Raw genomic sequence first — 55,712 nt, 5'->3', positions numbered from 1 at the left:
GTCGGCGCGCGGTTCCGCGGGGACGGCGCCGATGGCGGCGTGCGCGGGGTCGGCGGCCTCGGTCGAGGGCTCGTCGGTGCCGCGGGCCCGGCCGATGACGTCCATCACGTGGTAGACGACGATCGCGGCGATCGTGCCGACGATGATGCCGCCGAAGCTCGCCTGGCCGAAGCGGAACGTGAAGTCCGCGATGCCGATGATCAGGGCGATGCCGGCGGTCAGCTGGTTCTTCGGCTTCGAGAAGTCGACGCGGTTCTCGACCCAGATCCGGATGCCGATGATGCCGATCAGACCGTAGAGCGCGGTGGTGGCGCCGCCGAGCACGCCCGCGGGCACCGACGAGATGACGGCGCCGATCCTCGGCGACAGGCCGAGCAGGACGGCCGCGATCGCGGCGACCCAGTAGGCGGCGGTGGAGAAGACGCGGGTGGCGGCCATGACGCCGATGTTCTCGCCGTAGGTGGTGGTGGCGGAGCCGCCGCCGACGCCGGCCAGGACGGTCGAGATGCCGTCGGCGAAGAGCGCGCGACCGGTGAGCGGGGTGAGGTCACGGCCGGTCAGCTGCCCGACGCCCTTGACGTGGCCGACGTTCTCGGCGACCAGCGCCAGGACGACCGGCACGAACGCCAGGTAGATCGGGAGCTGGGACGGGTCGAACGCGGGAGCGGTGAAGTCCGGCAGACCGATCCACGGCTTGTCGCCGACCTTGGAGAAGTCGACCTGACCACCGATGAGCGCTGCGACGTACCCGACGAGCACGCCGATGACGATCGACAGTCGGCCGACCAGGCCCCTGAACAGGACGGTGACCAGGATGATCGTCGCGAGGGTGATGACCGCGATGACCGGGGCCGCCGTGAAGTTGTCCCGGGCCGACGGAGCCAGGTTGAAGCCGATCAGGGCGACGATCGCGCCGGAGACCACCGGGGGCATCAGCCGGTCGATCCACCCGGCGCCGGCCAGGTGCACGACGAGCCCGACGATCGCGAGCAGCGCGCCGACGACGATGATGCCGGACAGGGCGAGCGGGATGCCACCGATCTTGGTCGCCGCACCGATCGGGGCGATGAACGCGAACGACGAGCCGAGGTAGCTCGGCAGGCGGTTGCCCGTGATGAGCAGGAACAGGATCGTGCCGATGCCGCTGAACAGCAGCGTCGTCGACGGCGGGAACCCGGTGATCAGGGGCACCAGGAACGTGGCGCCGAACATCGCGACGACGTGCTGCACGCCGAGGCCGATCGTCCGGGGCCAGGTGAGCCGTTCGTCGGGTGCCACGATCGTCGTCGCGGAGACGGTCTTGCCGTCGCCGTGCAGCTTCCACGGAAGTCCCATGCGATGACCGTACCGGCAGCGATGCGCCGGTGACGACCCGGATCGACCTGCCCCATGGGGTCGGTGGCTATCGTGGACCGCATGACCGACGTCGCACGTGCCTCCGGCATCCACACTGACGAACTCGACCCCGCGGTGCGCCCCCAGGACGACCTGTACCGCCACGTGAACGGGACCTGGATCGAGGCGACGCCGATCCCCGACGACAAGGCCCGGTACGGCTCCTTCACGGTGCTGGCCGAAGCCGCCGAGATCGCCGTGCGCGACATCATCGAGCGCTCGCAGCAGGCCGCCCCCGGCACCGAGGAGCGCAAGGTCGGCGACCTCTTCACCTCGTTCACCGACGAAGCCCGGCTCGAGGAGCTCGGCACCGCACCGATCGAGCACCTGCTCGCCGAGATCACCGAGATCCAGTCCGTGCCCGAGGTCATCGCCGCCGTCGGCCGCTTCGAGCGCATCGGCCTGCCGAGCTTCCTGCAGCTCTTCGTCGACAACGACCCGGGCGACCCCGAGTCCTACGTCGTGTTCCTGGAGCAGTCCGGCCTCGGGCTGCCCGACGAGTCCTACTACCGCGAAGAGCGCTTCGCCGACATCCGCGAGAAGTACCGCGAGTTCGTCGCGGCGATGTTCCCGCTCGCCGGCCTCGACGACGGCGGTGCCCGCACCGAGCACGTCATCGCACTCGAGACGGCGCTCGCCGCCCAGCACTGGGACAACGTCACGACCCGCGACAGCCAGAAGACCTACAACAAGCTGCCCTGGGCCGAGGTCGCCGCGCTCGCGAAGGGCGTCGACCTGCAGACCTGGTGGCAGGCCATCGACGCCCCGGCCGGCGCCTTCGAGACCGTCGTGGTGCGCGAGCCCTCGTTCATCACCGGCCTGGCCGACCTGCTGAACGACCAGCCGCTCGAGGTCTGGAAGGACTGGCTGCGCTGGCAGGTCATCCGTGGGTCCGCGGCGTACCTGACGAGCGCGTTCTCGGCCACGAACTTCTCGTTCTACGGCACCGCACTCACCGGCGCGCCCAAGCAGCGCGACCGCTGGAAGCGCGGCGTCTCGCTGGTCGAGGGCGCGATGGGCGAGGCCGTCGGCCGCATCTACGTGCAGGAGCACTTCGACGAGACCTCGAAGGCCAAGATGGACGACCTCGTCGCCAACCTGGTCGAGGCGTACCGGCAGAGCATCACGGCGCTCGACTGGATGACCGACGAGACCCGTGCCCGTGCCCTCGACAAGCTCGACAAGTTCACGCCGAAGATCGGCTACCCGGTGAAGTGGCGCGACTACTCGGCGCTGCCCGTCCTCTCCGACGACCTGGTCGCGAACGTCCGCGCGGTCGCCTCGTTCCAGGTCGACCGCGAGCTCGGCAAGATCGGCAAGCCGATCGACCGCGACGAGTGGTTCATGACCCCGCAGACGATCAACGCGTACTACAACCCCGGCTTCAACGAGATCGTGTTCCCGGCCGCGATCCTGCAGTTCCCGTTCTTCGACGCAGACCGCGACGCCGCCGCGAACTACGGCGCGATCGGTGCCGTCATCGGGCACGAGATCGGCCACGGCTTCGACGACCAGGGGTCGCAGTACGACGGCGACGGCAAGCTCGAGAACTGGTGGACCGAGGCCGACCGCGCGGCGTTCGAGGAGCGCACGAAGGCCCTCATCGCCCAGTACGACTCCCTGGTGCCGACCGAGGTGCCCGACAGCCACGTGAACGGTGCCCTGACGATCGGCGAGAACATCGGTGACCTCGGTGGCCTGTCGATCGCGTGGAAGGCGTACCTGCTGTCCCTCGACGGCCAGGAGCCCCCGGTCATCGACGGACTCACCGGTGCCGAGCGTTTCTTCCTGAGCTGGGCCCAGGCCTGGCGCATGGCGATCCGCCCGGAAGAGGCGGCTCGTCTGCTGAGCATCGACCCGCACTCGCCCAACGAGTTCCGCTGCAACCAGGTCGTGCGGAACATCGACGTCTGGTACGACACCTTCGGCGTGACCGAGCAGGACGCGATGTACCTCGACCCCGCCGAGCGCGTCGCGATCTGGTGATGACGGAGCCGGACGCGGCCCGGTCATCGCGCCGCCGGCGACCGGACGACCGCCCAGCAGGTGGCGGCCGCGGTCGTGGGCGGCACAGCGGCCGGGCCGACGACCGCTTCACCGCCACCACCGAGGCCCTCGGCGCCCTCGCGCTCGAGGGCGCCGGGGTCAGTGCCTCGGTGATCGACACCTCGAGCGGCAAGGCCCTGCTCGCGATCGACGACACCCTGGTGCAGCCGGTCGCGAGCCTGGGCCGTGTGCTGCTGCTCATCGAGGTCGCCGCCCAGCTCGAGGACGGCCGCCTGCACGGCGACCGCCTGCAGCGCATGGCGCGCGACACCGCGACCGGTGCCGGCCTGTGGCAGTTCCTGCAGGAGCCCACGATGCAGGTGCCCGACCTGGCGACCCTGGTCGGGGCGACCGCCGACGCCTGGGCCATGAACGCTTTGCTGTCGACCGTCGGCATCGACGCCGTCCGGGAGCGCGCGGAGTCCCTGGGGATCGAGCGCACCGCGTTGATCGACCGGGTGCGGGACCGCCGCGGCCCGGACGACGCCCCCGACGCCTCCGTCGCACCGACCGGAGAGCTGTCGTGGGTGATGCGCGGACTGGCGCTCGGCGAGGTCGTCGACGAGGCGGTGTCGAACCGGGTGCTCGGCTGGTTGTCCCTGGCGAGTGACCTGAACCTGGTCGCCGGGTCCTTCGGGCTCGACCCCCTGGCACACCGTGCGCTCGACCACGGGCTGCAGGTCGTCGCGGTCACCGGGTCGAGCACGGGCGTGCGGGCGGAGGCGGGGATCCTGCGGGGGCCCGGGTCGTCGGTCAGCTACGCCGTGACCGTCACGTTCGACGATGCTTCGTTGCAGCGGCGGTTGGCCGTGGTCGAGGCGCTGCGGACCATGGGGACCGAGGTGCTCGAGGCGGTGCACGCGCCTGCGCGGCGCTGACGGCGTTCGATGCTGTTCGTGGCGGGTGCGGTGTCTCCGTGTCAGGACCGGGGGACGCAGACCGACTCGGCGCTCAGGCTCAGCCCGTCGACGGTGCCGCGGATGCTCGCCGTGGCGGGGTCCGCATCCGTTGACGTCGACCAGTAGTCCCGCCCCATCGCCCGGCCGCTGACCTCGAGGCCCTCCGACGTCCACAGCGCGGTCACGGCGTCGAACGGCTCCTGCGCGTCGTCGACGATCTGGAACACGGGCACGATGCTGAACGCCGTCGCGCGGGTGCCGGTCGCATCGGGTGACCAGGTCGATCCGGGCGGCGCGCACTGTTCGGTGCCCGTGGTCACGGTCGCCGGGACTCCGGCGGCCTCGGCCGAGCGCTCGAGGAACGCCCGGAGCGTCGCGGCCCGGTCGCTGACGTCGGCGGGCACCCACGGGGTCGGCGACGGGCCCGACGTCGGGGTGCCCGGGGCAGTGGCGTCCTGCGGCTTCTCGGCGTCGAGGGGGAGTCCGAGCCAGCCACTCGTCCCGTCGATGCCGACGGAGAACGCGGTGCGCGGAGCGCGGTGTGCGTCGGCGGCTTCGTCCTTCGTCCGGACGAGGACGTCGGCGACGGCACCGGTTCTGTCGCCGTAGATCGACAGGGAAGGCCGTTCGGGCTCGGGAGCCGCTCCGTGCTCGTCTGCGGGTGCCTGCGCAGCGTCGGCGTAGGTCGTGCCCGGTGAGTAGTACAGGCCCTCGACGTCGTGGTCACCGTCGCGGTCGAACCCGTCGATCGTGCGCAGGAGTGCTCGCCCGGGGTGCGTCGCCGTGATCCCCACCGAAACGTCACCACGGTCCAGCGAGGCCGGGTGGCCAACGACGATCGGACGGGCCTGCGCGACGGCGTCGGTGAAGCTGACGCCCGGCACGAGCCAGATCGTGGAACGTGACGGGGCCGCCGACAGCCGGTGCACGAAGGGCTCCGTGCGCAGCCGTCCGGCCAAGTCGACGACGTCGGGGTCCATCGGGTCGACTGCGACCGGCGCCGACGCCCGGCCGCGGGGCACGTCCACGGTCACCGACAGCGTCGTGCCGGTGACGCCCCGCGCTGCCGTGTGCCGGATCCGTTCGGCGACGGCGAGGTCCGTCGTGTCGGCCTGCACCTCGAGCGAGGTGATCCAGTTCTGCGGGTCGTCCTTCGCGTCGACCTGACGGATCTCGCCCTCGGCCGTGTCGACCCCGGGCAACCGCTCGATCCGGGTGATGAGCTTCGCGAGTGCCGATTCCGACCCAGCCGGCGGCGGTGGCGACGTGCACGCGGCGAGGGCGAGCACGACGCCGAGCGCGGTTGCGAGGGCTGCCGCTGAACGTGTCCGTGCGCGAGCCCCCATGCGTCCGAGTCTAGGAACGCCCTGCTGGCGCGTGGAATCGGTCGCGAGACCCATCCGCGCTCAGCGCAGGAGCACGAAGGAACGCAGCGGGTGCGGTTCGACGTCGTGGGCCTCCACGAAGCCTCGTGACTCGTAGAACGCTCGCTGCCCCGGCTCGTCGTCGGTGAGCAGGACCGTCTGGCGAACGCCGGCGTCCCGCTGCAGGACCGCGTCGAGCAGTGCACCACCGATGCCGGACCGGTGCGCGGACGGCAGGACGAGCACGTCCTGCACGTACACGATCGTCACCCCGTCGGAGACCGTGCGGACCAGGCCGAGCAGGTGCCCGTCGTCGTCGCGGGCCGTCAGCACGGTGTGGGAGCCGGCGATCGCCGCGGTCAGGGCTGCGGGGTCCTGCGTGTACGCGGTCCACCCGACGGCGTCGTACAGCGCCACCAGCTCATCGGTGCCCGGTCGTTCGTCGCTGATCGTGGTGGTCACGGTGCCCATCGTGCCCGAGCCGGACGCGTGATGCGGCCTCGGGATCGCACCGGGGCGACCGTCAGCGATCGGCGGAGTCCGCTCCGCCGGACTCGGCCTCGCGCATGGACGCGGTGATGTCGATCGATCGGGTGTCGGGGAGCGTGATGTCCTCGGGGCGGATGGGACGCACGCTCATGCCTCCTCGTGGTCGATCACGCGTCGGGCGCCGGCTTCGACGCCCATCGCGATGAGCAGGGTCATGAACCCGGCGAAGCGGACGACCTCGGAGACACCCATCAGGGCGGCCCACGCGGTGAGCTGCGGTGCGCGGGTGAGGGAGTGCCGTCGCGTCGTCGGTGCGGAACGGGGAGCGGTGATGATCGTCATGGGGTGCCTTCCGGTGGGATTGGTGCCAATCCTCCGGATCGGGACGCGGCGCCTCGTCGTCGTCGCGGATCGTCGAACCTACTGCGTCCGCAGTACGTGTCGGTGAGGTGGAAGCAGGAGACTCGGGGGATGACGAACGACGGTGATCTCGTGCTGCCACCGAACCCGTGGTGGCTCCGGTCGCCGGCGCTCCTGCCCGAGCTGGCCGCGGGCCTCGCCGTGGCCGGTGCGGCGGTGGAGATCGTCCGAGTCCTCGTCGCGGGTGCCGGGGTCTTCCCGTTGGTCGGTGTGCTGCTCGGCATCGCCGGTGTTGCCGTGGCTCGTCGGTACCCGTGGCCGGGGGTGCTGCTCACCGTGGTCGGCTGTGCGGTGGCAGCGGTGCAGGGGTGGGACCCGATCGTGGGGTGGACGATCGTGGTGTTCGCGCTGTTCTCCGTCACCCTCCGCGGTGCGGCCCCGTTCCGCATGGTCGTCGCGACCGCGCTGCCGCTCTACCTCGTGGTCGCGGTGGAGTCCGGCGCGGGGCTGGTCAGTACGGACGCGTTGGCGGCGGTCGCGGCGTGTGCGGCGGCCGGCGCCACGGGGGCCGCGGTCTGGGCACAGCTCCGGTACTGGTCGGCCCTGCGGGAGCAAGCCCGCGAGGCGATCGCGTCACGGGACCTCGAAGCGCGCCGACGCGTGGACGCCGAGCGACTCCGCATCGCCCGCGACCTGCACGACGTCGTCGGTCACCAGATCGCGGTGGCCAGCATGCACCTCGGGGCGGTCGAGGTCACCGTCGACCGCGACCCGGTGACGGCAGCACGCGCAGCAGGCGACGCGCGAGAGGCGTTGCGGATGGTCACCGCCGAGACGCAGCAGATCCTCGAGCTCCTCCGGTCACGGGATGCCGCTCCGGACCAGACGGTCGCCGGGCTGGGCTCGCTGCCCGCGTTGGTGTCGTCGTTCACGTCGATCGGGCTCGACGTCGTGGCTGACGTCGAGCTGCCGGACGAACCGGTCGCCCCCGTGGTCGAGGTCACCGTCTACCGCGTCGTGCAGGAGGCCCTGACCAACGCACACCGGTACGGGACCGGCCCGGTCACGATCACCGTCCGCGCCGAGCAGGGTCGACTCCACGTGGTCTCCGACAACCCACGCGCGCCGCGGACCAAGCAGACGCAGGGTTCGGGGTTCGGGCTCGTGGGCATGCGCGAACGCGTCGGGGCCGCAGGCGGGACACTGGACGTCGACGAGCGAACCGATCGGTTCGTCGTGCACGCCGTGCTGGCGCTGGACGGAAGGAAGCTGTCGTGACGACGATCCTGCTGGTCGACGACCAGGCGATGATCCGCGTCGGGCTCCGCACCATCCTCGAGGCGCACGACGACCTCACCGTCGTCGGCGAGGCCGGCGACGGCTTCGAGGCCCTGCGGTTCCTCGAGACGACGACGGTCGACGTCGTCCTGTTGGACGTGCGGATGCCGGGGATCGACGGCGTCGAGACCACACGCCGCCTCCGTGATCGGTTCTCCGCCGAGCAGCTCCGCATCGTCATCCTGACGACGTTCGAGCAGGACGAGATCGTGGTCTCGGCGCTCCGGGCCGGCGCGAACGGCTTCCTCGGCAAGACCGTCGGACCCCGCGAGCTCGTGGCGGGCATCAACGAGGTCGTCCTCGGTGGTGGAGCACTCTCCGCGGCTGCGCAGGCCGCGGTCATCGCGCAGGTCAGCTCCCAGTCCGACCGCGTCATCGACACCGATGCGCAGGAACGTCTCCGAGCGCTGACCCCGCGTGAACACGACGTGGTGGTGGCGATCGCCCGCGGTGGCGACAACGACCGGATCGGCCGGGAGATGTTCGTCTCGCCCTACACCGTGAAGACCCACGCCAACCGCGCGATGGCGAAGCTCGGCGTCCGTGATCGTGCGCAGCTGGTGTCCCTCGCCTACCGCGCCGGACTCGTCGACTGACCCGGACCTACTGCGGACGCAGTAGGTCCGTCGCTCCGACGGGACGACGGCCGGACGAAGCGTTGCTCGGAGCATTGAGGAGTACCCGCCGCGACGGTCTCCGCGTGGCTTCCTCTTCTTCTCTCCGGGAGCATCATGCCCAAGGTCCTCGCCGCGATCGGACGCTTCAGCGCCCGGCACCGGCTCATCATCGTCGCCGTCTGGTTGGTGCTCTTCGCGGGCCTCACCGCGGTCACCGCCGCCGGCATGGACACCAGTGCCACCGGCTCGGCCGGCAACAAGACCGCCGCCGCGAAGGCGCTCACCGTCGTCAACGAGAAGTTCGACCTCGGTTCCTCGTCGTCGGGCGACGCGAAGACGCTGCAGCTCGTCCTCCAGGCGCGAGACGGCGCGAAGGTGACCGACCAGGCCACCGCCGCCGAGGTGCAGGCAGTCCTCGCCGACGCGAAGCGCCTTCCGCACGTGCAGAGGGTCTCGGACCCGTTCGCCCAGCGGAACCCGATGGTCTCGAAGGACGGCACCACGGTCATCTCCACGCTGACCTTCTCCGGCGTCACCGAGGCGAACCAGGAGAAGACGTACGACACCGTCCTGGACTTCGCAGCCGACCACCGTGCTGCCTTCCACGCCGAGGTCGGCGGACACCTGTTCGGCGACACCTACGCCACCTTCGGTCCCGGCGAGGTCATCGGGATCCTGGTCGCGTTCCTGGTGCTGTTCCTGACGTTCGGTTCGCTCCTGGCCGCCGGAGCGAACATGCTCGTCGCGATCTCCGGGGTCGCCGTGGGGACGGTCGGTGTCCTCGCGTACTCCGCGATCAACCCGATCCAGGGGACCACCCTGACGCTCGCGACCATGCTCGGCCTCGCGGTCGGGATCGACTACACGCTGTTCATCCTCACCCGGTTCCGCTCGGAGCTCCGCGAGGGACGCAGCGTCGTCGACGCGGTCGCCCGGGCCACCGGCACCGCGGGCACCGCAGTCGTGTTCGCGGGCCTCACGGTCATCATCGCCCTCGTGGGTCTCGTCGTGACCGGCAACGAGGTCATCACCGTGATGGGCTTCGCCGGAGCGTTCAGCGTCCTGATCGCGGTGCTGATGGCCCTCACGCTGCTCCCCGTCATCCTGGGGACCCTCGGATTGCGCGCCCTGCCCCGGAAGCACCGGGAACTCCTCGCCGCCGGCCAGCCGATCCCGCAGCGTCCCGCGAACCGCAAGAACTTCCTCCGCGGGTGGGCCAGGTTCGTCACGGGGCGCCCGTGGCTCGCACTCTTCGGCGCCGTCGTCGTCCTCGGGCTCGTCGCCGCACCGGTCCTCGACATGAAGACGGCCTCCAACATCCCCGGTGGCTCCGACCCGACGTCGTCGGAGCGGAAGGCCTACGACCTGATCGTCGACGAGTTCGGCGGCATCCAGTCCCCGCTGCTCGTGCTCGTGCAGGGTGACGACGTCACCAGCAACCTCACCGCGGTCGAGGACGAGATCACGGGCCTCGACCACGTCGAAGCCGTCGTCCCCGGCCAGGTCACGAAGACCGACGACGCCGCACTCCTCACCGTCATCCCGACCGGCGGTCCGATCGCCGAGAGCACGAAGCAGCTCGTCACGGACATCCGCGACGAGACCACGGCGATCAGCGGCGTGCGCGTCGAGGTGACCGGCGAGACCGCGATCGGGCTCGACGACACCGCGCAGATGAACCGGGCACTGATCACCTACATCATCGTGATCGTCGCGCTGTCGTTCCTGCTCCTGATCGTGATGTTCCGATCCCTGCTCGTGCCCCTGTTCGCCACCCTCGGGTACCTGTTCTCCGTCGGGGCGGCGTTCGGCGCATCGGTCGCGATCTTCCAGTGGGGCTGGCTCGACCCGCTCATCGCCGCACCCCAGGGCGACCCGATGTTGAGCCTGCTGCCGATCATCCTGGTCGGGGTCCTGTTCGGGCTGGCGATGGACTACCAGGTGTTCCTCGTGTCCCGGATGAAGGAAGAACACTCCCGCGGGCTCAGCCCGAAGGACGCCGTGTTCTCCGGGTTCACCAAGTCCGGCACCGTCCTCGTCGCAGCAGCCACGATCATGGCCGTCGTCTTCGCCGGCTTCGCCACGAGCGAGATGGCCGTCGCTGCCTCGATCGCCGTCGGGCTGCTCGTCGGGGTCCTCGCAGACGCCTTCCTGGTGCGGATGATGATCATGCCGGCGCTCCTCACACTCTGCGGGGAAGCAGCCTGGTGGATGCCGAAGTGGATGCAGAAGGTCATCCCGAACCTGGACACCGAGGGCCACGGACTCGACCGGGCTCCCGAGCACGACCGGGGGACCGGGGCCATCCCGGTGCCGGTCAGCTAGTCGGTCAGCACGTCAAGACCGAAGAAGCCGTCCCGCTGAGATCGCAGCGGGACGGGTCCGTCCGTGGCGGCAGCAGCCCGTGCTCGGGACCCGCCGAGACCGCCCGGCTCACCGCTACGAGGTCGCCTGCCCCTCCGGTACGAACGCCTGCACGGACAGCAGCGAGGCATCAGCCGACGCACACGCCTGGTAGTCCGTGTCCTTCACGAACAGGGACTGCTTCGACCCGGGCGGGTACACGCGGAAGCCGTCCGGGGTCTTGGGCGAGCAGTCGCCCGCCGAGTAGTTCTCGGCCCGGACGATCTTCAGCGGTGCGACGGCGGTCTTGCCGGGAGCGAGTGTGACGGTCGGGTGCGGGGAACTCTTCTCCGCGACGGCCGCCGCTCCGATCTGCTTGCCGGTGCCACCCCCGACGAACGAGACGCCGGGCCACCCCTGCACGGTGCAGGTCGTCGACCCGGTGTTCTCGAGCACCAGGTGCACGATGACGCTGCCGGCGGCACCACCGCTGCCGGCCTCGATGCGTCCGGCGAGCGACGACACCGCGCACCGGTCGCCGGAAGACGAACCGGTGGACGGCCCAGAACCGGACCCGGACGACGGTGCCGCCGAGGCGGACTCCTCGGACGACTGCGGCGTGGACGCCGACGCGGACGGCGACGGCGCGGGTGCCGTGACGGTCTCGGTGGCGGCGGGCTGCCCGTCCGAGGCGCACCCCGCCAGTGTCCCGACGGCGACGAGCCCGGTCACGACGAGCAGGAACTTCGATCGGCTGCTGCGTTGCATGGTGCACAGGCAACCACCGAACGCCGCATCCGGTTCGGTCGGCGTCCAGGGACCACGGGCACACTCCGAGGCAAGCAACCCGAGCAGCGGAGGTCGGACATGACGGGCAAGCACGAACAGGCACGAGGCGACGAGGGTCGCGCGGACGGGGTCGAACCCCGCGCCGGAGCCTTTACGGACAGCGAGATCCCGGGCGAGGAGCACGTCGAGTCGACGGAGCCCGTCGGCGAGTTCGTCTCGAGCGACATCCCGGGCGAGACGCGTCCGACCGGAACCGGACCCGACGGCGAGTACGTCGACTCGGACATTCCCGGCGAGGCCGAGCCGGCCCAGAACGGCGAGGTCGGGGAGTACACCGACACCGACAAGGCCTGACGAACCCGAGCCGATGCAAGCCCATACTCAAGGATGAGTACTCATCCTTGAGTATGGGCTCCTCTGCGTCGTCGCTCTGCGCCTGACGGTCAGTCGATGAGCTCCGCCGCCACCAGGCGGCGGAGCGTCTCCACGCCCGCGGGCGGGCAGCGGTCCGCGTCCACGGAGGTGACCCACTCGACCTCGTCCACCTCGGCGGAGGCGACGGGCGTGGCGGAGTCCAGCGGGCCTCCCGGCCGGACCAGGAACAGCGTCATCGCGACCATCGTCCCCGGAGCCTGCCCGTGGGCGGGCTCGAGCACGACGCCGAACGGGTCGACGTCGTCGGCGGTGAGCCGCAGGCCGGTCTCCTCGTACGCCTCGCGCACGGCGGCCTCGACGTCGGTCTCGTGCGGCTCCGCCTTGCCGCCGGGCAGGTAGAGCACGTCGCGCGCCCGGGCGCGCACCATCAGGACGCGTCGGTCACGCACCAGCAGCAGCGCACTCACGCGCAGCGTGGGTGGTTGCGAGCCTGTCTGGAGGCTCAGCTCGCGTCCGCCTGGTCGTCGCGATCCGAGGCGGTCGGGTCCAGTGCCGTGCGGTCGGCCAGCGGGACGACGGGCGACGGCAGCTCGGGCTCGGCCTCCGGCCGGACGCCGTACAGGGAGTCGATCGCCCCGACGAACTCCTCGCCGCGACCGGCGCGACCGAGCTCACGAGCGCGGACCGAGGGACGGTGCAGCAGGACGCCGACCAGGTGCCGGAGCGCCCGCTCGGTGTGCTCGACGGACTCGCCGTCGGCGTCCGCGCGGCGCTTGGCCCGCTCGATCTCGTCGTCGAGGATGTCGAACACGTGCTTGCGGAACGCCACGAGCGCCGGGGTCGTCGACTGCTCCATCGCCTGCGCGCGGAACCGTGACACGGCGTCGTCGACCATCGCGCGGGCCTCGGACTCGGCGTTCAGCTCGGAGATCGGGGCGTGGATGCTGATCGTCTCGAGGTCGAGCAGTTCGACGCCGTCGACGCCGGCGGCAGCGGGGTCGACGTTGCGGGGGAGCCCGAGGTCGATGACGATGCGGCGGACCCCGTCGTCGAGGTCGGCCGGCGCGACGACCGGGACCTCGCTCGAGGTGCAGGTGATCAGGACGTCGCTCTCGCCGATGGCCTGGCGCAGGTCACGGGCGGCGACGAGGTCGTGCTTGGCGGCGAACCAGGGCGCCCGGCCCGAGGGCGAGAACACCTGGATGTTCGTGGCGCCACGGTCACGCAGGGCGGCGATGGTGGTGGCCGCGTAGCTGCCGGTGCCGACGAGCAGCACGCGGGTGCGGGCCCAGTCGGTGACCCGCGACGAGGCGAGTTCGAGGCCGAGGCGCACGAGCGACCGGCCGGCGGCACCGATGCGGGTGCGGGTCTTGACGCCGCGCGAGGTGTGCGCGGCCTCTTGGAACAGGCGCTCGAGGTCCGAGGTGGTGGTGCCGTTCGACCGGGCGTCCTCGAGCGAGCGACGGACCTGGCCGGAGATCTCGGTCTCGCCGACGACGACGGACTCGAGTCCGCTCGACACGGCGAACAGGTGCTGCACGACGTCCTTGCCGTCCAGCACGTTGACGGAGTCCAGGACCTCGGTGGCGTCCAGGTCGCTTGCGGCGGCCACGGCCTGCACGGTGGCGGAGACGGCGGAGTCGCTCTCGTCGCCCGCGATGTCGAGGTACGCCTCGAAGCGGTTGCAGGTCGCGAGGACCACTGCACCGTCCAGGACGCCGGCATCCGTGACGAGTCGGCTGGCTGCCGCGGGTGCACCGATGCTCAGTCGCTCCAGGAGATCGAAGCTGGCGTTGCGATGCGACGCCGTGAGACAGATGAGCACGTAGTCAATGGTAACGCGCTCGATGGGAGAATCATCCGGTGACCGAAGCGACGACCACATCCCTCCCCGACTCCCACCCCCTGGCATCAGGGCGGACGAGTGGTTCCCGCCTGGTGCGGGCCCTGCGGGGTGACCGTCCGGAGACGCTCCCGGTGTGGTTCATGCGGCAGGCCGGACGGTCCCTTCCGGAGTACCGGGAGCTTCGGATCGGCACAGCCATGCTCGACGCGTGCCTCGACCCGGAGATGGCGTCGGAGATCACCCTGCAGCCGGTGCGCCGGCACGGGGTCGACGCGGGCATCTTCTTCAGCGACATCGTCGTGCCGATCAAGCTCGCCGGTGTGGACGTCGAGATCGTCCCCGGTCGTGGCCCGGTGCTCTCGTCGCCGATCCGCACCCCCGCCGACGTCGACGCCCTGGAGCAGCTCGACCCCGCGGCCCTCGCCCCGATCGAGCAGGCCGTCCGACGCACGGTCGAGCAGCTCGGCGACACCCCGCTGATCGGCTTCGCGGGGGCGCCGTTCACCCTCGCCGCCTACCTGGTCGAGGGCGGCCCGTCGAAGGACCACATCCGCGCCCGCACGCTCATGCACGCCGACCCCGAGACCTGGTCGCGGCTGCTCGCCTGGGCCGCCGAGGTGTCCGGGATGTTCCTCCGGGCACAGGTGCTCGCCGGGGCCTCGGCCGTGCAGCTCTTCGACTCGTGGGTCGGGTCGCTCTCCCGCGCCGACTACGTCCGGTCCGTCGCACCGCACTCCGCGCAGGCGATGTCGCACGTCGCCGAGCTCGGGGTGCCGCGCATCCACTTCGGCGTCGGCAGCGGCGAGGTCCTGGCCGACATGACGACCTTCGGCACGGACACCGTGGGCGTCGACGCGGTCGGGGTCGACTGGCGCCTGCCGCTCGACCAGGCGGTCCAGCGCGTCGGCACCGGCGTCAGCGTGCAGGGCAACATCGACCCGGCGATGCTCTCGGCGCCGTGGGACGTCCTCGAAGCGCACGTCCGCGACGTCGTCCGTCGGGGTGGCGCCGCACGGGCCCACGTCGTGAACCTCGGCCACGGGGTCCCGCCCGAGACCGATCCAGACGTCCTGACCCGCGTGGTCGAGCTGGTCCACTCGCTCGGCGACGGCCGCTCGGACGACGGTGCAGCGCACGACGGAGCCGGCGCGTGACCGACGTCGTCGTGGTCGGCGGCGGGGTCGCCGGGCTTGTCACCGCCCGTGACCTCGCCAAGGGCGGCGCCCACGTGGTGCTCGTCGAGTCCTCGGGTGCGCTCGGGGGCATGATCCGTCGGCACACCGTCGGCGGGATCGACCTCGACATGGCGGCCGACTCGTTCGCCACCCGCACGGACGCCGTCGGCCGCCTGGCGATCGAGCTCGGGCTCGGCAACGACGTCGTCGCCCCCGACCCCCGCGGCGCCTGGCTGATGACCCGCGACGGCCGGACCTCCCCGATCCCGGCGACCGGGCTCCTCGGCATCCCGAGCACCCCGATGGCCGCGGACGTGCTGGCCGTGGTCGGGCAGAAGGGCGGCCTGCGCGCCCAGATGGACTCGCTGCTGCCGGCACCGGTGGGTGCCAAGGCCTCTTCGCTCGGCGAACTCGTCCGCCGGCGCATGGGGGAGCGGGTGCTCGACGACCTCGTGGTGCCGATCGCCGGTGGCGTGCACTCCACCCACCCCGACCAGCTCGACCCCGACCGGGTGGCCCCGGGCCTGCGCGCCGCACTGCTGCGCGAAGGCTCGCTCGCCCGCGCCGTCCTGTCGCTGCGGGCACGCGCGGCCGCCGGCACCCCGGTGCAGGGGATCCGCGGTGGGACGGTGCGCCTGGTGGACGAGCTCGTCGCCGACCTGGCGACCTACGGGGTGGACGTCCGGCTGCACACCCGGGCGACCCGCATCGAGGCGCACGCGGTCGAGATCGTCGGCGCCGACGGCACGACCGAACGGCTGCCGGCCCAGCACACCCTGTCCTCCGTCGCCGACCCGGAGCGTGCCGCTGCCCCCGACCGGACGGGCATCCAGCTCGTCACGCTCGTCGTCGACCAGCCCGAGCTCGACGCCGCTCCGCGAGGCACCGGGATGCTCGTGCACCCGGACGCGCAGGCCGTGTCGGCGAAGGCCCTCACGCACGCAACGGTGAAGTGGCCGTGGCTGGCCGACGTGGCGGACGGACGCCACGTCCTGCGGCTCAGCTACGCAGCCACCGCGACGGACCCTGCGGGCGTCGCCACGAGCCTCCCGGTCGACCCGACCGACCCCGTCGGCAGCCGAGCCCTGCAGGACGCGTCCACACTGCTCGGTGTGCCGGTCACGGCCGACCGCGTCAGCGGAGCCGCACGCGTCGGTTGGTACGGACCGGACCTCACCGCGGCCGGCCTGGCCGAGGGCGTCGTCGGGATCGGCGAGGCCTCGACCGGACGCGGCCTGGCGGGGATCATCGCCGCCGCTCGGACGGCAGCCGACGAGATCCTCGGTTCCTGAGCGGACCGCGCAGCCCCTGAGGGCTACTGTTGGTGAGACCGCCGGACGTATTCCGTTCGGTGCATGACCACCGCACAACCAATGCACGGAGGAATCGCACATGCGCGGAAAGCTCCTGTTCGTCGCCGGCGCCGCACTCGGGTACGTCCTGGGATCGCGAGCCGGACGGGCGCGGTACGAGCAGATCAAGACCGTCAGCGGCAAGGTCTGGAACAGCAACGGCGTCCAGAAGGGCGTGCACGTCGCCGAAGACTTCATCGCCGACAAGACCCCGGACGTCGCCGAGTTCATCGGTGAGACGACCAAGAAGGCCGTCCGCAAGGTCGGCCAGAAGAAGGACACCACCACCTCATGACCGACACCCGCGATCGCAAGTCGCGTTCGCTGTTCGGCCTGGTCGGCGACGTCCCGAAGCTCGTCAAGGGCCTGGTCAAGGGCGAGATCGACCTGCTCAAGGCCGAGATGCTCGCGAAGGCGAAGATCTTCGGTCTCGCAGCCGGTCTGCTGGTCGGGGCGCTCGTCGTCGTGCTCTACGCGATCGGCGTCCTGCTGACCGCAGCCGTGATGGGCCTCGCGACCGTGATGCCGGCGTGGCTGGCCGCACTGGTGGTGGCCGTGGTGATGCTGATCATCGCCGCGATCCTCGGCCTGATCGGCTGGAAGCGCCTGAAGAAGGGCCTGCCGATCACGCCGAAGCGCACGATCGCCAGCGTCAAGGACGACATCAACGCGGTCAAGGGCCTCGGCAAGAAGCCGACCCCGCCGACGCAGTACGGCAGCCGCAAGCCGGACGTCGACGGCCGCTCCTGAGCACCGACAGCTCCGACAGCCCCGACAGCCGCACCACCGACGGAGGAACCGTGACCGACCCGCACGACGATCTCGCTGCTCGCGTCGCCGCGACCCGCGCCCAGCTGTTCGACACCCTCGACGCGATCGAGGACAAGCTCAACGTCCCGAAGCAGATCGGGATCGCGGGGTCGAAGTTCAAGCGCGGCCTCGACGAGAAGCCGGTGCCCTACCTGGCCGGTCTCGCAGCCGGCGTAGCGGTGGTCGGGGGTATCGTCGTGCTGGTGCTCCGACGGCGGTAGACCGCCCGAGCGCGGTCCACCGGATGCGGGGCGGCCAACACCCTGGCAACCGATAGGACAATGGATCCATGAGCTCCGACGCGCCCACGAACACCGGGCCCGTGCCCGCGCACGACCACCCCCACACGGAACCCGCCGAGGCCGGTCACCCGGACTCCGGGATCGACCCGAACCTGCTGACGGCCTACGCCCTCTGGGCAGTGTTCCGCCGGCCGCTCGGCCCGGTCCACCGCGTCGGCGACGACGCCGTGGCCGAACTCGACACCGTGATCGCCAGCGCCGCCGAGCGCGGGGTCACGATCCGCGGCTTCTACGACGTCTCGGCCTTCCGTGCCGATGCCGACGTCATGGTCTGGCTGCACGGCGACGACGCACAGGCCATCCAGGCCGTACTGCGCGAGATCCGTCGCACCGGCCTGTTCCAGGACGCCGAGCCGGTCTGGCACGTCATGGCCATGCACCGCGAGGCCGAGTTCAACAAGCGGCACACCCCCGCGTTCCTGCGTGGCAAGGACCCCGAGGCGTGGATCACGGTGTACCCGTTCGTCCGCTCCTACGAGTGGTACCTGCTGCCGGAAGAGGAGCGCTCGAAGATGCTCCGCGACCACGGCATCGCCGGCGCGAAGTACCGCCGCGTGCTCACGAACACCATCGCGACCTTCGCCCTGAGCGACTACGAGTGGATCCTGCCGCTCGAGAGCCCGGACCTCGTCGACCTCGTCGACCTGATGCGCGATCTCCGCTACACCGAAGCGCGCATGCACGTGCGCGAAGAGGTCCCCTTCTTCACGGGTCGTCGCGTGACGACCGCCGAACTCCCGGAGGTGCTGTCATGACCGACACCAGCATGATCACGAACGGCCAGGTCCTCGCCGCCACCCCCGCGGCGGCGTCCGGGCCCGAGCACGTCGAGACCCCGACCGCGTACGACGCGATCCTGCTCGCCGGCTTCGGCGGCCCCGAGGGCCAGGACGACGTCATCCCCTTCCTGCGCAACGTCACCCGCGGCCGCGGGATCCCGGACGAGCGTCTGGAAGAAGTGGCGCACCACTACCGCCACTTCGGCGGCGTGAGCCCGATCAACGCGCAGAACCGTGCGCTCAAGGCCGCGCTCGAGGCCGAGCTGGCGTCGCGCGGCATCGACATGCCGGTCCTCTGGGGCAACCGCAACTGGGAGCCCTACCTGGAGCAGGCGTTCACCGAGGCGGCGGACAAGGGCTACACGAAGCTCGTCGCCATCGCCACGAGCGCGTACTCGTCGTTCTCGAGCTGCCGGCAGTACCGCGAGGACTACGCCCGCGTGCTCAACGAGACCGGTCTGATCGACACCATCCAGATCGACAAGGTCCGCCAGTTCTTCGACCACCCGGGCTTCGTCCGCCCGTTCATCGACGGCGTCCGCGACGGCATGGCCCGCGCGATCGCCGAGAACGAGGGCCTCGACGTCGCGACCGAGCTGCAGGTGCTCTTCTCGACGCACTCCATCCCCTCGACCGACGCCGCCCGCTCGGGCCCCGACTACCGCGGGTTCGACGAGCACGGCGCGTACGAGGCGCAGCACCTGGCCGTCGGCGAGGTCGTCCTCGACCAGGCCTGGGCCGAGCTCCTCGAGCAGCCCGAGCACGCCCACCTGCAGGGCACGTCGAAGCCCGCCTGGAAGCTCGTCTACCAGTCGCGCTCCGGCCCCCCGACGCAGCCGTGGCTCGAGCCCGACATCAACGACTACATGAACGAGGACCTCAAGGGCGGCCCGACCCGTGCCGTGCTGATCGTCCCGCTCGGCTTCGTCAGCGACCACATGGAGGTCATGTGGGACCTCGACGAGGAAGCCACCGAGACCGCCGGCGAGCTCGGCTTCTGGTCGCTCCGCACGCAGACCCCCGGCATCGACCCGGCCTACGTGTCCGGTCTCGTCGACCTGGTGCTCGAGCGGGTCAACGGCACGCCGAAGGCCGAGCGTCCGCACATGACCGACATCGGCCCCTGGTACGACGTGTGCCGTCCGGGGTGCTGCGAGAACGTGCGAGCGGGGTTCAAGCCCGCCGCCGCAGGCGTCGCTCCGTGACCGACACGACCGTGAACGACCCCAGCGCCACCGGGCCCGACGGCCCGACCCCGATCCGGCTCGGCACCCGTGCCAGTCGGCTCGCGGTCGCGCAGTCGCAGGACGTCGCCGACCGCCTGGCGAAGGCGGCCGGTCGGCCCGTCGAACTCGTCACCGTCACGAGCGAGGGCGACACGAACCGTGCCTCCCTGGCCTCGCTCGGCGGCACCGGTGTCTTCGCCAGCGCCCTGCGTGAAGCCCTGGTCGCGGGCGAGGTCGACGTGCTCGTGCACTCGCTCAAGGACCTGCCGACTGCGCCGTACCCGGGCCTGACGATCGGTGCCGTGCCGAAGCGTGCGGACGCCCGTGACGTCCTCGTCGCCCGGAACGGCGCCACGGTCGACACCCTCCCCGAGGGTGCGAAGGTCGGCACCGGTTCGCCCCGCCGTGCCGCGCAGCTCCGTGCGCAGCGCCCCGACCTCGACGTGGTCGACATCCGCGGCAACATCGACACCCGCCTCGGCCGGGTGGACGACGACCTCGACGCCGTGGTGCTCGCCGCCGCCGGCCTCGGGCGCATCGACCGCCTGTCGGCCGCCACAGAACTGCTCGACCTCGGCTTCTGGCCGAGTGCTCCCGGACAGGGCGCGCTCGCGGTGGAGATCCGCTCGGACGAGACCGACCGTGGGCTGCTCGCCGCACTCCGCAAGATCGAGCACGCCCCCACGCGCCTGACGGTGACGGCCGAGCGCGAGGTCCTCGCCAAGCTCGAGGCCGGCTGCTCCGCCCCGATCGGTGCGACGGCCGTCGTGGACGCCGAGCTGCTGCTCGTGTCCGCGACCGTCTACCGCCCCGACGGCACCGAGTACCGCACCGCGTCGCACGCGGCGGTGCTCGACGGCTCGGCGCAGGAGCGTCTCGACGAAGCACTCGCGGTCGGTGGCCGTGTGGCGACCGAGCTGCTCGAGAACGGCGCCGCTGACCTCGCCGACCTGGCGACCACCGTCGCCGAGGACACCACGGACGGGCCGTACACCGCGGGCCCCGGCCTCGCGACGCCGGCCGAGTAGGCGGTCACCACGGAATCCTCCACCACCGCGACGGACGAGGCGCGACCCCCGGTCGTCCTCGTCCCGCGTGGCGGTGCGTGGGGGGACCGGGTCGCCGCCGAGGCCAGGGCCCGAGGGCTCGCGCCCGTCGTCGTCCCCCTCATCACGGACGCTCCGCCGTCCGACCCCTCCGCGCTCGATGCTGCGGTCCGCCGCCTGGTCACCTCCGGGGCGGCCGGGAGGAACGGATCGCCGAATTCTGTCGGTGACAGAACCCCTGTGGCTGGTTACGTGTGGGTCGTGGTGACCAGTGCGACGGCCGTGACGGTCCTGTCGGAACGCGTGGCGGGCCTCCCGGCCGGGGTGCGCGTCGCCGCGGTCGGCGAGCCGACCGCCCGTGCCGCGCGCGCTGCGGGCTGGGTCGTCGACCTGGTGCCGGACGAGACGTCCGCAGCCGGCCTGGTGCAGGAGTTGCCGGACACCGACGGCACCGTGCTCTTCCCCCGCTCCGAGATCGCGGCACCCACGCTCGTCGACGGCCTCCGTGCCCGCGGCATCGACGTGGACGACGTGGTCGCGTACCGTACCGTGGGGACCGGCGACGAGCCGATCACCCTCGAGACGGCGCCCGCTGCGGTGCTCGTGACGAGCGGCAGCGTCGCCCGCGAGATCGCCCGCCGGATGACCCCGCTCGACCCCCGCACCATCGTGGCCTGCATCGGCCCCGGGACCGCGACCGACGCCCGTGCGGCCGGACTCCCCGTGCACGCCGTCGGACGCACCCGGTCCGCAGAAGCCCTGCTCGACGCCGTCGTCGAGGCACTGAACCCAACCACCCCCCACCAGGAAGGTCACCCGTGACTGGACGCTTCCCCCAGGTCCGCCCCCGTCGGCTGCGCGCCACCCCCGCGATGCGACGACTCGTGGCCGAGACCCGGCTCCACCCCGCCGAGCTCGTGCTGCCGATGTTCATCCGCGAAGGCGCGACCGACGCCGTGGACATCTCGAGCATGCCGGGCGTGCAGCAGCACTCCCTCGACTCGTTCCGCCGCGCGCTCGTCGACGCCGCGTCGGTCGGTGTGGGTGGCGTGAACCTGTTCGGCGTGCCGACCACGAAGGACGCCACCGGCTCCGGTGCGACCGACCCGGACGGGATCCTCAACGTGGCGATCCGCGTCGCTCGGCAGGAGGTGGGGGATGCCCTCGTGGTGCAGTCCGACCTGTGCCTCGACGAGTTCACCGACCACGGGCACTGCGGTGTGCTCGCCGCCGACGGCTCCGTCGACAACGACGCCACCCTGCTGCGCTACCGCGACATGGCGGTCGCACAGGCCGAAGCCGGTGCCGAGCTGGTCTGCATGAGCGGCATGATGGACGGCCAGATCGCCGCCGCACGTGACGCCCTCGACGGCGCCGGGCACAGCGGCACCGCGCTGCTCGCCTACGCCGCCAAGTACGCCTCGGCGTTCTACGGTCCCTTCCGCGAGGCCGTGTCGTCGTCACTCGTCGGCGACCGCCGGACGTACCAGATCGACGCCGCGAACGGTCGGCAGGGGCTCCGCGAGGTCGAGCTCGACGTCGACGAGGGCGCCGACATCGTGATGGTGAAGCCGGCGATGAGCTACCTCGACGTGCTCGCCGAGACCGCTGCGACCTCACCTGTGCCGGTCTGGGCGTACCAGATCTCCGGCGAGTACGCGATGATCACCGCAGCAGCGCAGAACGGGTGGATCGACCGCGACGCCGCCGCGATGGAGTCGCTCGTCGGCATCAAGCGCGCCGGTGCCGACGCGATCCTGACCTACTTCGCCGTCGACATCGCGCGGAAGCTCAACGAGGAAGCGGGCCTCCGCACCTCGGGCAGCACCGCGGACGTCGCCGGCATCGCCTCGACCGGGAAGGCCCCCGAATGACCACGAACGACCAGCTCTTCGGCCGTGCCAAGAACGCGATCCCGGGTGGCGTGAACTCCCCGGTCCGCGCCTACGGGTCGGTCGGCGGCACCCCGCGGTTCCTGGTGTCCGCCAAGGGCGCCTACGTCACCGACGCCGAGGGTCGCGAGTACGTCGACCTCGTCGCGTCGTGGGGTCCCGCGATCCTCGGGCACGCCCACCCCGGCACGGTCGAGGCCGTGCAGCAGGCCGCCGCTCGCGGACTGTCGTTCGGGGCGTCGACCCCGGGGGAGACCGAGCTGGCCGAACTCGTGAAGCAGCGGGTGTCGGTGGACGGCGACGGCCCCATCGAGAAGCTCCGCATGGTGTCGACCGGCACCGAGGCCACGATGACCGCGATCCGGCTGGCCCGTGGCTACACCGGTCGCGACCTGCTCGTGAAGTTCGCCGGGCACTACCACGGGCACTCGGACTCCCTGCTGGCCGAGGCCGGCTCGGGCGTCGCGACCCTGGCCCTGCCGGGCAGTGCGGGCATCACCGCCGAGACCGCCGCGCAGACCCTCGTGCTGCCGTACAACGACCTCGACGCCGTCCGCCGGGCCTTCGACGAGCACTCCGAGCGCATCGCCGCCGTGATCGTCGAGTCCGCCGCCGCGAACATGGGCGTCCTGGCACCGGAGCGCGGCTTCAACCGTGCACTGGCGCAGATCACCCGGTCGCACGGGGCACTGCTCATCGTCGACGAGGTCCTGACCGGGTTCCGCGTCGGCGCTGCCGGCTGGTGGGGACTCGAGGCGTCCAAGGTCGTGCCGGACGGCGCCGGGTGGAAGCCCGACCTCATCACGTTCGGCAAGGTCATCGGCGGTGGCATGCCCCTCGCCGCACTCGGCGGTCGGCGCGAGGTCATGGACTTCCTCGCCCCGCTCGGGCCGGTGTACCAGGCGGGCACGCTGTCGGGGAACCCGTTGGCCGTCGCCGCCGGCATCGCCACGCTGCGGGCCGCGATGCCGTCCGTGTACGAGTCGCTCAACCGCACCGCTGCCGTCATCTCCGCGGCCACGTCGGAGGCCCTGTCGGCCGAGGGCGTCGCCCACACCGTGCAGCGCGCCGGCAACCTGTTCTCGTTCGCGTTCACCGAGCAGGCACCGCGGAACTACGACGACGTGCGGGCGCAGGACGTGTTCCGCTACGCCCCGTTCTTCCACGCGATGCTCGACGCCGGGGTGACCCTGCCGCCGAGCGTCTTCGAGGCGTGGTTCGTCACGGCCGCACACGACGACCGCGCGGTCGGACGGATCCTCGACGCCCTGCCCGCGGCCGCGAAGGCTGCTGCCGCCGCGACCGTGTGACGGTCGCGGAGGCTGCTGCCGCCGCGCCCGCGTGACGGGCGTCGGGGCTCAGGAGCAGTCGGCCTTCGTGAAGGTCGTGTCGACGGTCTTCGACGAGCCCTCAAACTTGTAGGTGTACCGCATGTCGACGTCCTCGTCGAGGAGCTTCTTCGTCTCGCTGTTCGAGCAGAGGTTCGGCCCGACGGCGTCGCGGATGGCCCCCTCGGTGATCGAGGCCGGATCGACGTTCGACGACACCGTGTAGTCGTAGTGGATCGCGGCGCCCTCGGCCTCGATACCGGTCCACGTCGTGACGGAGTCGACCTGCTTCGGCAGGTCGCTCTGCTCGCGGATCTGCTCGACGGCCTTCGAGACCTTCTCTTCCGTGGAATCGCTGAAGGCCGCGTTGAGGCCCTGGCGGACGAGGAACGCCACCACCACGGCGACCACGACGCCGAGCACCGAGATCAGGACGCGCTTGCCCCGGGAAGACGACGACTTGGGCGGGGGTGCGTACGGAGCGGCTCCGGCGGGGGCTGCCTGGGCGTACGGCTGGCCGGCGGGCTGCTGCGGCTGCTGCGCGTATGGCTGGCCGGCGGGCTGCTGCTGGGGCTGACCGGCGGGCTGCTGCGGGTACTGCTGGCCGTTCGGCTGGCCGGCGTTCGGCTGCCCGTCGTTCGGCTGCGGCTCGGACCCCGGGTAGGGCGGCGGCGTGTTCGTCATGGTTCCCCCTGGTGACGGTCCGCGGCGTGACACCGTGGTGCGGTGCCGGGTCCCTCCCCGACACGGGCCGCGGACACTGAACGGCCATTCAAGCACGCGTCAGGCGGATCGGCGTGCCGCCCAGCGCCCTTCCGACCGCAGGATCGCGAGCGGGAAGTCGAACGCGTGCGACACCGCCGACGACGTGATGACCTCGTCCGAGGTTCCCTGGGCCACGACGGCACCGTCGCGGAGCAGCATCGCGTGCGATGTCGAGGCCGGCAGGTCCTCCAGGTGGTGGGTCACCATGACGCTGCCCAGCTCGGGGTGCCGGTGCCGCAGCGCGTCGACGGTCTCGAGCAGGTGCTCCCGTGCGGCGACGTCCAACCCGGTCGCCGGCTCGTCGAGCAGCAGCAGCTGGGGTTCGGACATCAGGGCACGGGCGATGAGGGCGCGTCCTCGCTCACCCTGCGACAGCACGGGCCAGCGGGCGTCGCGTCGTGCGGTGAGCCCGACGTCGGCGATGTGCTGCTCGGCCAGCGCGACCTGCTCGGCCGAAGGCTCCCACCGCATCATGAGGTCCGTCGTGCCGGTCAGTCCGGTGAGCACCGTCTCGAGCACCGTGAGCGGCGACAGCATCCGGTGGCGGGGGTCGACGTGGCCGATGTGCTCCCGGAGTTCGCGGACGTCGACGCGTCCGAGGCGGCGGCCGAGGACCTCGACCGTGCCCGCGGTGGGGTGTCCGGTCGCGCCGAGGACGGCCAGCAGCGTGGACTTGCCGGCGCCGTTCGGTCCGAGCAGCGCCCAGTGCTCCCCGCGCCGGACGGTCAGGTCGACGTCGTGCAGCAGGTCGCGGCCGGAGCGCGTGACGCGGACCCCGGTGGCGTGGATCAGGACGTCGTCGCGCGCGTCGGTCATGACCCCATCGTGCCCCACCGCGCCGTGACGTCGTCCACGTGCGCCCGTGTGACGTCGACGAAGAGGTCGGCGGCCGTCCGGGCGGCCACCGGTTCGCCGCTGCCCGCAGCTGCGTCGAGGGCGGACCAGAGCGCTCCGGCGTCCCACTGCCGGAACGCGGGGGCCTCGGGCAGCGCGTACACGAGCCGGCCGATCGCGAGGCGAAGGGCGCCTCGTTCCCACCGGTTGCCCGAGTGCTCGGCGAAGAACCGGCTCACGGCGAAGGCGCTGTCCGTGTAGCGGTGGTCACGGACCTCACCGTCGGTGCGGGCACGCTCGACGAGGTCGTGGAACTCCTCGAGCGCGTCACCGTCGAGCGCCGGGAGCAGTCGGCGAGCAGCTGCCGTGAACAGTCCCGCGAGCAGCTCCATCGCGTCCCGCCAGGCGGTGAGCGACGGCTCGGCGATCCGCACCAGCCCGTGGTCGTCCTCGACCAGGGCGAGGTCGGCGAGGCTCCTCAAGGCGTCGGTGACCTCGGCCGGAGGCGAGCCGGTCCGCGCGACCAGGCTCGGGAACGCGTGCGTCGAGCCGACGGGGAGTGCACCGGTGCGGATGTCCCGCAGGAGCGACCGCTCCGTCGTCGACCGACGGTGCCGGGAGGTGGACACGGCGAGGCCGGAGGGCCGCGGGATCCCGGCGTTGCGGCGTTGCACCTCGAAGAGTGCGGACAGCTCGTCGATGGCCGTGTCCACGGCGTCGGGCCCGCGGTCTTCGGCGACACGTTCGACCGCGGCCAGCCAGGCGTCGAGCTGCGGGACGGTCCAGGGTTGGTTCGGGAACCTCGCCCACCGGAGCCGTTCGAACGCCTGGACGCCCAACGATCGGACGAGGCCGTTCGGGCAGTGCTCGAACCAGAACTGGGCCGTGGTCGCGAACGCCGCGCGGTACTCGGGTTGCCGGAGCGCCGCGAGCGACCGTGTGAGGGCGACGGCGGTGTCCAGACGCCGCACGAGGTCGTCCGACAGCACCGGCACCGTCGCCCGCATCGCCGGACCGAGCAGGGCGACCCAGAGGTCGTACCCGTCCGCGATGTCCTGGTCGGAGAGTCCGTCGTACTCCCAGGACCCGTCGCTGCGGAGCGTGAACAGTCCGAGGTCATGCAGTCGGGCTGCAGCCGCGCGCAGTCGCGCCCGGGGTGCCCCCTGTGTGGCTGCGAGGTGGTCGACATCGACCACGACGGTGTCCCCTGGACCGGATCGGACGTGGGCGAGCAGGGCAGCGTAGGCGTCGTCGTTCACCGACGCCCACGGGTCACCCCACTCGCCGGCGACCACGGGTCAGCCGCGGTCGGCGCGGACCGCCTCGATGTGCTGTTCGAAGTTGCGAGTGAGGGCGCGGCCGGCCTCGGCAGCGCCTTCGCCGTCGCGCTCGGTGAGTGCTTCGCGCAGGATCGAGAAGAACGCCTCGGACCCGTACTGCTCGAACGCCGGCGTGGGGTTGAGCGTGAAGCGGACCCGCTCCATGGCACCGACCGCGGCGTTCTGCACCAGGGGGTTGCCGGAGTGCTCGACCGCGAACTCGATGATCTCGTTGAGGGCGCCGCTGAAGCCGTAGTCCCGCACCTTGCGCATGCGGTCGGCCTTGTCGAGCAGAACGGTGAGGGCTTCGACGTCCTCGTCGCTGTACTCGGGGACACCCCAGCGCAGGCTGAGCTCGAAGAACCCGGCGGTCGCGCGGGTCGCGGTGACCCAGTCCTCGAAGGTCGGGGTGGCGACGCGGGTGTACCGGTTCGCCTCCATCTCGACCAGGCCGATGTCGACGAGCTTCGCGATCGCCTCGCGGATCGGGGTGCGACTCACACCCAGCCACTGGACCAGCTCGTCGTCGTTCAGGCGCTCGCCGTGCTGCAGTGTGCCGTCGCGGAGGGCCGCGAGCATCTTGTCGTACACGACGTCGCGCAGGAGCTTCCGGGGAGAGCTCTCCACGGTGGACTTGGGGACCGGCATGTCATCTCCTCGAGGACGAAATCGACACTCGAAATCCTAGCGTGCCAATATGCAAACGTTTGCTAAATGAATCGCCCGGAAAGCACGCCGGATCAGCCCGTGACGGCGACGACCGTTCGTCCGTGCACCCGTCCCGCGACGACCTCGGCCCCCACCGCGATGGCCTGCTCGGGCGTCACCGTGCGGGTGACGTCCGCCAGGAGCGCCGCGTCGAGGTCGGTCGCCAGGCGGTCCCACGCCCGACGACGGAGCTCGAGCGGGGCGTCGACGGAGTTGATCCCGAGCAGCGACACCGACCGCAGGATGAACGGCAGCACGGTCGTCGGCAGTGCGGAGTCCTGCGCCAGCCCGCACGCCGTCACGGCACCACCCCACTGGGTCGATGCCAGCACGTTCGCCAGCGTGGCCCCGCCGACGCTGTCCACCGCTCCGGCCCAGGCGGCACGCTGCATCGGCTTGCCCAGCTCGGACAGGGTGCCGCGGTCGACCACCTCGGTGGCCCCGAGTCGGCGGAGCGAGTCCGTGTTGGCCGCGCGACCGGTCGACGCCGTGACCCGGTACCCGCGGGCCGCGAGGAGTGCGATCGCCACGGTGCCGACCCCGCCGGATGCCCCGGTCACGAGCACCGGCCCGTCGTCCGGCGCGACGAAGCGCTCCAACGCCAGCACACTGAGCATCGCCGTGAACCCCGCGGTGCCGATGGCCGCCGCGAACGAGTCGTCGATCGCCTCGGGCAGCACGACGAGCGACCCCGACGGCACCACGGCCTGCGTTGCCCAGCCCCCGTGCCGGGTCTCACCCAGGCCGGCGCCGTTCAGCACCACACGGTCACCGATCGCGACCTCGTGCACGCCCGGTCCGAGCCCCGACACCGTGCCGACGACGTCGATCCCCGGCACCAGTGGGTCGAGCCGGGCGACACCGGGGTTCCGCGCGAGGGCCAGGCCGTCCTTGTAGTTGACGCTCGAGTACGTGACGTCGACGAGGGCCTCGCCCTCGGCCGGATCCGGCAGGTCGACGTCGGTGACGGTGGGCGGGGCTGCACTGGACACGAGGACGGCGCGGGTCATGCGCCGGACGCTACCCCGGGCCTCCCGGCCTTCGGTCCGTTCTTTCCCAGAACGCGCGCGATGCCTGGTGGATTCGGGCGTACCGGGGCAGAACAACCGACCAGGTACGCCCGATCTGACCAGGTACGCCCGATCTGACCCGACGCAGACTCGGCGGGCTCGTCGGCGTGCCCGTTCTTTCCCGGAACGCGCGCGATGGCTGGTGGATTCGGGCGTACTGGGTCAGAAGAACCGACGAGGTACGCCCGATTCGACCCGGTACGCCCGATCTGACCCTGCGCAGACTCGGCGGGCGCCTCGGCGTGCCCGTTCTTTCCCAGAGCGCGCGCGATGCCGGGTGGATTCGGGCGTACTGGGTCAGAACAACCGACGAGGTACGCCCGATCTGACCAGGTACGCCCGTTCTGACCAGGTACGCCCGATCTAACCCGACGCAGAGTCGGCGTGCTCGGCGGCGTGTCCGTTCTTTCCCAGAACGCGCGCGATGCCTGGTGAATTCGGGCGTACCGGGGCAGAAGAACCGACCAGGTACGCCCGTTCTGACCAGGTACGCCCGATCTGACCCGACGCAGACTCGGCGGGCTCGTCGGCGTGCCCGTTCTTTCCCAGAACGCGCGCGATGCCTGGTGGATTCGGGCGTACCGGGGCAGAAGAACCGACGAGGTACGCCCGATCCGACCAGGTACGCCCGAAACAGCCCCGCCGCCCCAGCCGCACAGCCCACTCAGCCGAACATGATGGCGGCCTCGTCGAACCGCGCCTGCGGCACCGTCTTGAGCTCCCCGAGCGCCTCCTCGAACGAGACGTGCTCGATCTCGGTGCCCCGCAGCGCCACCATCCGGCCCCAACGCTCCTCGACGACCGAGTCGATCGCCGCCAGCCCGAGCCGGGTCGACAGCACCCGGTCGTACGCGGTCGGCGTGCCACCGCGCTGGATGTGCCCCAGGGTCGTGGCACGCGTCTCGATGCCCGTCATCTCCTCGATGAGCGGCGCGAGGCGCTCGCCGATGCCACCCAGCCGCGGGCGCCCGAAGGCGTCGAGCCCGCGCTCCGTGTGCGCCGTGTCCTCGTGGTCGGGGACGAAGCCCTCGGCCACGACCACGAGTGGTGCGCGACCGCGGTCGTAGGCGGCCCGCACCCACTTCGCGATCTGTTCCATGCTCGTCTTCTGCTCGGGGATGAGGATCGCGTGCGCGCCTGCGGCCATGCCGGAGTGCAGCGCGATCCAGCCCACGTGCCGGCCCATCACCTCGGCGACCATGCAGCGCGAGTGCGACTCGCCCGTGGTGCGCAGGCGGTCCATGGCCTCGGTCGCGATGGCGACGGCGGTGTCGAAGCCGAACGTGTAGTCGGTCGCGCCCAGGTCGTTGTCGACCGTCTTCGGCACGCCCACGATCTTCAGGCCGGCGTCGGTCAGGCGCTTCGCAGCGGCCAGCGTGCCCTCGCCGCCGATCGCCACGATCGCGTCGATCCCGTGCCGCTGCAGGGTCGCGGAGATGTTCTCGAACCCGCCGTTGGGGCCTTCGAACGGGTTCGTGCGGCTGGTGCCGAGGATCGTGCCGCCCTGCTTCGCGATGCCCTGGATGTCCTTGCGGCCGAGCGGGACGATGTCGCCGTCGACCACCCCGCGCCACCCGTCGCGGAAGCCGACGAAGTCGTGTCCGTAGATGGCGATGCCCTTCAGGACGATCGCGCGGATGACCGCGTTCAGGCCGGGGCAGTCGCCTCCGGAGGTGAGGATGCCGATGCGCATGGGAACTCCGTCGTCGGGTGGTGGGGATCAGTGCCCATCATGACTGACGGTGGTTCCGCATTACCATCCCCGTGTGTCCCTGCTCGCTTCCGCCGCCGTCGACGCCGCTGGTGCGTCCGGTGACGCGTCTCGCGTCGACACGGTGTACCGGCCTGGAGGCGCGGTGGACGTCGCGTCGACCCTGCGGCCCCTGCAGCGCGGCTCCGGCGACCCGGCCTTCCAGGTGGTCGGCGGCGTCGTGTGGCTCGCGCTGCGCACGCCCTCCGGTCCCGCTTCCGTGGCGATCCGGCGGGCCGGCGACACCATCGCGGTGTCGGCGTGGGGCAGCGGTGCGTCGTGGGCGGTCGAGCACGCCCCCGATCTGCTCGGACGCGGCGACGACTGGTCGTCGTTCGACGTCTCCGGCAACGAGTTCCTCGCCGCGGCACGACACCGGCAGCCCGGGCTCCGGCTGCTCCGCACGAACACCGTCGTCGCGATGCTCGTGCCGGCGATCATGGAGCAGAAGGTGACCTCGCGCCAGGCGTGGGGAGCGTGGCGGTATCTGCTCCGTCGGCACGGCACCCCGGCGCCCGGTCCGGCACCCGCGGGCATGATGGTGCCGCCGGACGCTCCGACGTGGGCGCGGATCCCGAGCTGGGAGTGGCACCGGGCGGGCATCGAACCGGGGCGCTCGGCCACCGTCATGCGCGTCGTGAAGCTCGCGCCGGCACTCGAACGGACCCTGGCGCACGGGCGCGGCGGCGAGGTCGTCTCCACGAAGCTGCAGTCGATCCCCGGGGTCGGGCGGTGGACCGCCGCCGAGACCGCCCAGCGTTCCCACGGCGACCCGGACTCACCGAGCGTGGGGGACTTCCACGTGCCGGCGCTCGTCGGGTGGGCGCTCACCGGTGCCCCGGTCGACGACGACGGGATGCTCGAGCTGCTCGAACCCTGGCGCGGGCACCGGGAGCGGGTCGTGCGGTTGATCGGTGGCTCCGGCTTCCGGAAGCCGTCGTTCGGGCCGCGGATCACGATCCAGGACCACCGGGGGCACTGAGCGCGTCTGTCGGGCGGGTGTGTGGGTCCGCAAAACACCGGTGTTCGCGCATTGCACACCGGCACGTGGGTGTTCGGAGTGCGAACACCGGTGTCTCGCGGGGCGTCAGGGGTGGCGTGTGCCCGCGCCCGCCAGCACGGCGCGGTACCCCTCGCGGAACGTCGGGTACTGGGGTGCCCATCCCGTCGACCGGAGGAGCGCGTTCGACAGGCGCTTGTCGCCGCCGGCCTGCCGCGCGTCACCGTCACCCGTCGACGGCTCGGCGACGTCGAGTTCGTCGGCCAGGAACCGCAGCACGTCGTCCAGCCGGCTCGGCTCGTCGTCCGTCCCCAGGTAGAGCGGTGCCGGGTCCGGCAGCGCCGCCAGGTGCACGAGTGCGGCGGCGGCGTCGTCGCGGTGGATGCGGTTCGTGTGCGGTGAGGTCCCCGGTGCCAGCCGTGCGGCACCGGACCGGACCTGGTCGATCAGTCGCTCGCGGCCCGGACCGTAGACGCCCGACAGCCGGACCAGCACGGCGCCGGGAGCGCGCTCGCGCAGCAGGACCTCGGCCTCGACCAGGACCTCGGCGGTCGGGGTCGCACCGCGCGCCGGAGTTTCCTCGGTGACTTCGCTGCCGTCCGAGACGTCGTACACGGCGGTCGAGGACACGACGAGCACCCGTGGGTCGGCGTCCGAGGCGTCGATGCCGTCGAGCACGTTGCGCAGGCCGTCGACGTAGGTGGCGCGGTACTCGTCGACGTCGCGGCTGCCCGCGGCGAAGGCCACGACGACGACGCTCGTGTCGGCCGGGATCTCGGGGACCTCGTGGCGCAGGTCGACGCTCCGGCCGGTGATCGGTGCGGGGACCAGCTCGGCGCGGCGGCGAAGTCCGATCACGCGGTGGCCCTGGTCGGCGAAGCGCAGGCCGGCTTCGGTCCCGAGGTCGCCGCATCCGGCGATGACGACTGTCGTGGAGTTCTGCACGGCTCGACCTTGGCACGGCCGGTTGGTGGTAGGCGGGGAAGCACGCACATCGCAGATCACTAGGGTCGGCGCATGGGGCGGCAGCGGCGACGGGTGGTGCGTGACGTGGCGATCGCCCTGCCCCCGGTCGTCGAGATCGTGCTCGTCGTCGCGGGCTCGATCGTCTCCGTCGGAGCCGAGGGGGAGAGCGCGGAGTCGTGGGCGCCGTTGTCGTGGCCGCTGTACGCCGTCCTCGTGACGTTCCCGTTCGCGGTCGGCGCGCTCGTCGCGGCGGTGCGGCTCCGCGGACTCGAGGCCAGGACGCCGGCGATCTGCTTCGCTGCCCTGTCGGTGGCCGTGGGTGCCATCCCCTTCGTCGGGATGCTGAGCGTCTTCGTACAGTTCTGGAGCGTCTCGTCTAGATGAGAACGGTTATCGTCTAGACGACCGTCATCCGACACTGCACCCCAGGAGCCCCATGTCCGCTCGACCTCCACGTCTCCTCCCCGCCCTCGTCCTCGCGGGGCTCGTCCCCCTCGTCGCCACCGCGATCGCCGTCCCCGCGTCGGCTGCACCCGCCGTGACGCGGACCGCCCACCACAGCTGGCTCGTCACGGCTGACCCGACGGCGAAGCGCGTGTACGTCAACGACGCCGTGACCGGTCGGCGCACCGCCACCCTGAGCGGGATCGAGTTCGGCACCCACGCGGGCTCCGTGCAGCTCGGCCACGGGCAGATCGCGTTCATGGACGAGTCGAAGCCGCAGCTCGACGTCCTCGCCATCGGCCCCCGCGGCACGGCGCACATCGCCCAGCACTACGCGTTCCCCAACGCCGACAAGCGCTGGGAGCGTGCCGGCTGGCTGTCGACCGACACCGCACGCCGGCACCTGGCGGTCGGCTCCGACTTCGACGGCTCCGAGCGACAGCGGGTCACGGTCATCGACCTGCGGCGGAAGACGGAGCGCACCGCCCGGATCGACACCTCGGCGGTGCAGCTCGCCACGACGGGCAAGCGCGGCACCGAAGAGGTCGAGACGTTCCTGGTCGGCAGCCCCCTGCGCCTGGTCGTCACCGCGGGCGGACGCCTCGACGCCTACTCCGTCTCCGCGATCATGCGCGGTGCGACGCACCCGCGCCCCGTCGCGACCACGCCCCTCGGCGCGTACCCGCACGGCCCGATCGTCAACGCCACCGGGACGGTGATCGGTTCCGACCTCGCCGCCGGCGTGCAGACCGTGCGGGTGACGCGGACCGGCTTCACGGGCTCCCGGTCAGTCGCCTACCCGAAGCCGAGCGTGCAGAGCTACCGCCCCCGCATGGCGCCGGACGGGACGACCGTGGTCGGCACCCAGGCCGGTAGCACGGCTGCCGGTACCCCGTGGAACGCCGTCCCCGCGTACCTGACCACCTCGTCGACGGCGTCCAGCGGGATCAGCAGCGTCGAGCTCGGCACCGGGTCCTTCACCCGGGTAGCCGTCACCGCCCGGTTCGCCGCCGTCGCGCTGACGTCGGGCACCGGGGACTCGCTCGTCCTGGTGCGGAAGCAGGCCGACGGTGTCTACTCCGGCCCGACGACCTCGGTCGCGCTCACGCCGCTCCGCAAGGGGCCCGTCGCCGGACAGCCGGCCACCGGGGCGTCGGTGCGGTTCACCGCGGCGACCGAGGACGGCCGCAGCGTGTTCGTGACGCGGGGCGACGAGGGGAAGATCACCCAGATCGACACCACCGGTGCGAAGCCCTCCGTGCTCCGCACCATCACGCTGCCCACGGCGCTCGCCGGGGGTGGGTACCTGACGACGGTCGACTCGACGGTGGCCCCGTACGACCTCAGCGGTCGCTGACCGTTCGGTCGATCGACAACCAGCCGCCGACCGCCCCTCGGGGTGGTCGGCGGCTAGGGTCCTGGTGTGATCGTCTGGTTGAACGGAACCCACGGGGCGGGCAAGACCACGACGAGCCGACTGCTCCAGCCGCTGCTGCCCGGCTCGCGGATCCTCGATGCCGAGAAGGTCGGCGAGGTGTTGATGGACGTCAGGCCGGGGCTGCCGGAGAGCGACAACTTCCAGCACTGGGACCCGTGGCGGCCGCTCGTGGTCGAGACCGCTCGCCGGGTGCACGACTACGTGGGCGGGCCGCTCATCATGCCGATGACGGTCCTGGTCGAGGCGTACTGGCGGGAGATCGCCGCGGGGCTCGCGGACCACGGCATCCCGGTCCGGCACTTCGTGCTGCACGTCGACGAGTCGACGCTCCGCGACCGGATCCAGAACGACCCGATCGTGGGCCCGTCCACGTTCCGGTTCGCGTACGTCGACGCCTACGCCGAGGCGGCGCGCGGCTGGCTGCACGCCGAGGCAGAGGTCATCGACGCGACCGAGGTCCCCGCCACCGAGGTCGCCCGGGCCGTCGCGAACGCGGTGACGTCAGCGCGCTGACAGCACGAGCCTGTCCGCCGCACGCAGCCCCGGGGTTCGCCACCGCCCGGATCATGCCGGAGACTGGTGCGGGTCGCTCACGAAGCTGCCCGCCCCACCACCAGCAAGGAAGGCTCCGCATGCCCGAGCTCCCCGTCGTGTTCGAAGTCGGCTCGATGATCGCCCTGGTCGCGATCCTGCTCGCCGACCTGCTCATCGTCGCGCGTCGCCCGCACGTGCCGACGCTGCGCGAATCCGGCATCTGGGTAGGCGTCTACGTCGGGCTGGCACTGGTCTTCGCGGTGCTCATGCTGGTCTTCGCCGGTGGCGACTCCGCCGGGCAGTTCCTGGCGGGCTGGCTGACCGAGTACAGCCTGAGCATCGACAACCTGTTCGTGTTCGTCATCATCATGGCGCGCTTCTCGGTGCCGAAGAAGATCCAGCAGGAGGTGCTGCTGCTCGGCATCATCATCGCGCTCGTGCTCCGCGGGATCTTCATCCTGGTCGGCGCGCAGCTCATCGAGAACTTCTCGTGGATCTTCTACATCTTCGGCGCCTGGTTGATCTGGACGGCGATCCAGCAGCTCCGCGGCGAGGACGAGGACGACCAGAAGGACACCTTCATCGTCCGGCTGCTCCGCCGCCGGGTCCGTCTCACCGACACGTACGACGGCATGAAGTTCCGCACCCACCACGACGGTGTCCGGCACTTCACGCCGCTGCTCATCGTGCTCATCGCGATCGGCACCACGGACCTGTTGTTCGCGCTCGACTCGATCCCGGCGATCTTCGGCATCACCGAGAGCCCCTTCATCGTGTTCACCGCGAACGTCTTCGCGCTGATGGGCCTGCGCCAGCTCTACTTCCTGCTGGGCGGACTGCTCGAGCGTCTGGTCTACCTGAAGTACGGCATCGCCGTGATCCTGGCCTTCATCGGCGTGAAGCTCGTCCTGCACGCGCTGCACGACAACGAGCTGCCGTTCCTGAACGGCGGCCACCACATCGAGTGGGCGCCGGAGATCAACACGTGGGTGTCCCTGCTGGTGATCGTCGCCGCGATGGCCGTGTCGACGCTGGCGAGCCTCGTGCGGATGCGCGGGGAGACCCCCGCGACCGACGACGGCGCCGTGACGGACACCGCGGACGACACAGCGGCGGACGACGACCGATCCGACCAGGACCGCGCCGATCAGGACCGCGCCCGCACCTCCGACTGAAACCCGTTTGAACGATCCGCCCGGCTGCCTCGTCGTCTGGGTATGGCACTCCGCAAACGAACCAAGGTCATCATCGGGATCTCCGCCGGCGTCGTCGTCGTGGCGGCAGCAGCCGTCATCGCCGGCCCGGTCATCTACGCGAACACCGTCAACGGCCAGGCCGCCGCAGCACCCTCGCTGTCGGCGTCCTCGTCCGGCACCCTCGACGCGAAGGACGCCGACGGCACCTGGACCAGCAAGAGCAGCTCGTACGCCGGGTACCGGGTGCACGAGGTCCTGCAGGGGAATGATGTGAACGTGGTCGGTCGCACGAAGGACGTCAAGGGCACCGCCGTCGTCGACGGCGGCTCCCTCACCAAGGCGTCCGTCACCGTGCAGGTCGGCAAGATCAGCACCCCGGAAGCCGCCCGCGACGAGTACTTCCGTTCCACCGCGCTGCAGACCGACAAGTACCCCACGGCGACGTTCGAGCTGACGAAGCCCGTCGACGTCACGAAGGCGCTCGACGGCTCCACGCAGGACGTCACCCTGACCGGCACGATGGACCTGCACGGCGTCGAGAAGCCGGTCACGGCCGACGCCCAGGTCGCGGTCGGCAAGGGCGGGACCGTCCAGGTCGCCGGCACCGTGCCGATCACCTTCGCCGACTACGGCGTGAAGGCCCCGTCGCTCGGCTTCGTCACCGTGGACGGGAAGGGCTCCGTCGAGTTCTCCCTCGACCTCGGGAAGTGACCGTGACGAGTCGTTCCGCGGACGAGCTGCTCGCGACGCTGTACCGCGAGCACGGTGACGCGCTCACGCGGTACGTCCGGCACCTCACGCGGGACGGCTCGACGGTCGAGGACGTCGTGCAGGAGACGATGGTCCGCGCCTGGCAGCGTCCGGCCGTGCTCGAACGGGCACCCGACAGCGCGCGGGCGTGGCTCTTCACGGTGGCGCGCAACCTGGTGGTCGACGACGCACGGTCGGCCCGCAACCGCCGTGAGCACGGCACCGAGCACCAGGTCGAACGGATCGAGTCGGACAGCACGGACGCCGTGCTGGACCGGATCGTGGTCGCCGACGCACTCGCGTCGCTGAGCCCGGACCACCGTCGCGTGGTGGTGGACGCGTACTGGCTCGGGCACACGGTGCCGGAGATCGCACGACGACACGACATCCCGGAGGGCACCGCGAAGTCGCGGCTGCACTACGGGCTGCGAGCCCTGCGGCTCGCACTGCAGGAACGAGGAGTGACCCGATGAGCGACGACAAGTACGCGGAGTGGGATGCGGCGTACGTCCTCGGGTCGCTCCCGGCGAGCGAGCGGCTGGAGTACGAACGGCATCTCGAGAACTGCGACCGCTGTGCGGCCGCAGTCGCGGAGCTGGTCGGTCTGCCGGGGCTGCTCGGCAAGCTGCCGGCCGACCAGGCGATCGAGATCGCAGAACCGGACGGGAGGCCCGACACCCGTTCCGAGAGCGACCTCGCCTCCGTCGCGCACCGCGTCCGACACCGTCGCCGCCGTCGCCGGGTCTGGGTCGCCGCAACAGCGGGGCTCGCGGTGGTCGCCGCCGTCCTGGGCGGGCTCGCGGTCGGTGCCGCGGGGGAGCGCACCACGGTGCAGGCCGGTGCCGCTCCGACGGCAGCCGCCACCGCCGACCGCTACGACATGACCGGCGTGCAGGGACTCGACGTCCAGCTCGCCATCAGCGGCGAGCAGTGGGGCACCCGCTTCGACTGGGGGTGCTCGTACGGTGGCAAGGAGTGGTCGCCGGACGGGTCGATCCTCTACGACCTGGTGGTCGTCCGGACCGACGGCACGACGCAGACCGTGGGCTCGTGGACGGCTGCCGGTGCCGATGCGCGCGGACTCTCGGCGTCGACGGACATCCCGCGGGACGAGATCAAGAGCGTGCAGGTCCGGCTGCGCGGTGAGCGCGGCGCGCTCGCCGTCGTCACGCTCTAGCCGACGTCGGCCTCGTCCGAGGCGTCGTCGGGGCCGATGGCGTCCTGGACGCGCGCGCTGACGGACCGCAGCGTCTCGGCGTCGGTCCCCACGGGCCTCCAGAACAGGTCTTCGAGCGCACCGGTGTGCGCGCGGATGCCGGCGAGCACCGCGCGACGGCCGTCAGCGGTCATCACCACCCAGCTGCCGCGGGCGTCGCTCGGGCAGTCCGCCCGCTCGACCAGGCCGCGGGAGACCATCCGCGTGACCTGGTGGCTGACGCGCGACTTCTCCCAGCCGATCCCCGCGGCGATGTCCCGGACGCGCAGACGGTGGTCGGGGTCGCGGTGCAGGCCGATCAGGATCTCGAACTCGGGGACGGAGATGCCGGCGCCCGCCTGAACGGCCCGGTCGAGCGCCCGGTCGAGTCGTCGCCAGGCGTCGTGGTACGCGTCCCAGGTGGCCCAGTCGTGGCCACCGTTGCCCTCCGTCGACATGCCGACCAGCGTATCCACCGGGCGGACCATCGGACCGCGCCGCGAGCCCTTTCATCCGCTCGGATGACTCCTGGCCGACGTACGGCGTGCTCCGAGGTCGCGTCGGACGTGCGGCATACGATCGGGGGATGCCGAGCGCTCGCCTCCAGGACACCACCGATGACGCCGTCGCGCTCGTGCGCCGGTGGCTGGCGGCGTCCGCCGGGGTGAAGCCCGACCCGGGTGCGGTCCGTCTGGCCGAGGTCCTGCGCGACGAGCAGGGCCTCGACTTCACGCGGGGGTTCGTGGACAAGGTCATCCGCCCCGAAGACCCCCGGGTGGCGGCACGCAACCTCGAGCAGCTGAGCCGTGACGTCCCAGACTTCCTCGCCTGGTACCTGCGCGGGGCGGTGACGCTCGGCGGTGGGTTCGCCACCATGGCGCCCTGGGCTGTGATCCCGACCGCGCGCCGGATCCTCCGACGGATGACCGGGCACCTGGTCATCGACGCGAGCACGAGCAAGCTCGGCCCGGCCCTCGCCAAGGTCCGCGGTCCGGGGACGCGACTGAACGTGAACCTGCTCGGCGAAGCCGTCCTCGGCAGCGCCGAGAGCGACCGACGTCTGCAGGGCACCATGGACCTGCTCGCCCGCGACGACGTCGACCACGTGTCGATCAAGGTGAGCGCCGTCGTGCCGCAGACCTCGCCGTGGGCCTTCGACCAGACCGTCGAGCGCGTCGTCGACCGGCTCGTCCCGCTCTACCGCCTGGCCGCGGCCCCGACGGCCGCCGGACGCCCGGCCAAGTTCATCAACCTCGACATCGAGGAGTACCGCGACCTCGACGTCACCCTCGCCGTGTTCCGGGCGCTGCTCGATCGAGACGAGTTCGCCGACCTGCCGGCCGGCATCGTGCTGCAGGCCTACCTGCCCGACGCCGCGGGAGCACTCGACGCGCTGACCGCGTGGGCGCAGGAACGCCGGGCGCGCGGCGGTGCCCCGATCACGGTGCGGCTCGTCAAGGGCGCGAACCTCGCCATGGAGCACGTCGACGCGATCCTGCACGGGTGGCCCCTCGCCACCTGGGGCAGCAAGCGCGAGACCGACACCGCGTACCTGCGGCTGCTCGACGCCGCACTGACGCCGGAGCGCACCGACGCCGTGCGGATCGGGGTCGCCGGGCACAACCTGTTCGACCTCGCCACCGCGTGGGTGCTCGCGCAACGCCGCGGGGTCACCGACGCCGTCGACGTCGAGATGCTGCTCGGCATGGCGTCCACCCACGCACAGGCCGTCCGGGCCGACGTCGGGCAGATCCTGCTCTACACACCCGTCGTGCAGCCGGACGAGTTCGACTCGGCCATCGCGTACCTGGCACGTCGCCTGCAGGAGAGCGCGAGCCCCGAGAACTTCATCGCCGCCGCGTCCGACATCGACCACGACGCCAGCGTCTTCGAGCGGGAGCACAGCCGGTTCCTGGCGTCCGTCGCCGCACTCGACGAGCCCGTCCCCACCACCCACCGCACGCAGGACCGCCACCGTGCCCTCGGCGAACCCGTCCTGCGCGACGCGTTCCGCAACGCCCCCGACACCGACCCGTCCATCGCCGCGAACCGCGCCTGGGCGCTCGACGTCCTGCGCCGGGTGCCGCGCTCGCAGCTCGGCGCGCAGACGATCCGCGGTGCGAAGGTCGCCGACCGCTCCAAGCTCGAGCGGATCATGGCGCGCACCGCCCAGGCCGGCGTGAACTGGGGGCGGCAGGACCCGTCCGACCGTGCCGAGCTCCTCGACCTCATCGGGCACGAACTCGAGACCCGCCGTGCCGACCTGATCGAGGTGATGGCCGCCGAGACGGGCACGACCTTCGCCGAGGCCGACGCCGAGGTGACCGACGCCGTCGACGCCGCCCACTACTACGCCGAGAGCGCCCGCCGCCTCGGGGACATCGAGGGCGCGCAGTACGTGCCGCCGCGGCTGACCGTCGTCGTGCCGCCGTGGAGCTCCCCCGTCGCGATCCCCGCCGGTGGGGTGCTGGCGGCGCTCGCCGCGGGCAGCGGTGTCGTGCTCAAGCCCGCGCCCGAGGCCAAGCGCTCGGGCGCCGTGCTCGCCGACGTGCTCTGGGACGCCGGGGTGCCGCACTCGCTGCTGCAGCTCGTCGACCTGGCCGAGGACGAACTCGGCCGCGACCTCATCGGCCACCCCACGGTCGACCGCATCATCCTGACCGGCTCGTCCGACACCGCCCGTTCGTTCCGCTGGTGGCGTGCCGGACTGCCGCTCACCGCCGGGACGAGCGGCAAGAACGCCATCGTCGTCACGCCGAGCGCCGACCTCGACCTGGCGGTGCAGGACATCGTGCAGTCCGCCTTCGGGCACGCCGGACAGCAGTGCTCGGCGGCGTCCCTCGTGATCCTGGTCGGGTCCGTGGGTGAGAGCGAGCGCTTCCAGCGGCAGCTCGTCGACGCCACCCGCACGCTCCGGGTCGCGTGGCCCGACGACCCCACGGCGCAGGTCGGCCCGCTCATCGCCGAACCGCAGGGCACGCTCCGCCAGGGCCTGACCGAGCTCGGGCCGGGGGAGTCCTGGCTCGTGCAGCCCGAGGCGGTCGACGACTCCGGCCGGCTCTGGTCGCCGGGCATCCGCGACGGCGTCCGCCCCGGCAGCGACTTCCACCAGACCGAGTACTCCGGCCCGGTGCTCGGCATCATGCGCGCCGAGACCCTCGAGCAGGCGATCGCCATCCAGAACGGCACCGACTTCGGGCTGACGGCGGGCATCCACTCGCTCGACGTCGACGAGGTGTCCGAGTGGCTGGCTCGCGTCCGCGCCGGCAACCTCTCCGTCAACCGCGGCATCACCGGTGCCGTCGTGGGACGCCAGCCGTTCGGTGGCTGGAAGGGCTCCTCGGTCGGCACCGGCACCAAGGCCGGCGGGCCCATGTACGTCGCGACGCTCGGCCGCTGGCTGCCCACGCCCCGCACCGTGCACAAGAGCATCCAGCTGCACGGCCTGCCCCCGCGCGTCACCGCGGTGATCGAGGCCGCACGCAGCGGGCTGTCCTTCGAGGAGTTCGACCGCGTCCGCGCCGGGGCCCTGAGCGACGTGCACGCACGAGAGACCCTCTTCCGGTCGCGGGACCTGTCCGGGCTCGTGGTGCAGCGGAACGTGCTGCGCCACAGACCCCAGTCCGTCATCGTGCGCCAGGCCGAGGACGCCTCGACCGTGGACCTCGTCCGGACGCTCGTCGCCGCGACCTCGGCACGTGCGCACGTCCTGCTCAGCACGGCTCGGCCGCTGCCCGGCCCGCTCACGCAGCTGCTCGCGGGGAACCGGTCCCCGCTCGACGTCGTCGACCACCTGGTCGAGTCCGATCAGGAGTTCCACGCCCGCGCGTCGTCGGGGGCCGTGTTCCAGGCGGACTGGTCCACCGACCAGGACGATCAGCCCGTCGACGCGCTCGAGGCCGTGCTGTCACAGGGGCAGGACCGCCCGGCCCACACGGCGTTCGGTGGTCCTGGTGCCCGGATCCGGTTGCTCGGCGGTGACCCGCTCGCCCTCGAGGAAGCCCTGGGTGCGAGCATCGACGTCGCGATCCACGACGCCCCCGTGGTCGAAGCGGGCGTGATCGAGATGCTGCCGTACCTGCGCGAGCAGTCGGTGTCGATCACCGCGCACCGGTTCGGCGACGTCGACAGCGACTTCTCCGAGTTGCGCGTCTAGGCGCTTCGCGCGTTCCGCTTCGTACGTTCCGCTTCGTGAGCAGAAGAGGTCGGGTCCCGTGTGGGAACCCGACCTCTTCTGCTCACGAAGTGCCCCGAGGATCAGTCCTCGGCGTCACCCGCTTCTTCGTCCTCGACACCGGTCTCGTCCATGCGGTCGCGCAGGTGGTCCGCCATCGCGCCGGCACCCTCACCGGCATGGTCGTGGTCGACCTGCTCGATCAGGCCCTGCAGCTTCTCGTGGTTCGTGGCATCGGTGGCACCGTCCATGACGGGCTCGGTCTGCTCGTTGTCGCTCATGCTCCGGACGCTACGCCGCGGTTGCTGCGGAACGGTAGTGGAGCTCGACCGCCCCGCCGTCGAACTGCGTGGTGCCGACGAGCTCGAACACCGGGGTCGGTGCGGCGACCGGCAGCAGGGGCGCTCCGCCGCCGAGCGCGACCGGCATCACGGTGACCCGCAGCTCGTCGAGGATGCCCGCCTGCTGGTACTGCGCCGCGAGCAGTCCGCCCCCGACGATCCAGACGTCGCGGCCGTCGGCCACGCGCTCGAGGTCGGCCTGGTGGTCGCCGACCTCGCCGGAGACGAAGCGCACGTCGGCGCCGTCCGGCACCGGAAGGTCTCGCGTGGTGAACACCCACGTCGCCAGGTCCGGGTACGCCCACGTGTCGTCGTGCTCGAGCAGCCACTCGTACGTCGTCGACCCCATCGCGATCGCGCCGACGCCCGCGTAGAACCGGTCGTGGTGCTCCTGGAACGGCTCGAACCCGAACTGCAGCAGCCAGTCGAGGTCGTCGTCGGGCGCGGCGACGAAGCCGTCCAGCGAGGACGCGACGGAGTAGATCGTGCTCATGCCGGGGACGCTACCGAGCACCTCCGACAGGACTCAGCGGCGTCCTCCGCGACCGATGACCGCTGCCTCGGCGATCGCGAGCACGGCGGCGATCCAGAGCTGGTCGACCGCGAACCGGCGTCGACGCGGATCGACGGCGAGCGGCACCATCGTTGCACCGTGCAGGGCGTCCACGACGGCACTCAGGGTGTGCGCGTTGCCGGAACCCACCCGCGCGACGAGGACGGCCTGTGCGAGCTGCCGGACCCCGAGCACGCCGTGCAGCACGGCCTGGTCCGACCCTCGGGCCGCACGGCTCAGGTGCCACAGGCCGAGCCCGGCCCGGGCCAGCTCGACGACGGCTGCCCCGTTGCCGGCAGACGACCGGCGGCTCATCGTCGGCGTCCCACGACGAGTGCAGCGGCACCGGCCGCGCCGAGCACCGCGCCGATGATGCCGTTGCCGACCCGGCGGTGCTCGACCCACCAGGTCTGCGGGGACCAGGCGTGTGCTGACTCGTCAAAGACGCCGTGCGCACCGTGGTCGCCCGGCACCGGCTCGTACAGGTTGTCCCGCATCTCGAGGCCGTCCTTGTCCGGCGCCTGCTGCCCGTCAACCAGGGTCTTGGCGGCGTACCAGTCGGCGAAGCGTCCGCTGATCCGGTTGCCGAGGATCGTGTACACGGTCGACTCGCCCACCCAGGTGCGGCTGCGCGGTCGCTCAGCCACGGCGGCGATGGCCCGGGCACCGACCTCGGGCTGGTAGATCGGGGCGACCGGCTGCGGGTGGTGCGGCAGCTTCGACTTCACCCACTGGAACTGGATCGTGTTGAGCGCGGGCATGTCCACGCGGGACACCTTGACCTTGCTGCCCTGTTCGCGCAGCTCGGAGACGACGGACTCGGTGAACCCGACGATCGCGTGCTTCGCGCCGCAGTACGCGGCCTGCAGGGGGATCCCGCGGAACCCGAGCGCCGAGCCGACCTGGATCACGTGCCCACGACCGCGGGGGACCATCCGCGACAGTGCCGACCGGGTGCCGTTCACGAAGCCGAGGTAGGTCACGTGCAGCGCCCGCTCGAAGTCCTCCGGCGCGGTGTCGAGGAACTTCCCGAACACCCCGACCATCACGCCGTTCACCCACAGGTCGATCGGCCCGAGCTCCTGCTCGACCCGGTCGGCCGCAGCCTCGACGGCGTCGCGGTCGGAGACGTCGGCGACCAGGGCCAGCCCGCGGCGCCCGGCGGCCTCGACCTCGGCGACGGCGGCGTCGACCCCTTCTTGCCCGCGGGCCAGGACGGCCACGTCCCACCCCCGTGCGGCGAGCTCCCGGACGGTCGCCCGTCCCAGTCCTGCGGATCCACCGGTCACCACTGCCACTCGAGTCATGGCTCCCTTGTACCTGCGGTCGGCCGTGCACCACTCAGCCGCTGTCCCCCGAAGTCGCCGTACCGAACCACGCACGCACCGATCGGACATCATGGCCAGGTGGAGACCCGAGACCCCGACACCGCCGGCCCCGCCGAGGAGGCGCCGCCCGGTTGGGTGCTCAACACACCGACCCGGCCGCTCGAGGTCTGGCTGTACCCGGTCCTCGCGCTGCTCCTCGCCGCCGCACACGTCGCCGTCGGGATCGCCTTCGGTGGTGCGTTGGCGCTCGTCGTCGGGGTGTCCGCCGCAGTGGTGACGACCGTCGGCGCCGTTGCCCTGTTCGTGACGGGTCGGCGCGCGTACGACGAGCAGAGCCGCGGAGCCTCGTGGCGGTCCCACGTCACCCGCGTGGTCGTCGCGGTCGTGAGCGTCGGCATCGTGTCGGTCACCACCCTGACCGTCGGGTTCCCCTTCGGCGCCCTGTTCGGTGCGGTCGCCGGCGTCCCGACGGCGTTCCGCTTCACGCGCTCGGTGCCGCGGATCGATCGCCTCGTCGTCGCGTGGACAGCACTCGCCGTCGCCGTGTGGTGCGGTGTCCTCGCGATCCTCGGCCTGACGCTCGCTGATCTCCCCAACTACCGGAGCACGACCTGGACGTTCGGCGCTGCCTTTGCGGTGATCAGCGCCGTGATGGCCGTCCATCAGTTCGTCGTCGCACGTCGGTCACCCCACGACTGACGTCGTCCGCCCTCAGCGCCCCCGACCGAACCGCGTCGTGACCCCCGGCGAGTAGAGCACCGAGTCCGGCTCGAGCTCGGTCAGCCCGAAGGGCAGCCCGGCCGCTCCGACCAGGTCGTCCCGCAGCGACACCACCGATGCCCGGTGCAACGGCCACGGCTCGTGCTCGTTCGGCCAGAACCGCGTCCGTCCGGCCCGGTGCACGTGCATGCCCCACCGCGCCGTCAGGAACGTCTCGAGCGGCCCCGGCTCGTCGAGCGCCTCACCGATCCGGACGTCGAGCATCGACCGCAGGTGGGTGCCGTGCCGCCGCATCGCGTACCCCACGCGGCCGTCACCGCTGCGCGACTCCGCGACCGCCCACCGGTACGGCAGTCCGGTCGCGACGCGCGCACCGATGGTCGGCAGGAGCTTTCCGGCATCGAGCGACAGGAACACCACCCCCCGCTGCCCCTGCTCGTCGACCGTGTAGACGCGGACGTTCAGCTCGACGAAGTCGCCGATGCTCCCGGTCGAGAACGGCGGGAACCGCGTGTCCTCGAACCGGAACGCGATGAGGCCCACCCAGGTGGTCACCCCGTCGTCGGTGCCGTCGAGCGCCATCGTGTCGGGCCGTGTGCCGGCCGGCAGCAGCGGGGCCACCGCCGACACGTCGACGCGCCAGTGCACGAAGACGACGTCGAGCCAGTCCTGCGAGATCCAGGGGCGGCCCGGCAGGCCGGGGGCGACGGCCTGGAGGCTCGGAGCGGTCTGGGTGGGTCGGGTGTCGGTCACGATGTGGTCGCCTCCGGTTCGATGTGGGCTGCGACGGGTGCGTCGTCCCACCCGCGCTGCGGGGTGTCGCAGGTGCCGCGGAACACGTACTGCGAGGGACGCTTCCGCTCGCTCGACGTCCAGTCGATGGCCGGACGTCGTCGTTCCGGGGGCAGGTACCCGATCCGGTAGACGGCCATCAGCTCGAGCGACTCGGGCACACGGAGCAGTCCCTCGATCTCCTCCCACGCGCCGGGGGTCTCCATCGGGAAGGACACGAACTGGATCCCCAGGCCGAGCTCGGTCGTCGCGAGCCAGATGTTCTCCATCGCCGCGCCCATGCTGAACACCGAGTAGAAGCCGGACAGCTCCTCCTTCCGGTACTCGTGGCGGTCGAGCAGCACGCCGAGCAGCAGCGGCGACCCGGCGACGAGCTTCCGGTTCTCCTCACCCAGGGTCTGCGGCACCCGGAGCGTGTTCATGAGCAGCTGCCCGCGCTTCGTGAACACCTGCTTCGTGAACGGCCGCAGCGGCCCGGGGAGCTTGTCGAACAGCATGCCGTCGCGCCGCTCGTCCATCTCTGCCTTCGAGAACCGGAAGTACGGCTTGTACCGCTCGAAGAACGTGCCCTCGGCCATCGTGCGGGTCATCGAGCTGCCGCTGATCTCGGCGACGCGGTCGATCGTCCGGCGTTCCTCGATCAGCACGAAGCGCCACGGCTGGCTGTTGAGCTGCGACGGCGCCCGGCCGGCGAGCTCCATGAGCAGCCGCTGGTGCTCGTCCGACACCGGATCGGGCAGGAACGGCCCGTTCGTCGTGCGTCGTCGTCGGATGGCCTCGAACAGCTCCACTGCTCACCTCTCTGATCGCCTGCGAGCGAGCACGGCCCCCAGGTAGGACGGTGCGGCGGCGACCGCGACCTTCCAGTGTGCTCCGGAGCGCGGGTTGGTGCGTGGAGCGACGGCCAGGGGTACGAGTGCCGGCAGCAGGAACAGTGCGGTCCGGTCGCGCGTCCACGCGGGGGTCGTCGCGGCGACGCCGGTCAGGGTCGCGGTCACGACGAACAGCCCGTGGTGCACGACCCGGAGCTTCTTCGTGCGGATCAGCCGCACGGCGACCGCGGTGCCCCACAGGCAGTTCGCGACGTAGGCGAGGCCCGCAGCGGTGACCAGCTGCCGGGCCGGACACGATCCCGTGGGTGCCGAGTCGCGCCTCCAGACCGTCTTCCGTCCCATGCCTGGGACGTTACGCGGTCTCTCGACTGACGAGCTTGGAGAGCACGATCGCTGAGCGGGTGTGGTCGACCTGGGGTGCGAGGCGGACCTTGTCGAGCGCCTCCTCGAGCGCGGACAGGTCCTTCGAACGCATGTGCACGACGGCGTCGGCGCTGCCGGTGACCGTGCCGGCGTCGATGACCTCGGGGACGGTGTCGAGCAGGGCACGCAGCTCGTCGGGCGAGACGGTGCCGCGGCAGTAGAGCTCGACCCAGGCCTCGGTCCCGCGGTCCTCGACGGCGGGGTCGACCTTGATCGTGAAGCCCTGGATGACGCCGTCACCGACCAGCCGGTCGACACGGCGCTTGACGGCCGAGGCCGAGAGTCCGACCACCGACCCGATGTCGCCGTAGCCGGCGCGGGCGTTGTCCCGGAGCTGATCCAGGATGCGGTGGTCGAGCGTATCCATTTGTCCCCATCGTACGCGGACTTGTTGCGAGGCTGGTGGGTCTCGCGCACGAAACGTGCGTCACCCGAATGGGTGTCAAGCCGTCAGAGTCCCGGTACTGCACTTGCCGGACGGTCTGTGGAAGGATCGACACGGCGTCGACCTGGTCCGCTGCGGTGAGTGAGCCTGCATCTCACCGGAGCTCTTCTCCTCGTTCCGTTTCGGTTCCTGGCAGGCTCGGGCCCCGGTCCCTTCCAGGAGGACTGATGTCGAACACCGCACCCGCCCCCGAGTCCGTCGCCACCCCGGCCCGTGTCGCCACCAAGCGCACGATCCTCATGTGCAAGCCGGACTTCTACACCGTGAGCTACCGGATCAACCCGTGGATGCACCCGGAGGAGCCGACCGACACGTCGAAGGCCGTCGAGCAGTGGGAGTCGCTCGTCGCCGTCTACGAGCAGCTCGGCTTCGACATCTCGTACATCGACCCCGTCGACGGCCTGCCGGACATGGTCTACGCGGCCAACGGCGGGTTCGTCCTCGACGGCATCGCGTACGGCGCGAAGTTCCAGTACCCCGAGCGCCAGCCCGAGGGCCCCGCGTACATGGACTGGTTCCGCCAGGCCGGCCTGACCGTCGCCGAGCCGGAGCAGACCAACGAGGGCGAGGGTGACTTCCTGCTCATCGGGGACACCATCTTCGCCGGCACCGGCTTCCGGTCGGACAGCACCTCGCACGACGAGCTCGCGAAGATCTACGGCCGCGAGGTCGTCACGCTCAAGCTCATCAACCCGAGCTTCTACCACCTCGACACCGCCATCGCCGTGCTCGACCCCGAGCCCGCCGTCGACGGGACGAGCAACATCGCGTACCTGGAGAGCGCCTTCGACGAGCCGTCGCTGGCGATCCTGCGCGAGCGCTTCCCGGACGCGATCATCGCCACGGAAGAGGACGCCGCGATCCTCGGCCTGAACTCCTACTCCGACGGGTACAACGTCGTGATCGCCGCCCGGGCTGTTCGGTTCGCCGAGCAGCTGCGCGAGAAGGGCTACAACCCGATCGGCGTCGACCTGTCCGAGCTGCTGCTCGGCGGTGGCGGCGTGAAGTGCTGCACGCTCGACCTGCACCCGGTCGGCACCGGCACCTCGGTCGCGCGTTCGCTCGGGGTCAGCTGATGTCGGCGGCAGCGTCGCTCGGGGTCAACACCGCGGCGGCGCTCGCCGTCGAGGACCGCGCCCTCGCGCACAACTACAGCCCGCTGCCCGTCGTCATCGCGTCGGGTGCCGGAGCGACCGTCACCGACGTCGACGGCAAGCAGTACCTGGACGGCCTCGCCGCGTACTCGGCGGTGAACTTCGGCCACGGCAACCCGCGGCTGCTCGACGCCGCTCGGGCGCAGCTCGACCGCGTGACGCTCACGAGCCGCGCGTTCGTGAACGACCAGCTCGGGCCGTTCGCCGCAGCACTGGCTGCGTTGACGGAGACCGAGATGGTCCTGCCGATGAACACCGGTGCCGAGGCCGTCGAGTCCGCGATCAAGGTGTCCCGCGCCTGGGGCTACCGCGTCAAGGGTGTGCCGGCCGAGCGGGCGACGATCATCGTCGCGTCCGGGAACTTCCACGGCCGCACCACGACGATCATCTCGTTCTCGGACGACCCATCGGCCCACGACGACTTCGGGCCGTTCACGCCCGGCTTCCGCACGGTGCCGTACGGCGACGCTGCGGCCCTGCGCGAGGCGATGGACGAGACCGTCGTCGCCGTGCTGCTCGAGCCGATCCAGGGCGAGGGCGGCGTGGTCATCCCGCCGGAGTCCTACCTTCCCGACGTCCGCGCGGTCTGTGACGAGTTCGGTGCACTGTTCATCGCCGACGAGATCCAGTCCGGCCTCGGTCGCACGGGGCACACGCTCGCGGTGCAGCGCGTCGGGGTGCGTCCCGACCTGATCACGCTCGGCAAGGCCCTCGGTGGCGGCATCGTGCCGGTGTCCGCGGTGGTGGGCTCGCGCGATGTCCTGGGCGTCCTGCGTCCCGGCGAACACGGATCGACCTTCGGCGGCAACCCGCTCGCCGCAGCCGTCGGCGCCGAGGTCGTGGCGATGCTCGGAGAGGGCACCTTCCAGCAGCGGGCCCTCGACGGCGAACCGCTGTTGCGCGGCCTGCTCGACGACCTGCTCGGCAAGGGTGTCGTCTCGCACCGGGTCGCCGGACTCTGGGCCGGGATCGACATCGACCCCGCACTCGGCACGGGCAAGGCGATCTCGAAGGACCTCGCCGACCGCGGGCTCCTGGTGAAGGACACCCACGGGTCGACGATCCGCTTCGCGCCGCCACTCGTCGTCACCGACGACGAGGTGCGCTTTGCGATCGGAACCCTGGCGGACGTGCTCGCCGCGCGCGCCTGACCTGATCCGCAAAACACCGGTGTTCGCGCGTTGAACCCCCGCATGCCGCGGTGCGGAGCGCGAACACCGGTGTCTTGCGTGCGCCGGCGCGCGTCACCAAGTGCGGCTCACACCGCCCAGCGCGCCGCCAGCTCGTCCATCAGGACATCGAGCCGCTCGTCGACGACCTGCTCCTCGGGGTGCGCCTCGTACCAGGCGATGACCTCGCGCACACCCTGCCGGTAGGTCGTGCGCGGCCGGTACCACGGCACGAGCGACCGGATCTTGCTGTTGTTGAACACCGACGAGTTCGCCTTGTCGCCGAGCAGCGCCGCGCCCCACTCGGGGTCGACGGCGTTGATCGCGTCCGCCGGCACGTGCACGATCCGCAGGTCCTCGACCCCGGCCGCCGCCGCGATCTCGTGCGCGATGGCGTTCCACGTCGGGGCCTCATCGCTCGTGATCGTGAAGGGCTCGCCGATCGCCTCGGCCCGGTCGAGCAGCCCGGTGAACCCGACCGCGAAGTCACGGCTGTGCGTCAGGGTCCACAGCGAGGTGCCGTCGCCGGTGATGATGACCGGCTTGCCGGCACGCATCCGAGCGACCGCGGTCCAGCCACCCGTCAGCGGCAGCTTCGTCTCGTCGTAGGTGTGCGACGGCCGCACGATCGTCACCGGGAAGTCCTGCTCCCGGTACGCCTCCATCAGCAGCTCCTCGCACGCGATCTTGTCGCGCGAGTACTGCCAGTACGGGTTCTTCAGCGGCGTCGACTCCGTGATCGGCAGGTGCGTCGCCGGCGTCTGGTACGCCGAAGCCGAGCTGATGAACACGTACTGCCGCGTCCGCCCCGCGAAGAAGTCGACGTCGGCCTGCACCTGGTCCGGCGTGAAGGCGATCCAGTTCACGACCACGTCGAACCGCTGGTCGCCGAGTGCGTCCGCCAGGGCGCTGCGGTCCGACACATCGGCCGGGAGGCGCGTCACACCCTCCGGGATCGGCCTGCCCCCGGTGGTCCCCCGGTTGAGCACGGTCACGTCGAACCCCTGCTCGACGGCTTCCCGGACGCAGGCGGCGCTGATGACGCCGCTCCCGCCGATGAACAACACGCTCGCTCCGGTCATGGATGCTCCCTCGCTTCCGGCGGCACCGCTCCGTGCCGCAACCCTTTCGATCCTGCCCCTCAGATGCTGGGCCTGGCGGAGAGCACCGCGCGCAGCGACGTGACGGGAACCGGTACGGTGGTTGTGAAGACCCCGGAACGATCACTGGCCCAGGCCACATCGCCGGGGTTACGTCGTCTCCAGAGCGTGTCGGGCGCGCGGGACTACCGTCACGGTTCGGGTCGCACCGACGCGCCCCACGACAGGAGTGACACGCACATGGAGTACCGCTACCTCGGCAACTCGGGCCTCAAGGTCTCCGAGATCACCTACGGCAACTGGCTCACCCACGCATCCCAGGTCGAGAACGACGCGGCGATCGCCTGCGTCAAGGCCGCCCTCGAGGTCGGCATCTCGACGTTCGACACCGCCGACGTCTACGCCAACACCGGCGCCGAGACGGTCCTCGGCGAAGCGCTCAAGGGGGAGCGGCGCCAGTCCCTCGAGATCGCCACGAAGGTGTTCGGGCCGACCGGTCCGAAGGGCCACAACGACACCGGGCTGTCCCGCAAGCACATCCTCGAGTCGATCGACGGCTCGCTCCAGCGGCTGCAGACGGACTACGTCGACCTGTACCAGGCGCACCGCTACGACCACGAGACCCCGCTCGAAGAGACGATGCAGGCCTTCGCGGACATCGTGCGTCAGGGCAAGGTCCTGTACGTCGGCGTCAGCGAGTGGACCGCGGACCAGCTGCGGGCCGGTGCTGCGCTCGCGAAGGACCTCGGCTTCCAGCTCATCTCGAACCAGCCGCAGTACTCGGCACTGTGGCGGGTCATCGAGGACGAGGTCGTCCCCACCTCGAAGGAACTCGGCATCTCGCAGATCGTCTGGTCACCGATCGCCCAGGGTGTGCTCACCGGCAAGTACAAGCCGGGTCAGCCGCTGCCCGAGGGCTCCCGCGCGACCGACGACAAGGGCGGCGCGGACATGATCAAGCGGTTCATGCGCGACGAGGTGCTGTCCTCGGTGCAGGAGCTGCAGCCGGTCGCCGACGAGCTGAACCTGTCCATGGCGCAGCTCGCGGTCGCCTGGGTCCTGCAGAACGAGAACGTCGCCTCGGCGATCATCGGTGCCTCGCGTCCGGAGCAGGTGCACGACAACGCGGGCGCTGCCGGCGTCACGATCCCGGCGGAGCTCATGTCGCGGATCGACGATGCCCTCGGCGCCGTGGTCGAGCGCGACCCCGCGAAGACGAACGACAGCAGCCCGAAGGCCCGCGAGGCGTAGGCAGTCCGCAAAACACCGGTGTTCGCCCGTTGAACACGCGCATGCCGCGGCTCGATGCGCGAACACGGGTGTTTTGCGAGCAGGTCACACCGGCCAGACAACGGAAAAGGCCCCCTGCCGAAGCAGGGGGCCTTCACCGGTGGCTGGACACGGCATCGATCCGTGGACCTTTCGATTTTCAGTCGAACGCTCTACCAACTGAGCTATCCAGCCGTGGCGACCCTGACGGGACTTGAACCCGCGACCTCCGCCGTGACAGGGCGGCACGCTAACCAGCTGCGCTACAGGGCCATGTTGTGTTGTGTCTTGCTGTGGTGTTGTTCAGTACTACTTGCTCGCTCACTCAAGGAGTGACCCCAACGGGATTCGAACCCGTGCTGCCGCCGTGAAAGGGCGGTGTCCTAGGCCACTAAACGATAGGGCCGCAAGCAGTGCATCGCGCTACCGATGGACAAGCATACGGATGCCCCCCGGGTTTCACAAATCCGACCCCGCCAACCGCGCATCCCCGGCGTGTCGCGCCGTCAGCGCACGGGTCTCCGATGCTGTCGGTGCGAGCATCGTCGGCGTCCGCACCCCTCGTCCGAGGGGCTGTCGAGCCTGCGACCCGTGTTGTTACTGTTGCACCTGTTAACAGTGTTACGTGCGTGAGCCTTGCCGCGCTGTTACGAAATCGAGATACATGTCGACCTCCACTCCCTTCTCCCTCCGCTCCCGCAGCCGCCTGATCGCCGCCGCGGTCGCCGTCGCGCTCACCGCCGGCACGCTCGCGGTCCTCGCCCCGGCGTCGTCCGCCAGCGCCGCGAGCTACCCCAGCTGGGACGAGGTGCAGCGGGCGAAGTCGTCGACCAGTGCCCAGCAGGCCAAGGTCAGTGAGATCAAGTCGCTCATCTCGTCGCTGAAGAGCGAGGCCGCTGCCAAGCAGAAGGCCGCGCAGGCCGCGGGCGAGGCGTACCAGGCCGCGCAGAACAAGTACGACGAGGCGACGCTCAAGCAGAAGAAGTTCCAGTCGCAGGCCGATGAGGCCAAGCAGACCGCCGCGCGCTCCGAGGAGCAGGCCGGTCAGCTCGCCGCCCAGCTCGGTCGCACCAGCGGTGACGACGTGACGACGGACATCCTCACGCACCCGTCCGACTCCGGCGACCTGCTCTACGAGCTCGGTGCCATGTCGAAGCTCAGCGAGCAGTCCGAGGGCATCTACGCGCAGGCCTCGCAGGACCGCGGTGTGGCCCAGGGCCTCGCCGACAAGGCCGACCGCGCCAAGCAGGCCCTCGGGGACCTCGCCGACGCCGCACAGTCGAAGATGCAGCAGGCCCAGGGAGCCGCGGACGCCGCACAGACCGCGGTGGACGCCCAGAACGACAACGAGTCCAGGCTCGAAGCGCAGCTGACCGCGCTCACCTCGAAGCAGCGCGGCGTCGAGGCCGACTACCGCAAGGGCGTCGCCGCCGAGAAGGCTCGCCAGGCCCGCCTCGCAGCAGCCGCCGCGAAGGCAGCAGCCAAGGCCGCGGCGACCAGCCAGGGCGGCACCGGTGGCGGCAGCGCCAACCCGGCGGGCTGGGTCCGACCCGCGGGCGGGTTCCAGACCAGCCCCTACGGCTACCGTGTCGACCCCTACACGCACGTCAGCGCCCTGCACGCCGGCGTCGACCTGGCCCCGGCCTGCTACGCCCCGATCTACGCGGCCCACGACGGCACCGTCACCTTCGCCGGCAACGGTGGCGGGTACGGCAACGAGGTCATCCTCGACAACGGCGGCGGCATCTCCACCGCGTACGGCCACGTCGTCGACGGCGGGATCATGGTCACCGCCGGGCAGCACGTCACCGCGGGACAGCAGATCGCCAAGATCGGATCGACCGGCTGGTCGACCGGGTGCCACCTCCACTTCGAGACCCGGATCAACGGCGCTGCCGTCGACCCGGTCCCCTTCATGGCAGCGCGGGGGATCTCGGTATGAGCATCAGCGCCACCAGAAGGCGTCGACCCACGTCATGACCACCTCCGCTCGCTCGTTCTCCTGCGGGATCGCGACCATCGCCGTGCTCGGCATCGGCCTGTCGGTCGTCATCGCCGGACCGGCCCAGGCCGCACCCTCGGGTCCGTCCTGGGACGACGTCAAGGCCGCCAAGTCCGATGCGGCCGACGCCCAGCAGACGGTCGACGAGCTGAGCGACCGGCTCGGCACGCTGCAGGACGCCGCCGACCAGGCCGGTGTCGCCGAGCAGCAGGCCGGGCAGGCGTACGCCCTGGCGGCGTCGCAGCAGCAGGAGGCGAAGGACACCCTCGCCGACCTGTCCGCGCAGTCGAAGCGTGCGAAGGCCCGGGCGGACGACTCTGCCGGTCAGGTCGCCGGGCTCGTGGTCGAGCTGTCCCGCACCGGCGGCGGTGACCTGTCGACGACCATGCTCATGGACTCGTCGGACTCGAAGGACCTGCTCTACCGCGTCGGCACGATGTCGCACCTGTCCGAGCGCTCCGCGACCGTCCTGGCCGAAGCGCGCGCCGACCAGAAGACCGTCGAGTCCCTGGCGGCCCAGCAGTCCGCCGCCGAGAAGGCCCTGAGCAAGGCGACCGAGGCGACGAAGACCACCTTCGCGACGGCCAACGACGTGGCCGCAGGCGCCCAGGCGCGGGTGCAGAAGGAACAGGACCAGCAGGCCGAGGTCCTGCGCCAGCTCGCGTACCTGAAGGGCACGAGCGTCGCGACGGAGACCGCGTACTGGAGCGCGCAGCAGGCGAAGGCCGCCGAGGCCGCCATCGCGAAGCAGACAAACGATGCCGGCACCGGGAACGGCTCCGGCACCGGGAACGCCACCGGCGGCGGCACGAGCGGTGGCAACACCGGCAACACGGGCGGCACCGGCAGCACCGGCGGCGGGACCTCCACCCCGGCCGTGCCGAGCACGCCGTCCAAGCCCAGCACTCCGTCGAACCCCGGCACCCCCGCGAAGCCGAGCACCCCGAGCAAGCCGAGCACCCCCAGCACGCCGAGCAAGCCGGCACCCGCGCCTGCTCCGGCACCGGCGCCCGCTCCGGCCCCGAGCAGCCCCTCGAAGGCCGCCGGCGCCATCGCGTTCGCCCGTGCCCAGCTCGGCGAGCCGTACGTCCTGACCGGCGCCGGCCCGAACACCTGGGACTGCTCCGGCCTCGTGATGATGGCCTACAGCTCGCAGGGCATCGCGACCGGCGGACACAACGTGGTCTGGCAGTACAACTACTTCAAGTCGATCGGCCGCCTCGTCCCGCTGTCCCAGCGCCAGCCCGGCGACATCCTGTTCTACTCGTCGAACGGCACGGCCTCGGGGGCGTACCACGACTCGATCGTGACGAGCTACGGCACCATGGTCGAGGCCGCCCGCCCCGGCGTCGGCGTCGTCGAGCGCGCCATCTGGCTGCCGAACCAGCTCATGCCGTACGTCGCCCGCCCGAGCGGTTCCCTGTAGCCCGCTCCCGCTGTGCCCGTTCTTTCCCAGAGCAGCTGCGGTAGCAAGCGAGATCGGGCGTACCTGCACGGATCAACGCACCAGGTACGCCCGTTTCCACCAGGTACGCCCGTTTCCACCCGGTACGCCCGTTTCCACCAGGCGCGCCCGATTCCACCAGGTACGCCCGGTTCCGCCAGGTACCGCACGACGCACGTCGTGCAACGCACGTCGGCCCGGGCCACGCTGCTGCGTGGTCCGGGC

The 55,712-nt window shown here is 71.3% G+C and carries 56 protein-coding genes and 3 tRNA genes (1 of these 59 running past the window's edge); 32 read left to right on the top strand and 27 right to left on the bottom strand.

The features are described 5' to 3' along the window. A protein-coding gene (locus DEJ04_RS00295) for a uracil-xanthine permease family protein (protein WP_111045626.1) crosses the window boundary here: on the bottom strand, window positions 1-1,335 show its 5' portion. It extends 3 nt beyond the left edge of the window; the window shows 1,335 of its 1,338 coding nt (coding positions 1-1,335); its start codon is at window positions 1,333-1,335; its stop codon lies beyond the left edge, outside the window. Between the two features lie 81 nt (window positions 1,336-1,416). Here DEJ04_RS00295 and DEJ04_RS00290 point away from each other — a divergent pair, with 81 nt between their 5' ends. After that, window positions 1,417-3,381 carry a M13 family metallopeptidase gene (locus DEJ04_RS00290; RefSeq protein ID WP_111045922.1) on the top strand — a complete coding sequence of 655 codons (1,965 nt, stop codon included), beginning with the start codon at window positions 1,417-1,419 and terminating at the stop codon, window positions 3,379-3,381. Continuing rightward, entirely contained in the window at window positions 3,381-4,319 is a 939-nt protein-coding gene (locus DEJ04_RS00285; protein ID WP_071404465.1) for a serine hydrolase, read from the top strand. Before DEJ04_RS00290 ends, DEJ04_RS00285 begins: the two co-directional genes overlap by 1 nt. Before the next feature lie 41 nt (window positions 4,320-4,360). Here the strand turns inward: DEJ04_RS00285 and DEJ04_RS00280 are convergent, their stop codons facing one another. The 3 genes from DEJ04_RS00280 to DEJ04_RS00270 all read right to left on the bottom strand — a co-directional run bounded on the left by DEJ04_RS00280 (window position 4,361) and on the right by DEJ04_RS00270 (window position 6,535). Next, entirely contained in the window at window positions 4,361-5,686 is a 1,326-nt protein-coding gene (locus DEJ04_RS00280) for a hypothetical protein (RefSeq protein WP_146248610.1), read from the bottom strand. A 60-nt stretch (window positions 5,687-5,746) separates the two neighbouring features. Next, on the bottom strand, window positions 5,747-6,166 hold the full coding sequence (locus DEJ04_RS00275) for a GNAT family N-acetyltransferase (protein ID WP_111045919.1): 420 nt from the start codon (window positions 6,164-6,166) through the stop codon (window positions 5,747-5,749). Between the two features lie 174 nt (window positions 6,167-6,340). Next, a complete protein-coding gene (locus DEJ04_RS00270; RefSeq protein WP_111040032.1) occupies window positions 6,341-6,535 on the bottom strand; it encodes a hypothetical protein in 195 nt (64 codons plus the stop codon). 129 nt (window positions 6,536-6,664) lie between these two features. Between DEJ04_RS00270 and DEJ04_RS00265 the strand changes: the two genes are divergently transcribed. The 3 genes from DEJ04_RS00265 to DEJ04_RS00255 all read left to right on the top strand — a co-directional run bounded on the left by DEJ04_RS00265 (window position 6,665) and on the right by DEJ04_RS00255 (window position 10,833). Further along, window positions 6,665-7,831 carry a sensor histidine kinase gene (locus DEJ04_RS00265; RefSeq protein ID WP_111045624.1) on the top strand — a complete coding sequence of 389 codons (1,167 nt, stop codon included), beginning with the start codon at window positions 6,665-6,667 and terminating at the stop codon, window positions 7,829-7,831. Then, entirely contained in the window at window positions 7,828-8,487 is a 660-nt protein-coding gene (locus DEJ04_RS00260; RefSeq protein WP_111045623.1) for a response regulator transcription factor, read from the top strand. The genes DEJ04_RS00265 and DEJ04_RS00260 overlap by 4 nt, the downstream gene beginning before the upstream one ends. Before the next feature lie 135 nt (window positions 8,488-8,622). After that, window positions 8,623-10,833 (top strand): MMPL family transporter, encoded by a 2,211-nt coding sequence (locus DEJ04_RS00255; protein ID WP_111045622.1) that lies wholly within the window; start codon window positions 8,623-8,625, stop codon window positions 10,831-10,833. A 114-nt stretch (window positions 10,834-10,947) separates the two neighbouring features. Here DEJ04_RS00255 and DEJ04_RS00250 read toward each other — a convergent pair whose 3' ends face one another. Further along, on the bottom strand, window positions 10,948-11,619 hold the full coding sequence (locus tag DEJ04_RS00250) for a DUF4232 domain-containing protein (RefSeq protein WP_111045621.1): 672 nt from the start codon (window positions 11,617-11,619) through the stop codon (window positions 10,948-10,950). 99 nt (window positions 11,620-11,718) lie between these two features. Between DEJ04_RS00250 and DEJ04_RS00245 the strand changes: the two genes are divergently transcribed. After that, a complete protein-coding gene (locus DEJ04_RS00245) occupies window positions 11,719-11,994 on the top strand; it encodes a hypothetical protein (RefSeq protein ID WP_071404469.1) in 276 nt (91 codons plus the stop codon). An 89-nt stretch (window positions 11,995-12,083) separates the two neighbouring features. Here DEJ04_RS00245 and DEJ04_RS00240 read toward each other — a convergent pair whose 3' ends face one another. Beyond that, entirely contained in the window at window positions 12,084-12,482 is a 399-nt protein-coding gene (locus DEJ04_RS00240) for an NUDIX domain-containing protein (RefSeq protein ID WP_110863604.1), read from the bottom strand. A 35-nt stretch (window positions 12,483-12,517) separates the two neighbouring features. After that, entirely contained in the window at window positions 12,518-13,840 is a 1,323-nt protein-coding gene (locus DEJ04_RS00235; protein ID WP_110863603.1) for a glutamyl-tRNA reductase, read from the bottom strand. A gap of 38 nt (window positions 13,841-13,878) precedes the next feature. Here DEJ04_RS00235 and hemE point away from each other — a divergent pair, with 38 nt between their 5' ends. The 11 genes from hemE to hemL all read left to right on the top strand — a co-directional run bounded on the left by hemE (window position 13,879) and on the right by hemL (window position 23,753). Beyond that, window positions 13,879-15,015 (top strand): uroporphyrinogen decarboxylase, encoded by a 1,137-nt coding sequence (gene hemE, locus DEJ04_RS00230; RefSeq protein WP_111045620.1) that lies wholly within the window; start codon window positions 13,879-13,881, stop codon window positions 15,013-15,015. Next, window positions 15,012-16,328 (top strand): NAD(P)/FAD-dependent oxidoreductase, encoded by a 1,317-nt coding sequence (locus tag DEJ04_RS00225; RefSeq protein ID WP_258371262.1) that lies wholly within the window; start codon window positions 15,012-15,014, stop codon window positions 16,326-16,328. The genes hemE and DEJ04_RS00225 overlap by 4 nt, the downstream gene beginning before the upstream one ends. A 100-nt stretch (window positions 16,329-16,428) precedes the next feature. Then, a complete protein-coding gene (locus DEJ04_RS00220) occupies window positions 16,429-16,683 on the top strand; it encodes a hypothetical protein (protein ID WP_017887727.1) in 255 nt (84 codons plus the stop codon). Further along, window positions 16,680-17,138: a phage holin family protein gene (locus DEJ04_RS00215; protein WP_071404474.1), complete on the top strand. Its 459-nt coding sequence runs from the start codon at window positions 16,680-16,682 to the stop codon at window positions 17,136-17,138. Before DEJ04_RS00220 ends, DEJ04_RS00215 begins: the two co-directional genes overlap by 4 nt. A 50-nt stretch (window positions 17,139-17,188) precedes the next feature. After that, window positions 17,189-17,419 (top strand): DUF3618 domain-containing protein, encoded by a 231-nt coding sequence (locus DEJ04_RS00210; protein WP_111045619.1) that lies wholly within the window; start codon window positions 17,189-17,191, stop codon window positions 17,417-17,419. A 68-nt stretch (window positions 17,420-17,487) separates the two neighbouring features. Beyond that, window positions 17,488-18,255 carry a hydrogen peroxide-dependent heme synthase gene (gene hemQ, locus DEJ04_RS00205; RefSeq protein WP_250898093.1) on the top strand — a complete coding sequence of 256 codons (768 nt, stop codon included), beginning with the start codon at window positions 17,488-17,490 and terminating at the stop codon, window positions 18,253-18,255. Next, window positions 18,252-19,484 carry a ferrochelatase gene (locus DEJ04_RS00200; protein ID WP_110863600.1) on the top strand — a complete coding sequence of 411 codons (1,233 nt, stop codon included), beginning with the start codon at window positions 18,252-18,254 and terminating at the stop codon, window positions 19,482-19,484. The genes hemQ and DEJ04_RS00200 overlap by 4 nt, the downstream gene beginning before the upstream one ends. Beyond that, entirely contained in the window at window positions 19,481-20,533 is a 1,053-nt protein-coding gene (gene hemC, locus DEJ04_RS00195) for a hydroxymethylbilane synthase (protein WP_232536557.1), read from the top strand. Before DEJ04_RS00200 ends, hemC begins: the two co-directional genes overlap by 4 nt. 258 nt (window positions 20,534-20,791) lie before the next feature. Continuing rightward, window positions 20,792-21,373, top strand: coding sequence for a uroporphyrinogen-III synthase (locus DEJ04_RS00190; RefSeq protein WP_258371261.1), 582 nt, complete (start codon window positions 20,792-20,794; stop codon window positions 21,371-21,373). Further along, a complete protein-coding gene (hemB, locus tag DEJ04_RS00185; protein WP_258371260.1) occupies window positions 21,370-22,425 on the top strand; it encodes a porphobilinogen synthase in 1,056 nt (351 codons plus the stop codon). The genes DEJ04_RS00190 and hemB overlap by 4 nt, the downstream gene beginning before the upstream one ends. After that, window positions 22,422-23,753, top strand: a complete 1,332-nt coding sequence (gene hemL, locus DEJ04_RS00180; RefSeq protein ID WP_111045616.1) for a glutamate-1-semialdehyde 2,1-aminomutase — start codon at window positions 22,422-22,424, stop codon at window positions 23,751-23,753. The genes hemB and hemL overlap by 4 nt, the downstream gene beginning before the upstream one ends. Window positions 23,754-23,801: 48 nt before the next feature. On the opposite strand, the gene DEJ04_RS00175 is transcribed toward hemL, so the two are convergent. From DEJ04_RS00175 to DEJ04_RS00150, 6 genes are all read right to left on the bottom strand, one after another. Continuing rightward, on the bottom strand, window positions 23,802-24,455 hold the full coding sequence (locus DEJ04_RS00175) for a hypothetical protein (RefSeq protein ID WP_111045615.1): 654 nt from the start codon (window positions 24,453-24,455) through the stop codon (window positions 23,802-23,804). 99 nt (window positions 24,456-24,554) lie between these two features. After that, on the bottom strand, window positions 24,555-25,352 hold the full coding sequence (locus tag DEJ04_RS00170) for an ABC transporter ATP-binding protein (protein WP_111045614.1): 798 nt from the start codon (window positions 25,350-25,352) through the stop codon (window positions 24,555-24,557). Next, complete coding sequence (locus DEJ04_RS00165) at window positions 25,349-26,665, bottom strand: hypothetical protein (RefSeq protein WP_111045613.1); 1,317 nt, start codon at window positions 26,663-26,665, stop codon at window positions 25,349-25,351. The genes DEJ04_RS00170 and DEJ04_RS00165 overlap by 4 nt, the downstream gene beginning before the upstream one ends. Window positions 26,666-26,668: 3 nt before the next feature. Next, entirely contained in the window at window positions 26,669-27,337 is a 669-nt protein-coding gene (locus tag DEJ04_RS00160) for a GntR family transcriptional regulator (RefSeq protein ID WP_111028750.1), read from the bottom strand. Window positions 27,338-27,429: 92 nt separating this feature from the next. After that, on the bottom strand, window positions 27,430-28,407 hold the full coding sequence (locus tag DEJ04_RS00155) for an acryloyl-CoA reductase (RefSeq protein WP_111045612.1): 978 nt from the start codon (window positions 28,405-28,407) through the stop codon (window positions 27,430-27,432). A 724-nt stretch (window positions 28,408-29,131) separates the two neighbouring features. Continuing rightward, entirely contained in the window at window positions 29,132-30,160 is a 1,029-nt protein-coding gene (locus DEJ04_RS00150; RefSeq protein ID WP_111028748.1) for a 6-phosphofructokinase, read from the bottom strand. Window positions 30,161-30,233: 73 nt separating this feature from the next. Between DEJ04_RS00150 and DEJ04_RS00145 the strand changes: the two genes are divergently transcribed. Further along, window positions 30,234-31,199: a DNA-3-methyladenine glycosylase gene (locus tag DEJ04_RS00145; RefSeq protein ID WP_111045611.1), complete on the top strand. Its 966-nt coding sequence runs from the start codon at window positions 30,234-30,236 to the stop codon at window positions 31,197-31,199. 105 nt (window positions 31,200-31,304) lie between these two features. Here the strand turns inward: DEJ04_RS00145 and DEJ04_RS00140 are convergent, their stop codons facing one another. Then, a complete protein-coding gene (locus tag DEJ04_RS00140; RefSeq protein ID WP_111045610.1) occupies window positions 31,305-32,162 on the bottom strand; it encodes an NAD-dependent epimerase/dehydratase family protein in 858 nt (285 codons plus the stop codon). A 72-nt stretch (window positions 32,163-32,234) separates the two neighbouring features. On the opposite strand from DEJ04_RS00140, the gene DEJ04_RS00135 reads away from it, so the two are divergent. The 7 genes from DEJ04_RS00135 (at window position 32,235) to DEJ04_RS00105 (ending at window position 37,722) form a co-directional block, all read left to right on the top strand. After that, window positions 32,235-32,567 carry a hypothetical protein gene (locus DEJ04_RS00135; protein WP_111028745.1) on the top strand — a complete coding sequence of 111 codons (333 nt, stop codon included), beginning with the start codon at window positions 32,235-32,237 and terminating at the stop codon, window positions 32,565-32,567. 52 nt (window positions 32,568-32,619) lie between these two features. Continuing rightward, on the top strand, window positions 32,620-33,984 hold the full coding sequence (locus DEJ04_RS00130) for a hypothetical protein (protein WP_111045608.1): 1,365 nt from the start codon (window positions 32,620-32,622) through the stop codon (window positions 33,982-33,984). Between the two features lie 66 nt (window positions 33,985-34,050). Next, window positions 34,051-34,578 carry an AAA family ATPase gene (locus DEJ04_RS00125; RefSeq protein WP_111045607.1) on the top strand — a complete coding sequence of 176 codons (528 nt, stop codon included), beginning with the start codon at window positions 34,051-34,053 and terminating at the stop codon, window positions 34,576-34,578. 119 nt (window positions 34,579-34,697) lie between these two features. Continuing rightward, window positions 34,698-35,774 carry a TerC family protein gene (locus DEJ04_RS00120; protein ID WP_111045606.1) on the top strand — a complete coding sequence of 359 codons (1,077 nt, stop codon included), beginning with the start codon at window positions 34,698-34,700 and terminating at the stop codon, window positions 35,772-35,774. Between the two features lie 42 nt (window positions 35,775-35,816). Next, entirely contained in the window at window positions 35,817-36,506 is a 690-nt protein-coding gene (locus DEJ04_RS00115) for a YceI family protein (RefSeq protein WP_071404490.1), read from the top strand. Then, window positions 36,503-37,018, top strand: coding sequence for a sigma-70 family RNA polymerase sigma factor (locus DEJ04_RS00110; RefSeq protein ID WP_071404491.1), 516 nt, complete (start codon window positions 36,503-36,505; stop codon window positions 37,016-37,018). Before DEJ04_RS00115 ends, DEJ04_RS00110 begins: the two co-directional genes overlap by 4 nt. Then, a complete protein-coding gene (locus tag DEJ04_RS00105; protein ID WP_111045605.1) occupies window positions 37,015-37,722 on the top strand; it encodes a zf-HC2 domain-containing protein in 708 nt (235 codons plus the stop codon). Before DEJ04_RS00110 ends, DEJ04_RS00105 begins: the two co-directional genes overlap by 4 nt. On the opposite strand, the gene DEJ04_RS00100 is transcribed toward DEJ04_RS00105, so the two are convergent. Next, window positions 37,719-38,198 (bottom strand): MarR family winged helix-turn-helix transcriptional regulator, encoded by a 480-nt coding sequence (locus tag DEJ04_RS00100; RefSeq protein WP_071404493.1) that lies wholly within the window; start codon window positions 38,196-38,198, stop codon window positions 37,719-37,721. The genes DEJ04_RS00105 and DEJ04_RS00100 overlap by 4 nt on opposite strands. Before the next feature lie 128 nt (window positions 38,199-38,326). On the opposite strand from DEJ04_RS00100, the gene DEJ04_RS00095 reads away from it, so the two are divergent. Then, window positions 38,327-41,896: a bifunctional proline dehydrogenase/L-glutamate gamma-semialdehyde dehydrogenase gene (locus DEJ04_RS00095; RefSeq protein ID WP_111045603.1), complete on the top strand. Its 3,570-nt coding sequence runs from the start codon at window positions 38,327-38,329 to the stop codon at window positions 41,894-41,896. A gap of 101 nt (window positions 41,897-41,997) precedes the next feature. Here the strand turns inward: DEJ04_RS00095 and DEJ04_RS00090 are convergent, their stop codons facing one another. The 4 genes from DEJ04_RS00090 to DEJ04_RS00075 are packed head-to-tail and all read right to left on the bottom strand — an operon-like array spanning window position 41,998 to window position 44,115. Next, window positions 41,998-42,195, bottom strand: a complete 198-nt coding sequence (locus DEJ04_RS00090; protein ID WP_071404495.1) for a hypothetical protein — start codon at window positions 42,193-42,195, stop codon at window positions 41,998-42,000. Between the two features lie 10 nt (window positions 42,196-42,205). Next, on the bottom strand, window positions 42,206-42,748 hold the full coding sequence (locus DEJ04_RS00085; RefSeq protein ID WP_111045913.1) for a dihydrofolate reductase family protein: 543 nt from the start codon (window positions 42,746-42,748) through the stop codon (window positions 42,206-42,208). A gap of 33 nt (window positions 42,749-42,781) precedes the next feature. Continuing rightward, entirely contained in the window at window positions 42,782-43,123 is a 342-nt protein-coding gene (locus tag DEJ04_RS00080; protein WP_111045602.1) for a hypothetical protein, read from the bottom strand. After that, a complete protein-coding gene (locus tag DEJ04_RS00075; protein ID WP_111045601.1) occupies window positions 43,120-44,115 on the bottom strand; it encodes an SDR family oxidoreductase in 996 nt (331 codons plus the stop codon). Before DEJ04_RS00075 ends, DEJ04_RS00080 begins: the two co-directional genes overlap by 4 nt. Window positions 44,116-44,214: 99 nt before the next feature. Between DEJ04_RS00075 and DEJ04_RS00070 the strand changes: the two genes are divergently transcribed. Then, the gene (locus tag DEJ04_RS00070) at window positions 44,215-44,835 is read left to right on the top strand and encodes a hypothetical protein (protein ID WP_111045600.1); all 621 of its coding nucleotides are present in this window, start codon (window positions 44,215-44,217) and stop codon (window positions 44,833-44,835) included. Window positions 44,836-44,847: 12 nt separating this feature from the next. On the opposite strand, the gene DEJ04_RS00065 is transcribed toward DEJ04_RS00070, so the two are convergent. The 4 genes from DEJ04_RS00065 to DEJ04_RS00050 are packed head-to-tail and all read right to left on the bottom strand — an operon-like array spanning window position 44,848 to window position 47,271. Continuing rightward, complete coding sequence (locus DEJ04_RS00065) at window positions 44,848-45,609, bottom strand: YqjF family protein (RefSeq protein ID WP_220035533.1); 762 nt, start codon at window positions 45,607-45,609, stop codon at window positions 44,848-44,850. Then, complete coding sequence (locus tag DEJ04_RS00060; RefSeq protein WP_111045599.1) at window positions 45,606-46,439, bottom strand: nitroreductase family protein; 834 nt, start codon at window positions 46,437-46,439, stop codon at window positions 45,606-45,608. Before DEJ04_RS00060 ends, DEJ04_RS00065 begins: the two co-directional genes overlap by 4 nt. A gap of 3 nt (window positions 46,440-46,442) precedes the next feature. After that, window positions 46,443-46,823 carry a hypothetical protein gene (locus DEJ04_RS00055; protein ID WP_111045598.1) on the bottom strand — a complete coding sequence of 127 codons (381 nt, stop codon included), beginning with the start codon at window positions 46,821-46,823 and terminating at the stop codon, window positions 46,443-46,445. A 10-nt stretch (window positions 46,824-46,833) separates the two neighbouring features. After that, complete coding sequence (locus tag DEJ04_RS00050; protein ID WP_017887694.1) at window positions 46,834-47,271, bottom strand: Lrp/AsnC family transcriptional regulator; 438 nt, start codon at window positions 47,269-47,271, stop codon at window positions 46,834-46,836. Between the two features lie 245 nt (window positions 47,272-47,516). On the opposite strand from DEJ04_RS00050, the gene ddaH reads away from it, so the two are divergent. Further along, window positions 47,517-48,425: a dimethylargininase gene (gene ddaH, locus DEJ04_RS00045; RefSeq protein WP_111045597.1), complete on the top strand. Its 909-nt coding sequence runs from the start codon at window positions 47,517-47,519 to the stop codon at window positions 48,423-48,425. Further along, on the top strand, window positions 48,425-49,654 hold the full coding sequence (gene rocD, locus DEJ04_RS00040; protein WP_111045596.1) for an ornithine--oxo-acid transaminase: 1,230 nt from the start codon (window positions 48,425-48,427) through the stop codon (window positions 49,652-49,654). The genes ddaH and rocD overlap by 1 nt, the downstream gene beginning before the upstream one ends. A gap of 107 nt (window positions 49,655-49,761) precedes the next feature. On the opposite strand, the gene DEJ04_RS00035 is transcribed toward rocD, so the two are convergent. Next, window positions 49,762-50,754 carry an NAD-dependent epimerase/dehydratase family protein gene (locus DEJ04_RS00035; RefSeq protein WP_111045595.1) on the bottom strand — a complete coding sequence of 331 codons (993 nt, stop codon included), beginning with the start codon at window positions 50,752-50,754 and terminating at the stop codon, window positions 49,762-49,764. Between the two features lie 258 nt (window positions 50,755-51,012). Here DEJ04_RS00035 and DEJ04_RS00030 point away from each other — a divergent pair, with 258 nt between their 5' ends. Then, window positions 51,013-52,023 carry an aldo/keto reductase family protein gene (locus DEJ04_RS00030; RefSeq protein ID WP_111045594.1) on the top strand — a complete coding sequence of 337 codons (1,011 nt, stop codon included), beginning with the start codon at window positions 51,013-51,015 and terminating at the stop codon, window positions 52,021-52,023. 140 nt (window positions 52,024-52,163) lie between these two features. Here the strand turns inward: DEJ04_RS00030 and DEJ04_RS00025 are convergent. From DEJ04_RS00025 to DEJ04_RS00015, 3 genes are all read right to left on the bottom strand, one after another. Beyond that, window positions 52,164-52,236 (bottom strand) — tRNA-Phe (locus DEJ04_RS00025). Between the two features lies 1 nt (window position 52,237). Beyond that, window positions 52,238-52,314, bottom strand: a tRNA-Asp gene (locus DEJ04_RS00020). 60 nt (window positions 52,315-52,374) lie between these two features. Beyond that, window positions 52,375-52,447: transfer RNA gene (locus DEJ04_RS00015), tRNA-Glu, on the bottom strand. 258 nt (window positions 52,448-52,705) lie between these two features. Here DEJ04_RS00015 and DEJ04_RS00010 point away from each other — a divergent pair. Continuing rightward, entirely contained in the window at window positions 52,706-53,983 is a 1,278-nt protein-coding gene (locus DEJ04_RS00010; protein ID WP_071404505.1) for a M23 family metallopeptidase, read from the top strand. Between the two features lie 34 nt (window positions 53,984-54,017). Beyond that, a complete protein-coding gene (locus DEJ04_RS00005) occupies window positions 54,018-55,469 on the top strand; it encodes an NlpC/P60 family protein (RefSeq protein WP_146248609.1) in 1,452 nt (483 codons plus the stop codon). The last annotated feature ends 243 nt before the right edge of the window (window positions 55,470-55,712 follow it).

The sequence above is a fragment of the Curtobacterium sp. MCLR17_044 genome (assembly GCF_003234435.1).
In the GTDB taxonomy this organism is placed as follows: domain Bacteria; phylum Actinomycetota; class Actinomycetes; order Actinomycetales; family Microbacteriaceae; genus Curtobacterium; species Curtobacterium flaccumfaciens.
Note: the sequence above shows the minus strand (reverse complement) of the source record. Positions and strands in the feature narration are given on the sequence as shown.

Bases quoted from the DNA above. Each gene is read 5' to 3' on its own strand.
- rocD (WP_111045596.1), top strand. From the start codon at position 48,425: ATGTCGGCGGCAGCGTCGCTCGGGGTCAACACCGCGGCGGCGCTCGCC.
- DEJ04_RS00265 (WP_111045624.1), top strand. From the start codon at position 6,665: ATGACGAACGACGGTGATCTCGTGCTGCCACCGAACCCGTGGTGGCTC.
- DEJ04_RS00005 (WP_146248609.1), top strand. From the start codon at position 54,018: ATGACCACCTCCGCTCGCTCGTTCTCCTGCGGGATCGCGACCATCGCC.
- hemL (WP_111045616.1), top strand. From the start codon at position 22,422: ATGACCACGAACGACCAGCTCTTCGGCCGTGCCAAGAACGCGATCCCG.
- DEJ04_RS00170 (WP_111045614.1), bottom strand. From the start codon at position 25,352: ATGACCGACGCGCGCGACGACGTCCTGATCCACGCCACCGGGGTCCGC.
- DEJ04_RS00285 (WP_071404465.1), top strand. From the start codon at position 3,381: ATGACGGAGCCGGACGCGGCCCGGTCATCGCGCCGCCGGCGACCGGAC.
- DEJ04_RS00095 (WP_111045603.1), top strand. From the start codon at position 38,327: ATGCCGAGCGCTCGCCTCCAGGACACCACCGATGACGCCGTCGCGCTC.
- DEJ04_RS00090 (WP_071404495.1), bottom strand. From the start codon at position 42,195: ATGAGCGACAACGAGCAGACCGAGCCCGTCATGGACGGTGCCACCGAT.
- DEJ04_RS00215 (WP_071404474.1), top strand. From the start codon at position 16,680: ATGACCGACACCCGCGATCGCAAGTCGCGTTCGCTGTTCGGCCTGGTC.
- DEJ04_RS00085 (WP_111045913.1), bottom strand. From the start codon at position 42,748: ATGAGCACGATCTACTCCGTCGCGTCCTCGCTGGACGGCTTCGTCGCC.
- DEJ04_RS00270 (WP_111040032.1), bottom strand. From the start codon at position 6,535: ATGACGATCATCACCGCTCCCCGTTCCGCACCGACGACGCGACGGCAC.
- DEJ04_RS00050 (WP_017887694.1), bottom strand. From the start codon at position 47,271: ATGGATACGCTCGACCACCGCATCCTGGATCAGCTCCGGGACAACGCC.
- DEJ04_RS00150 (WP_111028748.1), bottom strand. From the start codon at position 30,160: ATGCGCATCGGCATCCTCACCTCCGGAGGCGACTGCCCCGGCCTGAAC.
- DEJ04_RS00245 (WP_071404469.1), top strand. From the start codon at position 11,719: ATGACGGGCAAGCACGAACAGGCACGAGGCGACGAGGGTCGCGCGGAC.
- DEJ04_RS00080 (WP_111045602.1), bottom strand. From the start codon at position 43,123: ATGAGCCGCCGGTCGTCTGCCGGCAACGGGGCAGCCGTCGTCGAGCTG.
- DEJ04_RS00220 (WP_017887727.1), top strand. From the start codon at position 16,429: ATGCGCGGAAAGCTCCTGTTCGTCGCCGGCGCCGCACTCGGGTACGTC.
- DEJ04_RS00135 (WP_111028745.1), top strand. From the start codon at position 32,235: ATGGGGCGGCAGCGGCGACGGGTGGTGCGTGACGTGGCGATCGCCCTG.
- DEJ04_RS00075 (WP_111045601.1), bottom strand. From the start codon at position 44,115: ATGACTCGAGTGGCAGTGGTGACCGGTGGATCCGCAGGACTGGGACGG.
- DEJ04_RS00200 (WP_110863600.1), top strand. From the start codon at position 18,252: ATGACCGACACCAGCATGATCACGAACGGCCAGGTCCTCGCCGCCACC.
- DEJ04_RS00105 (WP_111045605.1), top strand. From the start codon at position 37,015: ATGAGCGACGACAAGTACGCGGAGTGGGATGCGGCGTACGTCCTCGGG.
- DEJ04_RS00255 (WP_111045622.1), top strand. From the start codon at position 8,623: ATGCCCAAGGTCCTCGCCGCGATCGGACGCTTCAGCGCCCGGCACCGG.
- DEJ04_RS00160 (WP_111028750.1), bottom strand. From the start codon at position 27,337: ATGCCGGTCCCCAAGTCCACCGTGGAGAGCTCTCCCCGGAAGCTCCTG.
- DEJ04_RS00035 (WP_111045595.1), bottom strand. From the start codon at position 50,754: ATGACCGGAGCGAGCGTGTTGTTCATCGGCGGGAGCGGCGTCATCAGC.
- DEJ04_RS00120 (WP_111045606.1), top strand. From the start codon at position 34,698: ATGCCCGAGCTCCCCGTCGTGTTCGAAGTCGGCTCGATGATCGCCCTG.
- ddaH (WP_111045597.1), top strand. From the start codon at position 47,517: ATGTCGAACACCGCACCCGCCCCCGAGTCCGTCGCCACCCCGGCCCGT.
- DEJ04_RS00030 (WP_111045594.1), top strand. From the start codon at position 51,013: ATGGAGTACCGCTACCTCGGCAACTCGGGCCTCAAGGTCTCCGAGATC.
- DEJ04_RS00010 (WP_071404505.1), top strand. From the start codon at position 52,706: ATGTCGACCTCCACTCCCTTCTCCCTCCGCTCCCGCAGCCGCCTGATC.
- DEJ04_RS00175 (WP_111045615.1), bottom strand. From the start codon at position 24,455: ATGACGAACACGCCGCCGCCCTACCCGGGGTCCGAGCCGCAGCCGAAC.
- DEJ04_RS00250 (WP_111045621.1), bottom strand. From the start codon at position 11,619: ATGCAACGCAGCAGCCGATCGAAGTTCCTGCTCGTCGTGACCGGGCTC.
- DEJ04_RS00280 (WP_146248610.1), bottom strand. From the start codon at position 5,686: ATGGGGGCTCGCGCACGGACACGTTCAGCGGCAGCCCTCGCAACCGCG.
- DEJ04_RS00130 (WP_111045608.1), top strand. From the start codon at position 32,620: ATGTCCGCTCGACCTCCACGTCTCCTCCCCGCCCTCGTCCTCGCGGGG.
- DEJ04_RS00290 (WP_111045922.1), top strand. From the start codon at position 1,417: ATGACCGACGTCGCACGTGCCTCCGGCATCCACACTGACGAACTCGAC.
- DEJ04_RS00155 (WP_111045612.1), bottom strand. From the start codon at position 28,407: ATGACCCGCGCCGTCCTCGTGTCCAGTGCAGCCCCGCCCACCGTCACC.
- DEJ04_RS00100 (WP_071404493.1), bottom strand. From the start codon at position 38,198: ATGTCGACGGAGGGCAACGGTGGCCACGACTGGGCCACCTGGGACGCG.
- DEJ04_RS00115 (WP_071404490.1), top strand. From the start codon at position 35,817: ATGGCACTCCGCAAACGAACCAAGGTCATCATCGGGATCTCCGCCGGC.
- hemQ (WP_250898093.1), top strand. From the start codon at position 17,488: ATGAGCTCCGACGCGCCCACGAACACCGGGCCCGTGCCCGCGCACGAC.
- DEJ04_RS00055 (WP_111045598.1), bottom strand. From the start codon at position 46,823: ATGGGACGGAAGACGGTCTGGAGGCGCGACTCGGCACCCACGGGATCG.